Source organism: Gilliamella sp. CG13, assembly GCF_046635805.1.
Classification (GTDB): domain Bacteria; phylum Pseudomonadota; class Gammaproteobacteria; order Enterobacterales; family Orbaceae; genus Gilliamella; species Gilliamella apicola_I.
This window is the reverse complement of the sequence record NZ_JBIDFM010000001.1, coordinates 173014-230684: the sequence shown is the minus strand read 5'-3', so window position 1 is coordinate 230684 and position 57671 is coordinate 173014. Positions and strand designations below refer to the sequence as shown.

At 35.4% G+C, this 57671-nt stretch carries 48 protein-coding genes, 2 tRNA genes and 1 other annotated feature (2 of these 51 only partly in view); of the genes, 27 read left to right on the top strand and 23 right to left on the bottom strand.

Annotated features, from left to right (window positions below; translation table 11 throughout):
- The 11 genes from ACGH6R_RS01050 to ACGH6R_RS01000 form a co-directional block, all read left to right on the top strand.
- Positions 1 to 2304 carry the 3' portion of a valine--tRNA ligase gene (locus tag ACGH6R_RS01050; RefSeq protein WP_411598659.1) on the top strand. It extends 555 nt beyond the left edge of the window, so the window shows 2304 of its 2859 coding nt (coding positions 556–2859); its start codon lies off the left edge, out of view; the stop codon is at positions 2302 to 2304.
- 280 nt (positions 2305 to 2584) lie between these two features.
- Positions 2585 to 2660, top strand: a tRNA-Lys gene (locus ACGH6R_RS01045).
- A 196-nt stretch (positions 2661 to 2856) separates the two neighbouring features.
- Entirely contained in the window at positions 2857 to 3189 is a 333-nt protein-coding gene (locus ACGH6R_RS01040) for a DMT family transporter (RefSeq protein ID WP_220215206.1), read from the top strand.
- Positions 3190 to 3470: 281 nt separating this feature from the next.
- Complete coding sequence (locus ACGH6R_RS01035; RefSeq protein ID WP_411589735.1) at positions 3471 to 4190, top strand: epoxyqueuosine reductase QueH; 720 nt, start codon at positions 3471 to 3473, stop codon at positions 4188 to 4190.
- Positions 4191 to 4446: 256 nt separating this feature from the next.
- Positions 4447 to 8721, top strand: a complete 4275-nt coding sequence (locus tag ACGH6R_RS01030; protein ID WP_411598658.1) for an acyl-CoA dehydratase activase-related protein — start codon at positions 4447 to 4449, stop codon at positions 8719 to 8721.
- A gap of 65 nt (positions 8722 to 8786) precedes the next feature.
- Entirely contained in the window at positions 8787 to 9395 is a 609-nt protein-coding gene (locus ACGH6R_RS01025; protein ID WP_411598657.1) for a CDP-alcohol phosphatidyltransferase family protein, read from the top strand.
- Between the two features lie 13 nt (positions 9396 to 9408).
- Positions 9409 to 11160, top strand: coding sequence for a bifunctional alpha/beta hydrolase/class I SAM-dependent methyltransferase (locus ACGH6R_RS01020; protein ID WP_411598656.1), 1752 nt, complete (start codon positions 9409 to 9411; stop codon positions 11158 to 11160).
- A 12-nt stretch (positions 11161 to 11172) separates the two neighbouring features.
- Positions 11173 to 12489 carry a phosphatase PAP2/dual specificity phosphatase family protein gene (locus ACGH6R_RS01015; RefSeq protein ID WP_411598655.1) on the top strand — a complete coding sequence of 439 codons (1317 nt, stop codon included), beginning with the start codon at positions 11173 to 11175 and terminating at the stop codon, positions 12487 to 12489.
- Positions 12476 to 12961 carry a hypothetical protein gene (locus ACGH6R_RS01010; protein ID WP_411598654.1) on the top strand — a complete coding sequence of 162 codons (486 nt, stop codon included), beginning with the start codon at positions 12476 to 12478 and terminating at the stop codon, positions 12959 to 12961. Before ACGH6R_RS01015 ends, ACGH6R_RS01010 begins: the two co-directional genes overlap by 14 nt.
- Before the next feature lie 57 nt (positions 12962 to 13018).
- Positions 13019 to 13957 carry a phosphatidate cytidylyltransferase gene (locus ACGH6R_RS01005; protein ID WP_411598653.1) on the top strand — a complete coding sequence of 313 codons (939 nt, stop codon included), beginning with the start codon at positions 13019 to 13021 and terminating at the stop codon, positions 13955 to 13957.
- A 136-nt stretch (positions 13958 to 14093) separates the two neighbouring features.
- A complete protein-coding gene (locus ACGH6R_RS01000; protein WP_065558280.1) occupies positions 14094 to 14357 on the top strand; it encodes an HPr family phosphocarrier protein in 264 nt (87 codons plus the stop codon).
- Positions 14358 to 14481: 124 nt separating this feature from the next.
- On the opposite strand, the gene ACGH6R_RS00995 is transcribed toward ACGH6R_RS01000, so the two are convergent.
- Positions 14482 to 15843, bottom strand: coding sequence for an APC family permease (locus ACGH6R_RS00995; protein ID WP_411598652.1), 1362 nt, complete (start codon positions 15841 to 15843; stop codon positions 14482 to 14484).
- Positions 15844 to 16571: 728 nt separating this feature from the next.
- The gene (locus ACGH6R_RS00990; RefSeq protein ID WP_411598651.1) at positions 16572 to 18257 is read right to left on the bottom strand and encodes an amidohydrolase; all 1686 of its coding nucleotides are present in this window, start codon (positions 18255 to 18257) and stop codon (positions 16572 to 16574) included.
- 148 nt (positions 18258 to 18405) lie between these two features.
- Between ACGH6R_RS00990 and matP the strand changes: the two genes are divergently transcribed.
- The 3 genes from matP to cysB all read left to right on the top strand — a co-directional run bounded on the left by matP (position 18406) and on the right by cysB (position 22641).
- Positions 18406 to 18870, top strand: a complete 465-nt coding sequence (matP, locus tag ACGH6R_RS00985; protein WP_220215114.1) for a macrodomain Ter protein MatP — start codon at positions 18406 to 18408, stop codon at positions 18868 to 18870.
- Positions 18871 to 18899: 29 nt separating this feature from the next.
- On the top strand, positions 18900 to 21500 hold the full coding sequence (gene topA / locus ACGH6R_RS00980; RefSeq protein ID WP_267359913.1) for a type I DNA topoisomerase: 2601 nt from the start codon (positions 18900 to 18902) through the stop codon (positions 21498 to 21500).
- A gap of 169 nt (positions 21501 to 21669) precedes the next feature.
- Complete coding sequence (gene cysB, locus ACGH6R_RS00975) at positions 21670 to 22641, top strand: HTH-type transcriptional regulator CysB (protein ID WP_065558285.1); 972 nt, start codon at positions 21670 to 21672, stop codon at positions 22639 to 22641.
- A gap of 82 nt (positions 22642 to 22723) precedes the next feature.
- Here cysB and hisIE read toward each other — a convergent pair whose 3' ends face one another.
- The 9 genes from hisIE to ACGH6R_RS00930 form a co-directional block, all read right to left on the bottom strand.
- Entirely contained in the window at positions 22724 to 23350 is a 627-nt protein-coding gene (gene hisIE / locus ACGH6R_RS00970) for a bifunctional phosphoribosyl-AMP cyclohydrolase/phosphoribosyl-ATP diphosphatase HisIE (protein ID WP_267350795.1), read from the bottom strand.
- A complete protein-coding gene (hisF, locus tag ACGH6R_RS00965) occupies positions 23344 to 24120 on the bottom strand; it encodes an imidazole glycerol phosphate synthase subunit HisF (RefSeq protein ID WP_267350796.1) in 777 nt (258 codons plus the stop codon). The genes hisIE and hisF overlap by 7 nt, the downstream gene beginning before the upstream one ends.
- Positions 24102 to 24854 carry a 1-(5-phosphoribosyl)-5-[(5-phosphoribosylamino)methylideneamino]imidazole-4-carboxamide isomerase gene (gene hisA / locus ACGH6R_RS00960; protein WP_411598650.1) on the bottom strand — a complete coding sequence of 251 codons (753 nt, stop codon included), beginning with the start codon at positions 24852 to 24854 and terminating at the stop codon, positions 24102 to 24104. The genes hisF and hisA overlap by 19 nt, the downstream gene beginning before the upstream one ends.
- A gap of 2 nt (positions 24855 to 24856) precedes the next feature.
- Positions 24857 to 25444 carry an imidazole glycerol phosphate synthase subunit HisH gene (gene hisH / locus ACGH6R_RS00955; RefSeq protein ID WP_294829155.1) on the bottom strand — a complete coding sequence of 196 codons (588 nt, stop codon included), beginning with the start codon at positions 25442 to 25444 and terminating at the stop codon, positions 24857 to 24859.
- A complete protein-coding gene (hisB, locus tag ACGH6R_RS00950) occupies positions 25444 to 26511 on the bottom strand; it encodes a bifunctional histidinol-phosphatase/imidazoleglycerol-phosphate dehydratase HisB (RefSeq protein WP_411598649.1) in 1068 nt (355 codons plus the stop codon). The genes hisH and hisB overlap by 1 nt, the downstream gene beginning before the upstream one ends.
- An 8-nt stretch (positions 26512 to 26519) precedes the next feature.
- Complete coding sequence (gene hisC, locus ACGH6R_RS00945; RefSeq protein ID WP_411598648.1) at positions 26520 to 27578, bottom strand: histidinol-phosphate transaminase; 1059 nt, start codon at positions 27576 to 27578, stop codon at positions 26520 to 26522.
- A 9-nt stretch (positions 27579 to 27587) separates the two neighbouring features.
- Positions 27588 to 28889 carry a histidinol dehydrogenase gene (gene hisD / locus ACGH6R_RS00940; RefSeq protein ID WP_411598647.1) on the bottom strand — a complete coding sequence of 434 codons (1302 nt, stop codon included), beginning with the start codon at positions 28887 to 28889 and terminating at the stop codon, positions 27588 to 27590.
- Between the two features lie 3 nt (positions 28890 to 28892).
- Complete coding sequence (gene hisG / locus ACGH6R_RS00935; RefSeq protein WP_220215105.1) at positions 28893 to 29792, bottom strand: ATP phosphoribosyltransferase; 900 nt, start codon at positions 29790 to 29792, stop codon at positions 28893 to 28895.
- Between the two features lie 38 nt (positions 29793 to 29830).
- Positions 29831 to 29956 (bottom strand) — a sequence feature (His leader region).
- A gap of 209 nt (positions 29957 to 30165) precedes the next feature.
- On the bottom strand, positions 30166 to 30588 hold the full coding sequence (locus ACGH6R_RS00930; RefSeq protein WP_411598646.1) for an Lrp/AsnC family transcriptional regulator: 423 nt from the start codon (positions 30586 to 30588) through the stop codon (positions 30166 to 30168).
- 105 nt (positions 30589 to 30693) lie between these two features.
- Here ACGH6R_RS00930 and ACGH6R_RS00925 point away from each other — a divergent pair, with 105 nt between their 5' ends.
- A complete protein-coding gene (locus ACGH6R_RS00925; protein WP_411598645.1) occupies positions 30694 to 31251 on the top strand; it encodes a cysteine hydrolase family protein in 558 nt (185 codons plus the stop codon).
- Positions 31252 to 31430: 179 nt separating this feature from the next.
- Here the strand turns inward: ACGH6R_RS00925 and ACGH6R_RS00920 are convergent, their stop codons facing one another.
- Positions 31431 to 31841 (bottom strand): DoxX family protein, encoded by a 411-nt coding sequence (locus ACGH6R_RS00920; RefSeq protein ID WP_220215103.1) that lies wholly within the window; start codon positions 31839 to 31841, stop codon positions 31431 to 31433.
- A 661-nt stretch (positions 31842 to 32502) separates the two neighbouring features.
- Here ACGH6R_RS00920 and ACGH6R_RS00915 point away from each other — a divergent pair.
- Positions 32503 to 33150 carry a DUF421 domain-containing protein gene (locus tag ACGH6R_RS00915; protein WP_220215102.1) on the top strand — a complete coding sequence of 216 codons (648 nt, stop codon included), beginning with the start codon at positions 32503 to 32505 and terminating at the stop codon, positions 33148 to 33150.
- 74 nt (positions 33151 to 33224) lie between these two features.
- Here ACGH6R_RS00915 and ispE read toward each other — a convergent pair whose 3' ends face one another.
- Entirely contained in the window at positions 33225 to 34058 is an 834-nt protein-coding gene (gene ispE / locus ACGH6R_RS00910) for a 4-(cytidine 5'-diphospho)-2-C-methyl-D-erythritol kinase (RefSeq protein WP_411596606.1), read from the bottom strand.
- A gap of 12 nt (positions 34059 to 34070) precedes the next feature.
- Entirely contained in the window at positions 34071 to 34688 is a 618-nt protein-coding gene (gene lolB / locus ACGH6R_RS00905; RefSeq protein ID WP_411598644.1) for a lipoprotein insertase outer membrane protein LolB, read from the bottom strand.
- Positions 34689 to 34857: 169 nt separating this feature from the next.
- On the opposite strand from lolB, the gene hemA reads away from it, so the two are divergent.
- The 4 genes from hemA (at position 34858) to ACGH6R_RS00885 (ending at position 36968) form a co-directional block, all read left to right on the top strand.
- Entirely contained in the window at positions 34858 to 36129 is a 1272-nt protein-coding gene (gene hemA / locus ACGH6R_RS00900; RefSeq protein ID WP_411598643.1) for a glutamyl-tRNA reductase, read from the top strand.
- 36 nt (positions 36130 to 36165) lie between these two features.
- Positions 36166 to 36423, top strand: a complete 258-nt coding sequence (locus ACGH6R_RS00895) for a DUF1289 domain-containing protein (RefSeq protein ID WP_411598642.1) — start codon at positions 36166 to 36168, stop codon at positions 36421 to 36423.
- 116 nt (positions 36424 to 36539) lie between these two features.
- Positions 36540 to 36782 (top strand): zinc ribbon domain-containing protein, encoded by a 243-nt coding sequence (locus tag ACGH6R_RS00890; protein WP_267350809.1) that lies wholly within the window; start codon positions 36540 to 36542, stop codon positions 36780 to 36782.
- A gap of 99 nt (positions 36783 to 36881) precedes the next feature.
- A tRNA-Leu gene (locus tag ACGH6R_RS00885) sits at positions 36882 to 36968 on the top strand.
- A gap of 474 nt (positions 36969 to 37442) precedes the next feature.
- Here the strand turns inward: ACGH6R_RS00885 and dsdA are convergent.
- The 3 genes from dsdA to ACGH6R_RS00870 form a co-directional block, all read right to left on the bottom strand.
- Positions 37443 to 38774, bottom strand: a complete 1332-nt coding sequence (gene dsdA / locus ACGH6R_RS00880) for a D-serine ammonia-lyase (protein ID WP_411598641.1) — start codon at positions 38772 to 38774, stop codon at positions 37443 to 37445.
- A gap of 22 nt (positions 38775 to 38796) precedes the next feature.
- Positions 38797 to 40134, bottom strand: a complete 1338-nt coding sequence (dsdX, locus tag ACGH6R_RS00875; protein ID WP_411598640.1) for a D-serine transporter DsdX — start codon at positions 40132 to 40134, stop codon at positions 38797 to 38799.
- Positions 40135 to 40533: 399 nt separating this feature from the next.
- Positions 40534 to 41418 carry a LysR family transcriptional regulator gene (locus ACGH6R_RS00870; protein ID WP_411598639.1) on the bottom strand — a complete coding sequence of 295 codons (885 nt, stop codon included), beginning with the start codon at positions 41416 to 41418 and terminating at the stop codon, positions 40534 to 40536.
- Positions 41419 to 41556: 138 nt separating this feature from the next.
- Here ACGH6R_RS00870 and ACGH6R_RS00865 point away from each other — a divergent pair, with 138 nt between their 5' ends.
- Positions 41557 to 42519 (top strand): aldo/keto reductase, encoded by a 963-nt coding sequence (locus ACGH6R_RS00865; RefSeq protein ID WP_411598955.1) that lies wholly within the window; start codon positions 41557 to 41559, stop codon positions 42517 to 42519.
- An 81-nt stretch (positions 42520 to 42600) separates the two neighbouring features.
- On the opposite strand, the gene ACGH6R_RS00860 is transcribed toward ACGH6R_RS00865, so the two are convergent.
- Both ACGH6R_RS00860 and ACGH6R_RS00855 read right to left on the bottom strand, forming a co-directional pair.
- A complete protein-coding gene (locus ACGH6R_RS00860) occupies positions 42601 to 43323 on the bottom strand; it encodes a hypothetical protein (RefSeq protein ID WP_411598638.1) in 723 nt (240 codons plus the stop codon).
- 14 nt (positions 43324 to 43337) lie between these two features.
- A complete protein-coding gene (locus ACGH6R_RS00855; protein ID WP_267359684.1) occupies positions 43338 to 44111 on the bottom strand; it encodes an RHS repeat domain-containing protein in 774 nt (257 codons plus the stop codon).
- Between the two features lie 242 nt (positions 44112 to 44353).
- Between ACGH6R_RS00855 and ACGH6R_RS00850 the strand changes: the two genes are divergently transcribed.
- The 4 genes from ACGH6R_RS00850 to ACGH6R_RS00835 all read left to right on the top strand — a co-directional run bounded on the left by ACGH6R_RS00850 (position 44354) and on the right by ACGH6R_RS00835 (position 48809).
- The gene (locus tag ACGH6R_RS00850) at positions 44354 to 45178 is read left to right on the top strand and encodes a MetQ/NlpA family ABC transporter substrate-binding protein (RefSeq protein ID WP_267350859.1); all 825 of its coding nucleotides are present in this window, start codon (positions 44354 to 44356) and stop codon (positions 45176 to 45178) included.
- Positions 45179 to 45594: 416 nt separating this feature from the next.
- Positions 45595 to 46524 (top strand): hypothetical protein, encoded by a 930-nt coding sequence (locus ACGH6R_RS00845; RefSeq protein ID WP_411598637.1) that lies wholly within the window; start codon positions 45595 to 45597, stop codon positions 46522 to 46524.
- A gap of 282 nt (positions 46525 to 46806) precedes the next feature.
- Entirely contained in the window at positions 46807 to 47718 is a 912-nt protein-coding gene (locus tag ACGH6R_RS00840; RefSeq protein WP_411598636.1) for an endonuclease/exonuclease/phosphatase family protein, read from the top strand.
- Between the two features lie 185 nt (positions 47719 to 47903).
- The gene (locus ACGH6R_RS00835) at positions 47904 to 48809 is read left to right on the top strand and encodes an endonuclease/exonuclease/phosphatase family protein (protein WP_411598635.1); all 906 of its coding nucleotides are present in this window, start codon (positions 47904 to 47906) and stop codon (positions 48807 to 48809) included.
- A 39-nt stretch (positions 48810 to 48848) separates the two neighbouring features.
- On the opposite strand, the gene ACGH6R_RS00830 is transcribed toward ACGH6R_RS00835, so the two are convergent.
- Positions 48849 to 49799: an arsenic resistance protein gene (locus ACGH6R_RS00830; protein WP_411598634.1), complete on the bottom strand. Its 951-nt coding sequence runs from the start codon at positions 49797 to 49799 to the stop codon at positions 48849 to 48851.
- A gap of 603 nt (positions 49800 to 50402) precedes the next feature.
- On the opposite strand from ACGH6R_RS00830, the gene ACGH6R_RS00825 reads away from it, so the two are divergent.
- Both ACGH6R_RS00825 and ACGH6R_RS00820 read left to right on the top strand, forming a co-directional pair.
- Positions 50403 to 52316 carry an enterotoxin gene (locus ACGH6R_RS00825; protein ID WP_411598633.1) on the top strand — a complete coding sequence of 638 codons (1914 nt, stop codon included), beginning with the start codon at positions 50403 to 50405 and terminating at the stop codon, positions 52314 to 52316.
- Positions 52317 to 52795: 479 nt separating this feature from the next.
- Entirely contained in the window at positions 52796 to 55135 is a 2340-nt protein-coding gene (locus ACGH6R_RS00820) for a TonB-dependent hemoglobin/transferrin/lactoferrin family receptor (protein WP_411598632.1), read from the top strand.
- Between the two features lie 67 nt (positions 55136 to 55202).
- On the opposite strand, the gene ACGH6R_RS00815 is transcribed toward ACGH6R_RS00820, so the two are convergent.
- The 3 genes from ACGH6R_RS00815 to ACGH6R_RS00805 form a co-directional block, all read right to left on the bottom strand.
- Positions 55203 to 55946, bottom strand: coding sequence for an SDR family NAD(P)-dependent oxidoreductase (locus ACGH6R_RS00815; RefSeq protein ID WP_267380295.1), 744 nt, complete (start codon positions 55944 to 55946; stop codon positions 55203 to 55205).
- Positions 55947 to 56097: 151 nt separating this feature from the next.
- Entirely contained in the window at positions 56098 to 57423 is a 1326-nt protein-coding gene (locus ACGH6R_RS00810) for an MATE family efflux transporter (protein ID WP_267380293.1), read from the bottom strand.
- Positions 57424 to 57426: 3 nt separating this feature from the next.
- Positions 57427 to 57671, bottom strand: the end of a protein-coding gene (locus tag ACGH6R_RS00805; RefSeq protein ID WP_411598631.1) for an ABC transporter ATP-binding protein. The gene runs 535 nt beyond the window's last position; the window shows 245 of its 780 coding nt (coding positions 536–780); the start codon falls outside the window, past its right edge; its stop codon occupies positions 57427 to 57429.

Sequence of the window (57671 nt, the reverse complement as noted above, 5' to 3'; positions counted from 1 at the left end):
GATTTAGAAGTTGAAAATCGTGAAGTAAAAGGGTCTATGTGGCATTTGCGTTATCCCTTAGCTAACGGCGCAAAAACTGCTGATGGCAAAGACTATTTAGTAGTTGCAACTACTCGTCCCGAAACGCTATTTGGGGATACTGGTGTGGCTGTTAATCCTGAAGATCCGCGTTACAAAGATTTAATTGGTCACTATGTGATATTGCCTTTTGTTAACCGTCGTATTCCGATTGTTGGCGATGAACATGCTGATATGACCAAAGGTACCGGTTGTGTAAAAATTACACCTGCGCATGATTTCAATGACTACGAAGTCGGTCGTCGACATCAATTACCGATGATCAACATTTTTACATTTGACGGTGATATTCGTTCACAAGCTGAAGTTTTTGATACCAATGGTGAAGCAAGCGATATCTATTCAACTGATATTCCGTCTGAGTTCAAAAATTTAGAGCGTTTTGCAGCACGCAAAGCGGTCATTGCTGCATGTGAAGCTCAAGCTATTTTAGAAAAAATCGAACCGCATGATTTAACCATTCCTTATGGTGATCGTGGTGGAGTTGTGATCGAACCAATGTTAACTGACCAATGGTATGTTCGAGCTAAAGTGTTAGCTGAGCCAGCTATTGATGCGGTGAAAAATGGCGATATTCAATTTGTACCAAAACAGTACGAAAACATGTACTTTTCTTGGATGAATGATATTCAAGATTGGTGTATTTCACGTCAATTATGGTGGGGACATCGCATTCCTGCTTGGTATGATGAGCAAGGTCGTGTGTATGTTGGACGAGATGAAGCTGAAGTTCGACGTGAAAATAATTTATCTGACGATATTATTTTATCTCAAGATGAAGATGTACTTGATACGTGGTTTTCATCTGCGCTTTGGACATTCTCAACGTTAGGTTGGCCAGAAAATACGGATGATTTAGCAACTTTTCATCCAACGAATGTTTTAGTTACAGGCTTTGATATCATCTTCTTCTGGGTAGCTAGAATGATCATGATGACCATGCACTTTATTAAAGATAAAGATGGCAAACCTCAAGTTCCGTTTAAAACGGTCTATGTGACTGGCTTAATTCGTGATGAAGAAGGGCAAAAAATGTCTAAATCTAAAGGAAATGTTATCGATCCTTTAGATATGATTGATGGGATATCACTTGCTGATTTACTCGAAAAACGTACTGGTAATATGATGCAACCTCAATTGGCTGAAAAAATAGCCAAACGTACGGAAAAACAGTTTCCAAACGGGATAGAAGCACATGGTACTGATGCATTACGCTTTACTTTAGCGGCGCTTGCATCAACTGGGCGTGATATCAATTGGGATTTAAAACGTTTAGAAGGTTATCGTAACTTCTGTAATAAACTTTGGAATGCTAGCCGTTATGTGCTAATGAACACCGAAGCACATGATTGTGGTTTCAAAGGTGGCGATCTGGCTTATTCATTAGCGGATAAATGGATACTAGCTGAATTTAACCAAACCGTAAAATCTTATCGTGAAGCTTTTGATACTTATCGATTTGATTTAGCTGCTAATATTTTATATGAATTTACGTGGAATCAGTTCTGTGACTGGTATTTAGAATTGACTAAATCAGTATTAGCCAATGGTGGACAAGCCGAACAACGTGCTGCCCGTCATACCTTAGTCACCGTTCTTGAGGCATTATTACGACTTGCACACCCAATTATTCCTTTTATTACAGAAGAGATTTGGCAAAGTGTCAAACCGTTAATGGCGATTAAAGCCGATACCATTATGTTACAGCCGATGCCTGTATTTGACAGCAAGCATACTGATGACCAAGCCGTTGCGGATATTAACTGGATTAAAGATGTGGTTATTGCTGTTCGAAATATTCGTGCTGAGATGAATATTGCACCAAGTAAACCATTGCAACTATTGATTCGTAAAGCTTCGCCTACAGTTCATCGAATCATCAGTGATAATATCAATTTCATTGAATCGTTAGCCAGGTTATCCGAAATTGTCTTATTAGATGAGGGTGAAACGGGGCCATTGTCAGTAACTAAATTGGTGGATGGCGCTGAGCTATTAATGCCAATGGCTGGCTTAATTAATAAAGACGATGAATTAGCGCGTCTTGAAAAAGAGATAGCCCGTATTGACGGTGAAATAGCCCGTATTGCCGGTAAATTATCGAATGCCAGTTTTGTAGATAAAGCACCGGCAGCAGTCGTTGCCAAAGAGAAAGAAAAACAGCAAGGCTATATTGATGATAAAACCAAGTTGCAAGAACAATATCTTGCGATTAAAAATTTATAGTCTTGCCAATAAAATCTCTCGCTAAATTAGCGAGAGATTTTTTTACCTTGCTACATAACTGCTTATCGATGATATCTGAAATTGTATGTTAACTGATAGCTATCAAGGTTAATAAAGTACTACCACTATAAAATGATACATCTTGTATGTGCAATTAGACCATGAGCCGTTAAGGTAAGAAATGATATATTAAGATTAATATCAATGTTTTACAAAAAAAATTTGTATAGCTAATTTGCTTTTGAATTAAGTTTACTATATACTTCGAAAATACTTTTATGGGTTGTTAGCTCAGTCGGTAGAGCAGTTGACTCTTAATCAATTGGTCGCGGGTTCGATCCCCTCACAACCCACCATTTAATATTCCTTTTTAATAATTTTCTAGCTTTGATAGCTTTCAAGTTTACCTGTTTGTTCAAATTAGCATGATGAAATGAAACCATAATTAAGCTTTAATATTATTGATTAAGGTATGATAGGTTAAAAAACATCAAAACGTTAAGGTTAAACTTAACCAATAAATTTGTTTTTCAAATGACTATAGGTATTATTATGAATGCATATCTTTATCTTTTTTTCGCTATTATTTGTGAAGTTATCGCTACATCTTCATTAAAATTATCGAATGGGTTTACCCATCTTATTTATTCTATTATTACAATTGTTGGTTATAGCGCATCATTTTATATTCTTTCCTTAGCATTAAAAACCATTCCCGTAGGTATTGCTTATGCGATTTGGTCAGGAATTGGTATTGTGCTTATTAGTTTGATTGCTTGGATCTTTCTGAAACAAACTTTGGACTTAGCGGCTGTAATCGGTATGGGATTTATCATGTTTGGGGTAATTATTATAAACTTATTTTCTAAAGTGTCAGGGCACTAATATTATTGATATCGATTTTGAGATGAATAATTAATCAGTATAACAGTTTGTTTTAATAAGTTAATCAATGAACAAGGTTAGATGATTGAATAAACTTCAGGTTTAATGACTATTGAGTAAAAGCACGCTATTGACGTCATAATTAGATTATCAAAAAGTTTTAGTTATTACCTTTATTTCAGTATAAAAAATTACATGCTAAGCTTGAATGGTTGCGTTTATCGCTATATCATAGCGCAGCTTAAAAAGACTTTAATCATCAAAATTATAAACGAGTCATCATGTTAATTAATGCTAAAAATATACTGGAAAAATTAAATCCTCATAACAAAATCAATTACGATTCTGTTTTACAAGAAGTCATTGCGGATTGGCAGCACGAAGCAGTTCGCCCTAAATTATTGATTCATAGTTGCTGTGCACCATGTAGTACCTATGTTTTAGAGTATTTAGCGCAGTATGCTGATATTACTATCTATTTTGCCAATTCGAATATTCATCCAAGAGTTGAATATGAACACCGTAGTCTGGTTCAACAAAAATTCATCAACGATTTTAACCTGAAAACAGGGCATAATGTCCAGTTTTTAGAAGCACCTTACCAACCGGCAGAGTTTGTTAAACAAGTTGGGCATTTGCGTGATGAACCCGAAGGAGGAGAGCGTTGTCATCTCTGCTATAAAATGCGGTTAGATTTGGCAGCGATTAAAGCGCAAGAATTGGGATTTGATTATTTTGCGAGTGCATTGACGTTAAGTCCTAAAAAAAACAGCCAGAAAATCAATCAACTGGGTTTTGAAATTCAGGAAATTTTTTCGGTGAATTATCTCCCTTCCGATTTTAAAAAAAATAATGGTTATAAACGTTCTATCGAGCTTTGCAAAGAATATGATGTCTATCGACAATGTTATTGTGGTTGTATTTTTGCTGCTAAAGCGCAAGGTGTAGATTTAAAAAATGTTATCGCGATCGCCAAGCAGGGATTAGAAAAAATGAGTTAATACATATTATTATCCTCATAAAAGATACAAAAAAATAGTTAGTTCACCCTATTAAAAATGGTTTTAGCTAACTATTTTCTCTGATAGAAATTGATTTAATAGGATTTTAAAAACGCAACTTTATAACAAGATATTTTTTAACCAAATTGATTAAAAAAAAGTAAGATTCGGCTATAATTATTACACATAAAAAATAAAGCGATATTGATTATATCGATTAAAAAGTAATGGATGCTTTGGGGATTATGTGCTGCTTATGTCAAAATTATTTAAATTTGGTTTAGATGTGGGTTCCACAACAGCGAAATGTGTTGTACTTGATGAGTTTGACAATTTTGTTTATACCAATTACGTTCGTCATAATACACATATTGTGGCGACAGTCTTCAATTTACTTAATGAAATTAAACAAAAGTTTGGTAATGATATTTGTTTATCCGTCAAGGTAACGGGTTCGGCTGGTATGGGAATATCTGAAAAAGCCGATATTCCTTTTATCCAAGAAGTGGTGGCGGCATCGGAGGTTGTGCAGCGCAACTATCCCGAAGTCAGAACCTTAATTGATATTGGCGGTGAAGATAGTAAGATGATTTTCTTCTTTCCCGATCGCCCGCCCGATATTCGAATGAACGGAAGCTGTGCAGGTGGGACAGGGGCATTTATCGATCAAATGGCAACCTTATTAAACACGCCTGTTCAACAATTTGATCAACTCGCTCAACATCATGACAAAATCTTTCCTATTGCTTCTCGTTGTGGCGTTTTTGCCAAAACCGACGTCCAAAATCTTATTAGTCGTAACGTCTCAAAAGAAAATATCGCCTATTCTGTTTTACATGCCGTTTGTATTCAACTTGTTAATACCTTAGCTCGTGGTTATGATATCGTTCCTAAAGTGATGTTAATTGGTGGACCATTTTCCTTTATTCCAACCTTAGGTAAAGCAGCGCTTAATACGTTGAAATTAGGTGAAGATCAGCTAGTTGAAACGCCTTATCCAACATTGTTGTCTGCTTGGGGAGCGGCAATTCATCCGATTGAACGTGCTGAACTTTCAATTAATAGTTTTATCGAGAAATTAAATGCTTCAACAAAAATTGCAGTGAATCAATCTTTTCGATTATCTCCTCTTTTTAATGAAGCCTTATCATTTGATGACTGGAAAAAAAGACGGAAATATATCGATATTCCTCGATTAAATATCGCAGATTATAAAAAGCAAAATGCTTTTTTGGGCATAGATAGTGGTTCAACGACAACCAAAATTACGTTAATTAGTGAAGATGATGAACTACTGTTTACTTATTATGCCCCCAATAACGGTCATTCAATTAGTGCACTGATTAATGGATTATCTCAATTAAAAAAAGAAATTGAGACATCCAATAAAGATATTGTGATTTTGCGTACGGGTGTCACCGGTTATGGCGAAGAGTTATTAAAAGCCGCATTTGGTATTGATGATGGTTTAGTTGAAACGATGGCGCATTTTGCCGCAGCAAAGCATATTGATCCAGATGTCAGTTTTATCATGGATATCGGTGGTCAAGATATGAAATCCATTTTTATTGCCAATGGTGTGGTTAATCATATCGAACTTAATGAAGCTTGTTCATCAGGGTGTGGTTCCTTCATTGAAACTTTTGCTAAATCATTAAACTCAGATACCATTGATTTTGCCGATGCGGCCTGTCAATCAACTCATCCTTGTGATTTAGGTACACGCTGTACTGTGTTTATGAACTCTAAAGTTAAACAAGCCTTACGCGAAAATGCCACCATGGGGGATATTTCGGCTGGACTTGCGTTTTCAGTGATTAAAAATGCAATTCATAAAGTGCTTAAACTGCACGATATGCGTAAATTAGGTAATAATATCGTCGTGCAAGGTGGAACTTTTAAGAATCCTGCTGTTTTTCGAGCCTTAGAACAATTAACCGGTGCGCAAATCACCAGCTCAAATATCCCTGAATTAATGGGCGCCTATGGCTCTGCTTTAGTGGCAAAAAATCATTTTATTGAAAATAATACACCTTCACAATTTATTGGGCTGGATAACTTAGCAAAAGCTGAAGATAACAAAGCGAAACCTTCTCGCTGTAAGGGGTGCGAAAATAATTGTGATATTATGATCTACCGTTTTGCCAATGGGCAAAAATATTATTCCGGTAATAAATGTGAACGTTTCTTAAGTAATAATCAATATAAAGATAATCATGCTTTTAACATGTTTGATTATAAAAACGCGCTCTTGTTTGATCGAATAACTGTCGAAAATCCTCAAGCAAAAATTAATATAGGCATACCTCGTGTTCTTGGACAATATGAAAATTTTCCTTTTTGGCATACGTTATTGACTCAAAGCGGTATCAACGTAATACTTTCACCTTATTCGACCCATAAAATTTATGAACAAGGAGCAGGTACAGTGATGTCTGATAGTATCTGTTTTCCTGCTAAATTAGTACATGGGCATATTATGGAATTAGTAAGTCAAAAAGTGGATCGTATTTTTATGCCTATGGTCGTATTTGAATCATCCCAGTTTGATAATGCAGTAAATAGTTATAATTGTCCTATTGTGAGTAGTTATGCAGAAGTCATACATAGTGCTATCAATCCAGAATTAAAATATGGTATTCCGATTGATTATCCTGTGATGAATTTCACGGATATGAAGTTACTCAAAAAAAGTTGTGTTCAATATTTACGGTCATTAGGTATAGCGAAAAAAGTCATTGATAACGCCTTTTCGGCAGCATTAATGGCACAGTCCCAGTTTAAACAGAATCTTTACAACAAAGCGATTGAAGTATTAGATAATGCCAAACAAACAGGGCGATATGTATTTATTTTAGCAGGACGGCCTTATCATAGTGATAGTTTAATAAACCATAAAACACCTGAAATCTTAAATGCGCTTGGTTGTGATGTGATTACTGAAGATTCTGTATTAGGTGGCATTAGCCAGTTATCGCCAGAACTTCAAATTTGTTCACAATGGAGCTATCCGAATCGTTTATATGCAGCCGCTTCATTCGTTGCAGAGCAACCCAATAATATCCAATTTGTTCAACTTAATTCATTTGGTTGCGGGCCTGATGCTATTGTTACCGATGAGTGTAAAGCAATTTTAGAATCAAAAGGTAAAACCGGTACGATAATTCGTGTTGACGAAATTACCGCAACGGGTTCTGTCAGATTACGTTTACGTTCCATTATTGAATCGATACGAATGAATCATCAGCAACCGCTAAAAATAGTTGAACGTAAAAAAACGGCTATTTTTAGCAAGCAAGATAAGCAACGTCGAACCATTTTAGCACCGTTTATCTCCGATTTTTATTCTCCGCTTTTAACGCCAATTTTTGCGTTATCGGGTTATAAACTGGAAACATTACCTAAACCAGATAAGCGTTCAGTCGAATGGGGATTAAAATACTGCAATAACGAAATCTGTTATCCGGCAACAATTATTGTTGGGGATATTATTAAAGCACTGCGTTCAGGTAAATATGACCGTAATGATGTGGCAATAGGGATAACTCAAACGGGTGGACAATGTCGAGCGAGTAGTTATTTATCGTTGATCAAAAAAGCGATGATCAGTAATGGTTTTGAAGATATTCCCATAATTTCACTTAGTACTGGAAATATTAATGAAATAGAACAACCTGGCTTTAAGCTAAATTGGTTTAAAACATTACCGATAACTTTTTTTGCGATGCTTTTTGCTGATTCACTATCAAAAATGTATTACGCTATTGCGCCAAGAGCGAAAGTTAAACAACAAGCTGATCAGCTTAAAGCGCTTTATATGCATAAATTGCAACAACTTATTCAACAAAAGCAAGGTAAAAAGGCCATCTTCGAACTATTAACGCAAGCCGTTCTACACTTTAATCAAATTGAAACATACCATAAAGATTGTCCACAAATCGGTATAGTGGGAGAGATTTACGTTAAATATAATAGTTTTGGTAATCAACACAGTGTTGAATGGCTAGTCGAGCAGGGTATTGAACCGGTTATTCCACCAATGATTGAGTTTTTTGCGCAATGTTTTGTTAATTATGATAGTAATGTCAATAATTATCTCTCATCAAAGAGTTATATCTCTTATCTAATATCCTTTTTTGAAAAGATTGCATATCGGTATATTGATAAAACAAATAAAATTTTGTCCCAATTTAAGTATTATCAACCTTTCCATAATATTCGCGATATGTCTAAAAAGGCTGAAGAAATCTTAAATCTGGCGAATCAATATGGTGAAGGTTGGTTGATTCCTGCTGGCATCATGACATTTGCTGAACAGGGAATTAACAATGTTATTAGCCTGCAACCGTTTGGATGTATTGCGAACCATGTTGTATCTAAAGGTGTTGAAAAAAAAATGCGAGATCTTAATCCAAAACTTAACTTACTCTATTTAGACTTTGATGATGGTGCAGGCGAAGTAAATGTGCTTAATCGTTTGCATTTTATGGTAAGTTCATTAAAGTATACCCAGTTACAACGGATTGTTTAAATGTTAAAGTACATGACGATTCACTGTAAGTAATAGTAAAAAGATAATTTATAAAAGGATTGTTTGTGTTATCAATTTATCAATTAAAATCCCGATTTCAATCGTTACTTCGTCCCTGCGTTGAGAAATTCTATAGTGCGAACATTACCGCTAATCAGGTCACCTTATTCGCTTGTATGGGCTCTATTTTTATCGCCTTGATTTTGAGTTATTTTATTGAATATCTTTGGCTATTTTTCTTAATTCCAATATGGATGTTTATTCGAATGGCGCTCAATGCCATTGATGGCATGTTAGCACGAGAGTATCATCAAAAATCTAATTTAGGCGCATATTTAAATGAAATAACGGATGTTATTTCCGATTGTGCGCTATTATTAGTATTTATTCAGGTGCCAAGTGTCAATACTGGTTTAGTGATATTGATTGTGTTACTGTCTTTTTTTACTGAATATAGTGGTGTTTTAGGGTTATTAATTGGTGCATCCAGACGGTATGACGGTCCAATGGGAAAAAGTGATAGAGCTTTTATTTTTAGCTTAATCAGTTTAGGCATTGCTACCGGTTTGTTACCTTTGAATTGGATAAATGCGTTATTAGGGATAATTATTTTTTTACTCATATGGACGACTGTGAATCGAATTCGAAAAGGTTTGCAAGAAGCTAAAATTTAACAAGGAGTTGTCGATGCGTCAACAGCAACAAAAAACATTCACAAGCCATGATGGTTGCCAAATATTTTATCGCTACTGGCCTGCAATAGATGCCGATATCCAACCTAATCAAGCGATTGTGCTTTTTCATCGTGGACATGAACATTCTGGTCGAATAGCGCATCTTGCCGACGAACTTGAATTACCTAATTTTCACATTTTTGCATGGGATGCCCGAGGTAATGGACAATCAGAAGGTGAACGAGGCGATGCCCCCAATTTTGCTACGCTGATCAAGGATGCGAATGCTTTTATTGAACACATTACCCATGAATATAGTTTAAGGCAACAAGATATTGCAATTATTGCACAAAGTGTGGGTGCCGTCATTGCGAGTGCATGGGTGCATGATTATAGCCCCAATATTCGGGCATTAGTATTAGGTGCGCCTGCTTTTCGTGTAAAACTTTATGTTCCTTTGGCCGTACCTGGTTTAAAATTATTATATAATCTGAAAGGTAATTTTTTTGTTAATAGTTACGTTAAATCTGGATTATTGACTCATGACAAACAACGAGCAGAATCATTTAATCAAGATCCATTAATCACTCGACCAATTTCAGTCAGATTGCTACTTGATTTATATTCTGTAGCTGATCGTATTGTTAAAGATGCTAATGCAATAACAGTGCCGACTCAAATACTTGTTTCTGGTTCTGATTTTGTTGTCAGACGCAAACCTCAAAAGCAGTTTTATGAAAATTTAGGTACTATTCAAAAAGAATTTCATATCTTGCCTAATTTTTATCATGACACGTTTGGTGAACAAGAACGCCATATCGCTATTGAAAGAGCAAGGCGTTTTATTATAGGGTGCTTTGCAAATCAACCGAATATTCCTTCTTTGGTTAACGCAGACCTTGTTGGTTATACTAAGCAAGAAGCCGATAATTTATCATTGCCTGCTAAGGGAATAGTTAAACCTCTTTACTGGAAATTCATCAAAGCTAATTTGAAATATGCCAGTAAAATTTCTGATGGTATCAAACTTGGAGTTGAAACTGGGTTCGACTCAGGTAGTACTTTGGATTATGTTTATCGTAATCAACCTTCAGGAAGTTCAAAATTAGGTCAGTTTTTTGACTATATTTATTTGCAATCAATGGGTTGGCGAGGAATTCGGCAACGTAAAATGCATCTTGAAGAATTATTAAAATTAGCCATATCGCAATTACAAAAACACGATAATATCGTCAATATTGTTGATATAGCAGCAGGTCATGGACGTTATATTCTTGAGACTATTAATCAATTAGCCAAGAAACCTGATTCAGTACTCCTTAGAGATTATAGCGATATTAATATTCGTGATGGTCAAAATTTGATTACTGAATTAGGCTTGAGTCACCTTGTACAGTTTGAAAAGGGCGATGCTTTTAACAGACAGCAGTTAGCTGACCTATCGCCTAAACCAACATTAGCTGTCGTTTCTGGTTTGTATGAATTGTTTAGTGATAATTCATTATTACGTGAATCTTTATCGGGTTTAGCGGATGCTATCCCCAAAGGTGGATATTTAATTTATACCAATCAACCTTGGCATCCTCAACTTGAGTTTATTGCCCGAGCATTAACTTCACATCGTGACGGGCAACCATGGATAATGCGCAGACGGACACAGCTTGAAATGGATCAACTTGTCATGGCAGCAGGCTTTCGAAAAGTCACAATGCGTATTGATCAGTGGGGGATTTTTACGGTGTCATTAGCTCAGCGCATTGATTAATTGATTAATGTTATGATGAAGCAGTGTTCTATTCAATTAAACATTAAAAAATGTTTATGGCTTATCGGGTTAACAGTATTCTTCTTTGCTAGTTACAATTTTAGCAATGCATTCACAGCTGAACGTAATGATGTCAGTAGCATTGTTTTTAATTGGGAAACGCTCATACCACTTTGGTCATGGACGATTGTGCCCTATTGGTCGATAGATTTAATGTATGGACTTGCTATATTACTAGCAAAATCGAATCAGTCATTAAAAATACTTTGCTTTAGATTATTAACCGCACAAATTATTTGTGTCTGTTGTTTTCTTCTTTTCCCACTTAAATTCAGTTTTGATCGTCCAGCTATGGACGGATTTTTTGGTTTACTTTTTGATTTTCTTATGGGATTTGATAAACCTTTTAATCAAGCCCCATCATTACATATCACATTACTTATTATTTTATGGCAGTTCTATGCTAATTATTTTCAGACTTTTTTCCGTAATATTTTGCATATTTGGTGTTTGTTAATTGCGCTATCGGTATTAACAACCTGGCAACATCATTTTTTTGATATCCCAACTGGTGTATGGGTGGGGTGTTTATGCATATGGTTATGGCCTAATGATGGTATATTTACCCTAAAATTAGCGTTTTTATCAAAACAGTACCGTTGGGCTTTTATTTATTGTTGTTTAACTCTGTTAACCATGAGTTTGGCCATTTATATGAAGGGGTGGGGACTTTGGCTATTTTGGCTTTCTGGGGCATTTTTGTTGGTCGCGCTTAATTATTTATTGATAGGTGCAAAAGGATATCAAAAACAATCTAATGGGCATTTTTCACTCGTCGTTATTTTATTATATTTCCCTTATTTTATCATTATGTGGATCAATTCACGTTTATGGACGATTAGGCACCATCCAAACAATTTCATTGAGGATAACGTTTATTTAGGTAGAATTCCTTCAACGTACTATCTGAAACACAATCAATTTACATCTATTGTTGATTTATGTGCAGAACTGCCGATAGGTCAATTTAAAGGTAATTATATGCTAATGCCCATTTTGGATATGACACCGCTCACGCAAGCGCAATGTCAAATGACGGCTGAAATCATTGAACAATATCGACTGCAAGGTCGATTGTTAGTCTGTTGTGCATTAGGTTATTCAAGAAGTGCGACAGCAGTTATCGCGTGGTTGTTGTGGACTCATCGAGCCAAGGATGTTGATGATGCGATAGCTAAGGTAAGAACATGTCGGCGTAATATTGTTATTTCAACTAGACAACGGTTAATATTAATAGAATGGAGCAGAAATCTACATGCTGAAATCTGATCATAATAGAAAACAGTTTCACATCAATCAAACTGAAATTGTGACATTGTGTAGTTTGCTTTCTTTAAGTAAGCAAATTAATATTTTTTCTGGGTTATTAACAATTTCTGCGTTGGTCATTGGTTTTATTTATCTGGCAATTAATGATTCAAATCTGATAAGTTTAATCTGTTTTTTTGTTTTTATTTTTGGTTTAATAAGTCAATATTATGCACTTAGGACTAATTTCGATATCAAACTTTTTGAATATTTGACGCCATATATTCATGAACCCTCAATAGTGTTGAAAGAGTTAGATCATGCGCTTGTAAAATTAGGTTTAATTAAATCTGATCTTTCTAAATCTCAAACAATGTATGAGCGCGAAAAAGGGACATTACGACTTTTTAAAATTCAATTAGTGACAGTGATGATCCAACTTTTACTATTTATAGGCGGATTTGCCAGTCGTATTATTTATAATTTATTGTAAAATGATTTCAACATTCATTTTTAAAGTATTAAAAGAATCAGCAGTTTGAGGAAATAGATGTCTAACTATCAATACCATACTTTATTGTTATTTTTGGGCGTTACTCTATTTTTAATCGTTGCTTCGTTAATTGGACTCATGTTAAAACATCGAATTCGATCACCTAATCGGGTTATTGATAATTTAAATACTCGCATTAATGCGTGGTGGGTCATGGTGGCGATTTTAGGTACTGCTTTTTTGATCGGAAAATTAGCCGTCATTTTTTTATTTTTCGTGGTATCGGGTTTAGCATTACGCGAGTTTCTTAATCTGACCAGTATTAGCCGAGATGATTATTACGTTTTAATATTTGCTTTCGGAATAGCGTTGCCGGCGCAATATATTTTAGTCGCTGTTTCATGGTATGGTCTATTTAGCATATTCATTCCAGTATACGGTTTTTTAATTTTATCGATTTTAGCCACAGTTACTGGATCCTCATTTAAATTCTTAGACAGAACGGCCGAAGTACAATGGGGATTAGTCATCACCGTATATAATATCTCTTGTGTACCTGCCTTATTGTCACTCCAAATTGATAGCTATCACGACCGAAATTTATTACTTATTGCTTTTTTGGTGTTAGTTGTTCAAATGTCAGATGTTTTGCAGTATGTCTTTGGTAAATTATTTGGTAAACATAAAATTAGCCCAAATCTATCACCATCAAAAACAGTGGAAGGATTTATTGGTGGCATAATTACAGCCAGTTTTATTGGTAGTTGTCTGTTTTGGATTACGCCATTTAGTTTTATTCAAGCTGGTTTAATTTCTCTCATGATCACCTTGCTTGGATTTTTTGGCGGATTAGTTATGTCTGCCATAAAGCGTGATAGGGGGGTAAAAGATTGGGGTAACCTAATTGGCGGACATGGTGGTGTACTTGATCGTTTTGATTCAATCTGTTTTGCAGCGCCTGTTTTCTTTCATGTAGTCAGATATTATTGGGCATAAAATAGTATTAAGTTTAAATTAATAAAAAGCTTTGTATAAATTATAAAAATTTATATCTAAAAATGAGCAAAACAGATTATTTTATGATATAAATACTAGGTATTGTATTAACTTAAGATAGAAAGAAGGACTTAGTATGTTAAAAGAGCAAATGGTAGTAAAAAATTCAACCGGTCTTCATGCGCGCCCAGTAACGGCATTAGTTAAATTAGCCGGTCGCTATAAATCATCAATTGAGCTTGTTTATAACGACAAAGCAATTAAACTAAAAAGTATGATGGGATTGCTTGGAGCAGGTGTAAAAGGTGGTTCAACTGTTGAAATCATCTGTGATGGAGAAGACGAGCAAGCTGCAATGGATGAAATCCGCGAATTATTTGCTACTGGTTTTGGTGAATAATTGATAAATCTTTATCAAAACAGAATGTTATAAACATATCTATTCCGTCGACTTAGGTCGACGGAATGGTTTTAAAAGGGCGAGAACTGAATACTTTTAAGTAGAACTATTTGAAAAAATTAAGCTAATCTTTGATGATTGAATTTAATTCGTGTGGATCAATAGATGGCAATAATTTTGTAAAACCCTTAGTTAAATATATCAGATAGAAAAATCCAATAGCGAGCCAAATTAAACCAACTACCATGGCTGTCGCATCTAAACTAGTCCACAACCATAAAGAAAGTAAAACACCAATTGCCGGTAAAAGACCATATTTGATGATTAACGCGAATGTTTTGGTTTGACCTTCACCTAAATAGCTTTTAATTACACATAAATTGACAAAAGTAAATGCGACTAACGCCCCAAAGCTAATCATTGAAACAACCAATGTTAAACTTAACACCAACGATAATAATGAAAAACATGCCACAAATATTATAGATAAATAAGGTGTTCTAAAACGAGGGTGAATACGATAAAAGATCTGCTTTGGTAATACACCTTCACGACCCATTGCATAGAAAATTCGTGAAACACTGGTTTGTGCAGTCATTGCAGAGGCAAATACACCAGTTAAATAAGCCGCTTGGAAGAAGTTATACATAAACTCTCCACCTAACCGGCTAATATCGCCCACACGACGAACAACATCTAAACTTGCGGTATCTTTATTCTCTGCAAAATCAGTCCAATTTGGATAGGCTAAATGAGCACAATAAGAAACGATTAAGAAGATACATCCAGCAATAAGGACAGTCCAGATAATTGCTCTTGGTAACGATTTTTGGGCATCATTCGATTCTTCTGCTAATGTCGCAATAGCATCAAACCCTAAAAAAGCCAGACATAATATTGCTGCACCAGAAAGTAATCCGCTAAAATCGCCAGCATTAACTAGTAATGGTTTCATCATAGCATCAGGCGTTAAATTAACGTTTGTAAATGTCAAAAAGATAAATAAACCGATAAAAATCATTTGAATGATGATCAAAGTGAAATTAACCGAGTTAATTAATTTGATTCCCAAATAATTGAGTAAACTTACGCCAATTAAAGATCCTAAAACAAATACGGGTGCAGGAATCGCTGGAAACGCTTCGTTTAAATAAATACCTAAAACCAAATAATTTAAAATTGGTAAAAAAAGGTAATCTAAAATTTGAGCCCAACCAACCAAAAAACCGACTTTTCCACCAAAAGTACGTTGAACATACGAATAGGCTGAACCAGCAATTGGTAGCTTATTGGCCATGCGGCAATAGCTCAATGCTGTGAAAAAGATCATTGCTAGAGTGATAATATAGGCTATAGGTAAGTGTCCATTACTTGTAACAGTGACTTCCCCATAAGTGGTAAAGATCCCCAAAGGAACCATATAAGCTAAACCAAATGCAATCAATGCAGGTGTGGTTAAAACTCGTTTCATTTTTATTGCGGACATGACTAACTTTGCTCCTCTGTCCCAAAAAACAATAAAAAACTACTAAGTATAGTTTTGCCTTTTTACCCGCTAAAAGCGGCAGGGAATTCTCCCATATTATTATAATTATGCAAGTTAATTTTTATTATATTGACATTAAATTATGCAAATTTTGAATTAGATCATTCAATATGAATTATTTCTAAACAAATCTTAATAAAAATTGATTATTTAAACTCGTAGACGTGACCTATATTTATGTTCAGCGTTGTATTATGGATAAGCATAGAAGGATAAAAAATTGAAAAAGCCAAGGTAATTTGTTCATAAAATCTATTGTATTTTAAATTGGAGAAAAAAGAGATTATTGTGAATTTGATATGAAGTAGTGAAAAAAATATTTATAGGAAAATTATTGTTCAAAGCTTTTCTAATAACAGTGATATTTTGGATGAATGTTTTAAAATGTAAGAAAATTTAAATCAAAAGTAATTTTGATTTTCCTTGTTACAGATGTGCAACCAAAGCATTTACCATTATTCTTACTTTCAGTACTGATTGCTAATGTATATAGTAATTAAATTATTAAAACTAACAAGAAACTAATTATCCGTTCTAGGTGGGGAACAGCTTGCTTATTTGCTAACGTACCTATTATTCATATAAACGATAAAGACGTAATGACTAAACAAAAATAAAGCCAACGGTTAGGTTGGCTCTATTTTTCAAACTATCTAAAGCTATAGTTTTTACGAGTCTTGTTGATAAACTGTTTTACCACCGACAATAGTCGTTAACACTTTCACATTTTGCATATCGGTTGCTGGAATGGTAAATGGATTGCGATCTAGAATGATCAAATCAGCAAATTTACCTTTTTCAATTGAGCCAATATACTCATCTTGTTTTAGCACATAAGCAGCGCCAATGGTTGCGCAGCGTAAAACTTCGGTCGCGGTTAAATTACGGTCACTGTTTAAACGTGGGTGCTGTGCATCAATTTGTCGGGTCATGGCTATTTGAAAATCATACCATTCATTTAATGGATCAATTGGCCAATCGCTACCAAAGGCGCAGTTGACGCCTGCATCGATATATTGCCCGTGGGCTTCTAAACCGTAATAGCGCTTTTCGCCAAATAGTGTTTGATATTGTTCAACCATAGCCGCACTACAGCCTGCCCATTGGAATGAAAACACTACACAAGCATTTAATTGCTTATACCTTGCATATTGATGCGCAGCACTAAGTTCATTGTGCGCTGTGCTTGGGCGGATATCGGCATCTGGTAATGCTTGGCGCATTTTTTCGATTGCATCAAGCACTACTTCAATGGCACCTTCACCAACAGTATGCATATGAGGATGAAAACCGGCACGAGAGGACTCTAAAATTAAAGCATTTAGCATCTCAGTTGAATAGTACAAATCACCATAACGATCTTTTTCATCTTCAAGCTGATAAGGTTGCAATAGTCTTGCTGTCATTAATGGTGCTTGCATTACCCCGTCAACAAACAGTTTAGTATGTGAAATTTTAATACCGGGCTTAGGTTGCCAATTTTTATCATCATAACGGTTTGCAAACTGTTTAACTTTTTCGAGTAATGCCGGAATAGCTTCAATGGATGTCACATCATCTGGCGGTAACTCTCGTGCACCAAATAACCGAATGGTAAGTTGATCTTGCTGTTGCAACTTTAAAAAGGCATCGGCTTGCCTTTCGGTTATCCGAGCGTCCATCACGGCTGTTACGCCTTGTTTGTTTAATTCTGCTTGGGCTAATTTAGCAATATGTGCGGCTTGTTCTTCCGTCAATTTTGATATGCTGTCAAAAGCTCGCATAGCCGGTGCATCTTCTAAAATGCCATTAAGTTCACCGTCTTGTGTTCTGCCAATTTTTCCATCTGTCGGTTCGGGTGTGTTTCTATCCAAACCAAATTTTTGCAACGCAATACTATTAGCAACTAACGTATGACAATCGTTAGAAAAAAGGATTACGGGTCGCTGAGTATTGAGTTTATCCAGATCGAAGCGGGTAATATCGGTACCAATTGGTAACACTTCTTGCCTTAACCAACCTCGAACTTGTAGCCATTGTGTGCTATTATTCTGACTGTCTTTATCCAAGTGTTTTTGAATAATTGCTAAAGTATCCTCAACGGTTAAACTTTGATAATTCAAATTACATGAGGTCAATTGCATGCCACCCCAAAAAGTATGAAGGTGTGAGTCGATTATCCCCGGCATCATCGTTTTACCATGAAGATCGTAAATTGCTGTATCATTATCAACATAGTGATGGCTATTTATTTCATCTGTGGAGCCTGTTGCTATTATGTAACCATTTTTGATTGCTATCGCTTCACAAACTGTATCTTTTTTATCTGCTGTATAAATATAGCCATTAATATAAATAACATCAGCTTTAACCATTATTTTTGATTCCTTAAATAAAGAACGATATAAAAGGTGAACGATACCAGATTTATAAAAAATTTGTCAAATGCAATAATTTTCTTTATTGTGTAAAACGATTATGCTACATATAATCTCTATAGTTACAGCGTCACAAGGTGAACAAATGAAATATCAACAACTCGAAAACCTTGAATGTGGTTGGAAGTGGCACTATTTAGTAAAAAAACATCTAGAGGGCGAGCCAATAACTCGCTATATTGAAAAAAGTGCTGCTCAACATGCCGTAAATGAGTTATTACTGTTAGAACATAATCCAACAAGCGTTGTTGATTGGATAAAATCGCATTTGAATCCCGATCTAGATAATCGCATGAAGCAGACTATACGGGCAAAACGAAAACGACATTTTAACGCAGAACAACAATATACACGGAAGAAGTCCATCGATTTGGAGTTTTTAGTTTGGCAACGCTTAGCGAATTTAGCTAAACGCCGTGGTTGTACGTTGTCACAAACCATTACGCAACTTATTGAAGATGCTGAGCAAAAAGAACAATATGCGACAAAAGTATCAACAATAAAAGATGATTTACTGTCACTTCTTGATGTGAAGCGTAACAGTAAATAACACAAACTACAGGATAAATAGGTTTAATTATGGGAAAATCCCTTGTTATTGTGGAATCACCAGCTAAAGCAAAAACAATTAATAAATATCTTGGCAAAGAGTATGTTGTAAAATCAAGTGTGGGGCATATTCGAGATTTACCCGTTAGTGGTAGTAGCCAACGCGCTGAGAAAACGACTAAAGATAAAGCCGAGAAGAAAGTAAAACGCTCAGAAAAAGAAGCGTTAGTCAGTCGCATGAGCGTGGATCCTTACCATGGTTGGAAAGCACATTATGAGATTCTACCCGGTAAGGAACGTGTTGTATCAGAACTTAAAAAATTAGCTAAAGATGCCGATATGATTTACCTCGCAACCGACTTGGATAGAGAAGGGGAAGCTATCGCCTGGCATTTAAAAGATGTGATTGGTGGCGATGACAATAAGTACCGTCGTGTAGTATTTAACGAAATTACGAAAACAGCCATTAAAAATGCATTTAATAAACCATCTATGTTAGATATGGATCGGGTAAATGCTCAGCAGGCTCGTCGCTTTATGGATCGGGTTGTGGGCTTTATGCTTTCGCCATTACTTTGGAAAAAAGTGGCTCGAGGTTTATCCGCGGGGCGTGTCCAATCGGTTGCTGTTAGACTTGTCGTTGAACGTGAGCGTGAAATTCATGCCTTTATTCCCGAAGAGTATTGGGATCTGTATGCTGATTTAATGACGCAGAATAAAGCGCAATTAACGTTACAAGTGACACATTATAAAAATGAAGCATTTGAGCCAAAAGATAAAGTAGCGATCGATATTGCATTGGCTGAACTTAATAAAAGCCAGTACCATGTTACCAATATTGAAGAAAAACCAACCAAAAGTAATCCGACAGCACCCTTTATTACCTCCACTTTGCAACAAGCAGCAAGTACCCGTTTAGGGTTTGGTGTTAAAAAAACGATGATGTTAGCTCAGCGTCTTTATGAAGCAGGTTACATCACCTATATGCGTACGGATTCAACCAATTTAAGTCAAGATGCATTGACTATGGTGCGTGATTATATTGGTCAGAATTTTGGGGATAAATACCTGCCAAAATCTGCCAATGTTTACAGCAGTAAAAAGAATTCGCAAGAGGCGCATGAAGCCATTCGTCCATCAGATGTAACAATACTGGCGGATAAGCTTAGCGATGTTGACGCTGATGCGTGCAAACTCTATCAGCTTATTTGGCGACAGTTTGTTGCTTGTCAAATGACCGCTGCCGAATACAATTCCACCACAATCACCGTAAAAGCGGGAGATTTTATTTTAAAAGCGAAGGGACGTACATTACGCTTTGATGGTTGGACAAAAGTGCAACCTCAATTATCAAAAAATAGTGACGATAAAATTTTACCGGCGGTTAATGTTAATGACAAATTGGATTTAATTAGCTTAAATCCGAATCAACACTTTACTAAACCACCTGCACGTTATAATGAAGCGTCATTAGTAAAAGAGCTTGAAAAGCGTGAAATTGGACGACCATCAACTTATGCAACGATCATTTCAACTATTCAAGATCGGGGCTATGTACGTTTAGATAATCGTCGTTTTTATGCTGAAAAGATTGGTGAAATTGTTACAGATCGCTTAAATGAGAATTTTAATGATCTTATGAGCTATGATTTCACGGCACGCATGGAAGATGCACTGGATGAAATTGCCAATAAAAAACAAGAATGGCGAGAAGTACTCGATCAGTTTTTTAGTGATTTTAGTAAACATCTGGAAATTGCTGAACAAACGCCAGACAAAGGGGGAATGCAATTAAATCCTTTAGTCTTAACGCCAGAAATAACCTGTCCAAATTGTGGACGTGAAATGGGCATTAAAACGGCTGGAACGGGTGTGTTCCTTGCTTGTTCAGGTTATGCATTACCGCCTAAAGAGCGTTGTAAGCAAACAATTAACTTAATCCCTGAACATGAAACACTAAATATTTTAGAAGAGTCAGAAACAGCCGAAACTGATGCGTTAAGAGCTCGTAAGCGTTGTCCTAAATGTCATACGGCAATGGATAGTTATCTGCTTGATAATGAGCGAAAACTGCATATTTGTGGTAATAATCCAATTTGTGATGGATCGCTTGTTGAAAAAGGTAACTTCAAAGTCAAAAGCTATGAAGGCCCTATTATTGAATGTGAAAAATGTGGATCTGAAATGCATCTCAAATCAGGACGTTTTGGTCTATACATGGGATGTACCAATCCAGATTGTAAAAATACGCGTAAGATCTTAAAAAATGGTGATGTTGCACCACCAAAAGAGGATCCGGTCGATTTGCCTGAACTTAAATGTACTAAGTCAGATGCACACTTTGTACTACGTGATGGTGCATCGGGAATCTTTCTGGCTGCACACAATTTTCCAAAATCAAGGGAAACACGTGCACCATTGATTGAAGAGTTACAGCGTTTTAAAGATCGTTTACCCGAAAAATTTATGTATTTAACTGAAGCACCAAGTAAAGATCCTGATGGTAACCCATCAATTGTGCGTTTTAGTCGTAAAAGCAAACAGCAATATGTCACATCAGAAGTAAATGGCAAATCAACTGGTTGGGTAATGCAATACGTCGACGGCAAATGGATCAATAGTAAAAAATAGGTAAGAACGCCTGAATGATTGTTAATATCATTCAGGTTAAGTATACGTTTTAGTATAAAGTCGTGGGGTCGTTTGTGCTAAAGTGTGAAAGGAATTACCTTATAATTTCCCTCTTTTTTAATACGTATTAATCAAGAGGGAAGTGTATAGAGTTAAAGGAGCCTTTGTCATGAAATTGCAACAATTACGTTATATTGTCGAAGTGGTGAACAACGATCTCAATGTTTCGCTAACGTCCGAAAAACTTTATACATCGCAGCCTGGTATAAGCAAACAGATTAAATTATTAGAGGATGAATTAGGCGTCCAAATTTTTACCCGTGTAGGAAAACATCTTTCAGAAGTGACACCGGTAGGCGAAAAAATCATTGCATTAGCTAAAGAAATCCTCAATAAATCAAAAGATATCAAAATCATTGCTAAAGAGTTCAGTCAGCCAAATCAAGGTTCTTTAACCATCACAACAACCTATACGCAAGCCCGTTACACCTTGCCAGTTGTCATCCAAAAGTTCATGCAACAATATCCGCATATTATTTTGCATATGGAGCAAGGGTCGTCTCAACAATGTCTATTGCAAGCGCAAACCGGTCAAGCTGATTTTGCGATAATTACCGATCTTTCGCAGTTAAGTGATGATATGATCGCTTTACCTTGCTACCATTGGAATCAAGCTGTGATTGTCATGAAGGATCATCCTTTGGCTAAAAGTAATATGATTTCAATTGAAGAGTTATCAAAATATCCTTTAGTCAGCTATGATTTTTCTAATGATGGATCAGATTTAAATCAGGCATTTATTAATGCCAAACAATTACCCAATATTGTATTTAGCACAACCGATGCGGATTTAATTAAAACTTATGTTAAATTGGGTGTAGGGGTTGGCATTGTGGCGAAAATGGCAGTCAATGAAAACATCGATAGCGATTTTGTCGTGCTTAATGCTGGCCATATATTTCCTTATAGTACGACTTATATTGCCTTTGCTCGATCACTCTTTTTACGTAGCTATATGTACGATTTCATCAGTCAATTTTCACCCCATTTAAATAGACAAACGGTTGATAGACTAATTCTTTGTGATAACAATGTTGAAGTACAAGCTATGTTTAATGGTGTGAAATTGCCAATTTGTTAGGTCATTGATGACTGACATTCGGTAAATTATTCCGAATAAATATTGAGTAAAGTGCGAGGTTTTCGCACTTTATTGTATCGTTTTATTTGTGTCTAGCTTTTAGTATACCGATAACATCTTGAAGGGACAGATTTTGATCTTGTAATAAAACTAACAAATGATAGATCAGATCCGCTGACTCATTTTTAAGTTCTTCTCGGTCATGTACGGTGGCAGCCAGCGCGGTTTCAACGCCTTCTTCGCCCACTTTTTGCGCTATACGCTTGGTGCCATCATGATAAAGTTTTGCGGTATACGATGACTGAGGATCGGCATTTTTACGTGCAGCAAGCAACTGTTCTAATTGATATAAAAACCCCCATTCCGTTTTAGCCTTAGCAAAGCAACTGTTGCTACCGGTATGACACGTAGCGCCAATTGGATCAACTAAAATCAGTAGGGTATCGTTATCACAATCGGTTGAAATGCTTTTTACATTTAAAAAATGTCCTGAGGTTTCGCCTTTCGTCCATAGTCGATTTTTAGTTCGTGAATAGAAAGTTACTTTACCAGTAGTTTGGGTTTGTTTAAGGGCTTCTGGCGTCATGTAGCCAAGCATTAACACATCACCTGAAACATAGTGTTGAATAATAACAGGCATTAAGTTATTCACTTTTTGCCAATCAAGCTGACTTGCGTCTAATTGGTTGTCTGAATTGGAAACTAACATAATCGAATCTCTACTCCGTGGTTAGCTAAATACTGTTTAAGTTCTGCAATATTAATAATTTGTTTATGAAATACTGACGCTGCCAAAGCACCATCCACACCAGCATCTTGAAAAGCATCTAAAAAGTGCGCCATTGTGCCTGCACCACCTGAAGCAATTAATGGAACTTGGCAAACTTTGCGTATCGCTTTAAGTTGTTTAAGATCATACCCATGACGAACGCCATCTTGATTCATCATATTGAGTACGATTTCACCGGCGCCTCGTTTCTGCACTTCCTTAACCCAATCTAGGGTATTCCATTTGGTTGCAACGGTACGTTTTTCATCGCCCGTAAATTGATAGACATGGTAGTTGTCAGTTTCTTGGTCGTACCAAGTATCAATCCCAACTACAATACACTGCACACCATAACAATTGGCTAACTCTGTAATTAAATCGGGGTTAGCTAAAGCAGGGGAGTTAATCGATATTTTATCCGCACCAAAGGTTAATATTTGCCCAGCATCTTCGACGGTTTTAATACCGCCAGCCACACAAAAAGGAATATCAATCACTTCTGCAACTTTGGCAACCCAACTTTTATCGACCACACGCCCGTCAGAAGATGCTGTTATGTCATAAAAAACCAGCTCGTCAGCACCTTCTTCAGCATATCTTTTGGCTAGAGGTACAATATCGCCGATGATCTCATGATTGCGAAACTGTACCCCTTTGACCACTTGACCGTCACGAACATCTAAACAAGGGATTATCCTTTTTGCCAGCATGAAATTGCCTCCTGAACTGTAAATTTACCTTCAAGCAATGCTCGACCGACAATCACACCGGCAACACCACTTTCTTGTAGTGCTTGTACGTCTGTTAATTGTCCGATTCCCCCCGATGCTTGAAACGCGATTTTTGGAAATTGTTGACTTATTTCTTGATAAAGTTTGACATTGGAACCACTAAGTGTCCCATCTTTAGATATATCGGTACAAAGCACATGTTTCAAACCATAAGGTAGATAATCGTCAATTACCTGCTCAAGTGTTTGGTTCGAATTCTCTTGCCAACCATGAATAGCGACATATTTGTTACCTTGCTCATCAATTCGTACATCGAGCGCTAACACTAATGCATCTGCACCATAAGTGTTAAACCATTGCTTAACGAGTTGAGGTTGTTTAATGGCTGTTGAACCGATGACTACTCGAGTGGCGCCTGCGGCAAGTAGGGCTTTGATATCCTCTTCTGTACGGATACCACCACCAACTTGAACAGGAACTTGTACACCCGCAATTAAGGTTTGAATCAAGGATATTTGGCGTGCATTGGGATCTTTTGCGCCGGTTAAATCAACAAGATGTAATAGCTTGGCTCCTTGGTTTTGATAGTCTTGTAATCTCAGTAGTGGGTTATTGCCATAATCACGTTTGAGATCATAATCGCCTTGATGTAATCGAACAACGGCGCCATCAATTAGATCCAGTGCAGGTATGATAGTAGGATAGGCACTCATGACTACATCTCCAGAAAGTTTTTGAGTAATTTTGCACCGGCTAAGCCAGAACGCTCGGGATGAAATTGAACACCGTAAAAGTTGTCTTTTTGCACGGCAGCGGTAAAGTTTTCGCCGTAATTGGTTTCTGCAATAGTTGCTGAGCATAATGGCATCGCGTATCCATGAACAAAGTAAAAATAAGCACCATCTGGAATATCTCGAAATAGATGATGTCCGGCTTTTGGGTAGACTTTATTCCACCCCATATGAGGTAGTGGTAGTCCACAATCGGGGATTTTAATCACTTTTTCGTTTATTATTCCCAATGTGTCAACATGACCTTCATTACTGTACTGAGCCAATAATTGCATGCCAAGGCAAATGCCTAAAACAGGTTGGGTACACACTTTAATAAGCTCGACTAAGTTGCGTTCTTTTAATTTCTGCATTGCAGCTGAAGCTGAACCAACACCCGGTAAGAAAAGCTTATCAGAGTTAAGCACGATATCAGGTTCCAGACTGATAATAGGTTGGTATCCTAATCTTTCGATCGCATATTTAACCGAAGAAAGATTAGCGCAACCCGTATCTAAAATCACAATGTTCATTACAACACTCCTTTTGAACTGGGTAATCTGTCACTTTCGATTTTGATTGCTTGTTTTAACGTTCGGGCAAAAGCTTTAAATAGACTTTCCACTTTATGATGATCGTTATCGCCTTCGGTTTCGATATGTAGGGTAATACCCATGGCATAACTTATGGAGTAAAAAAAGTGTTCAACCATTTGCGTACTCATATCGCCCACCTTTTGATGAGAAAATTGCGCATTGAATTTCAAATAAGGACGACCAGATATATCCATTGAACATTTCGCTAAACATTCATCCATAGGAATTACCGACGCATAGCGAGCAATACCTCGTTTATCGCCAAGGGCGATTTTCAATGCTTCGCCTAGAGCAAGTCCTGTATCTTCAATAGTATGATGATCATCAACGTGCAAATCACCTTTAACTTGGATATTAAGCTTAATTCCTCCATGGGTCGCAATTTGGTCTAGCATGTGATCAAAAAAACCAATGCCAGTATTGATTTGGTTTCCACCTTGTCGGTCTAACCAAACTTCAACCAGTATATTGGTTTCTTTGGTGTGTCGTGCAACTTTTGCATAACGATCGGCTGTGGTTAATCGTTGCGCAATCTCGCTCCAATTTAAATGTGTTGGGTGATAATGGAGTCCATTAATTCCCATATTTTCAGCGAGTTGCATGTCTGTGACCCTGTCACCTATAACATGACTATTGGTTTTGTCTAATTTACCGCTAGACAAATAAGGTAGCACTAATTGAATTTTGGGTTTTCGGCATTGGCAATTATCTTCAGGAAAATGCGGACAGATAAGTACTTCTTCAAAGTTCACGCCTTGTGATTGAAAGATTTGCATCATTAGATTATGTGGACCGTCAAAATCAGCTTGTGGGTAGCGACTGGTTCCTAGTCCATCTTGATTGGTCACCATGACCAATTTAAAGCCTGCGGCTTGTAGTTTGAGTAACGCCGGTATGACATTAGGCTCAAAAGCAAGTTTTTCAAAACGATCAACTTGGAAATCAATAGGCGGTTCAGTAATCAAGGTACCATCCCGATCGATAAATAAATATTTTTGTAACATGATGACTCCTATTCTATCGTTTTTAGTGCTGTTATAACCGCATCACATTCAATTTGAGTACCAATGGAAATGCGTATAATGTTTTTTTGACCCATTGATTTACTTTGATCGCGTAAAATAATTCCTTGATTCCAAAGGATAGTAAAGACATCTTTATCATCTTGAAATTTAACACACAAATAGTTAGACCAGCTCGGGTAAACTTTTTCAACTATGGATAATTGGGAGAGTTGATCGGCAAATTTCTGTTTTTGATTGTTAATGTATTGAACATTTAACTTCATCGTATTGATACCGTCTTTACTCAGTGCTTGTGCTGCAATATCCGCTACAGGTGTGGCTAATGGATAAGGCGCAATCACTTTTTGTAGAGTATCAATGACGGGTTTGTTCGCAATCGTAAATCCACAGCGTAACCCTGCTAATGCAAATGCTTTAGATAAAGTCCGTAAAATCACTAAGTGTGGATAATTAGTTAGCCAGCTGACTACCGATGATTGTGGTGAAAATTCAATATAAGCTTCATCAATAACAACTAAAGCACGGTCTTGGGCCATATTAAGCAGGGACTTAATATCTTCAGCGTTGATTAAATTACCAGTGGGATTATTCGGTGAACAGACATATATTAACTTAACATTCTCAAGATTTTGTTCAATACCGTTAAGATCGAGTTGCCAATCTTTTGTTGTCGGAACGATCTTAGTTTTTATACCCAATGTTTCAGCACTAACTTGGTACATACCATATGTCGGCGGACAATATAAAATACTATCTTGTTCAGGCTCGCAAAATGCTCGCATCAAAAGTTCAATCGCTTCATCTGCTCCTCGACTGACAAGTAATTGATCAGGTTGTACACTGGCATATTGTGCATAGCCCCTAATCACTTGCTGTGGTTGCGGTTCCGGATAACGATTTAATGTTTGCTGTGTTAACTCAAAATGTGGCGCAACAGGGTATTCATTCGCATTAAGCCAAACATCACCTTGACCGCCAATACGTCTGGCGGATTGGTAGGGTGTCAATTTTTGTACATTTTTTCTCACTAATTGATTAATATCCATTTGCTATACCTACCTTTGATTCGTTTGATTTAATACAGCTAAACGCAATGTAACTGCTTGTTTGTGTGCTGTGAGTTGTTCTGCTTGCGCCATTAGTTCTACTGCGTTACCAATGGCTTTTAACCCTTCAGGTGTTAACTTTTGAACTGTCATCCGTTTTTGAAAGTCAGCTAATCCTAAACTGGAGTAGGTAGCAGTGTAACCATAAGTCGGTAATACATGGTTAGTACCCGACGCATAATCGCCAGCTGATTCAGGCGACCAATCACCAAGAAAAATAGAGCCAGCACTGGTTATCTGCTCGACAAGTTCATCGGCATTTTGGGTTTGAATGATTAAATGTTCTGGCCCATAACGGTTACTGATTGCAACGCATTGTTCTAAATCTTGAGTGACAATAAGTCGACTTTCTTGTAACGCTTTCTCGGCAATAGCTTGCCGTGATAATTGTGCAAGCTGCTTATCGACTTCTAATGATACTGCTTGAGCCATTTTTTCATCGGGAGTAAGGAGTACAACTTGTGAATCGGGGCCGTGTTCAGCTTGTGATAACAAATCAGCAGCAATAAATGCAGGATTAGCTGAACTATCTGCAATAACGAGCACTTCGGATGGCCCCGCAGGCATATCAATTGCAGCACCATCAAGGCGTTGGCTAACCTGACGTTTTGCTTCTGTTACATAAGCATTACCAGGGCCAAAAATTTTGTCTACTTTAGGCACAGACACTGTACCAAATGCCATGGCAGCAATAGCTTGGGCACCACCTAGTTGATAAATTTCGGTAACGCCACACAGCTCAGCGGCATATAAGATCTCATCCGCTATTGGTGGGGGTGAACACAGTATCACTTTGCGACAACCTGCAATATTAGCGGGTATGGCAAGCATCAATACGGTAGATAACAACGGCGCAGATCCCCCTGGAATATAGAGTCCAACTGAATTGATTGGTCGGGTTACAAGTTGACATGTAATGCCGGGCATTGTTTCAACAGTTACTGTCTGTTTAACCTGCGCTTGATGAAATTTTTTAATATTGCCAACAGCTAATTGCATAGCTTGTTTTAAATCAGGATTAACCCGATCGATTGCCATTTTAATTTCACTGTTGCTTAATTTAATCTGATTAATTTGAACTTTATCAAACTTGTTACTTAAGGCTTTTAACGCTTCGTCACCATATTGCTTAACTTGATCTAAAATATCTGCAACAGATTGACTAATTGAGTCTGATGCAGTCATAGCTGGACGCGTCAATAAAGCGGTTTGTTCTTGTTCTGAACATTGTTGCCAATAAGAGAGTTTCATACTTTACTCCATCATCTTTTCTATTGGTAATACAAGAATTGAGCTTGCACCTAATGCTTTAAGCTTTTCCATGGTTTCCCAAAATAGCGATTCACTACTAACCATATGTAACGCGACTCGATTTTGTTCGCCTGTAAGCGGTAATATTGTTGGATTTTCAGCACCCGGTAACAAGGCAACCACTTGATCTAATACCTGAGTTGGGGCATGTAACATAATATATTTGGATTCGCGAGCTTGGATTACCCCTTGAATACGTGTCATGACTTTATCAATCAGCGCTTGCTTAATTGGTGGCATTTCGCCTTGTCGTTGAATTAAACATGCTTTGGATTGATAGATAATTTCGATTTCTTGTAAACCATTCGCCTCAAGGGTGGCGCCACTTGAAACTAAATCACAAATAACATCAGCTAATCCTGCTCGAGGGGCAACTTCTACCGATCCGTTTAATAAACAAGTTTTAAATGTCACATTGTATTCAGCAAGGTAACGACGAAGTAGGTGAGGATAAGTGGTGGCAATACGCAGATTATTTAAACATTCAGGGCCGGTATAATCGAAATCGCGCGGGGCAGCAATGGATAACCGACAACCACCAAAATCTAAACGACGTAATTTTTTGTACTGAGGATTTTGCCCTTCCGCTTGTCTATCAAGTACTTCTTCTTCTAAAACATTTTCACCCACGATACCAATATCGACCACACCGTCGATAACCAGACCGGGAATATCGTCGTCACGAACACGTAAAATATCGATTGGCATATTCTCAGCAAATGCGATTAAGCGTTGTTCTTGAAGATTAATTTTAATGCCACACTGTGCCAGCAATTTTTTTGATTCATCACTTAAACGACCAGATTTTTGCATCGCAATGCGTAAACGCGAATTATCCAACATATTATTCTCCAACTTGTCCAAAAAATTTATAAACCACAAACAAAAAACCCTCGGAAGTTTGATCTTCCGAGGGTTTTCTATTTGCTTTCGCGATATCACCGGAAGACCAAATGTCTTCCAGCACCAATCGCCCGAAGACTATTCAGGAATGATGGTGATGATGATGTTTAGTAATAAAAGCGCAAAAACAATTCATAAAATAAAAACCATTAAGTTGATTTATTAATCTAATTTCTGAACAAAATATAACATAAAAAGTCTGCTCGCAACTGTTTTTTTGTTTTTTTATTAAATTTTTGTAAATTTAAATTCTGTTTCAACAACGTATAAATTGTTTCTATCACAATGGGATATCATCCTAATTTTTCGAAATTTATAGAGTATATTTTTCAGCGTGATTATGGGGTGATAATTTTTTCAATTGATGACTAACTTTATAACGACAATAATGTTCTATCTTTTCCAAAAAAAGAGTTAGTTCAAATTTATCAAAGCAACTTTTTATAAAGTAGCACCCATCGCCGGTGATTTTGTAAAATTCGATAATTTGTTTGTAAGATTTAACGGTATTTTCAAATGAATTGAATTGGTTAGAATTCATATAAATGGTAATAAACTGTAAGTAATCGGTTTTTTTATCAATAGTAAATCTTTCAATAATGCCACAAGTTTGCATTGCTAAAACTCGTTGACCTACGGCCTGACCAGTCAAAAAAACTTTTTCACCAATTTCTTTCCATGATTGACGGCTATCTTTAGTCAATTCATCTAGTATTGCACGATCTTTTTTGTCCATTTTTTCACTTTGAAAGTTGCCAGTAATGAATGCTTTCATCTTGCTATGTTAATGATAAGAGGATTATCGCATAATTCGTCATCTATATGTACTAAGGAGTAAAAAATGAAACAAGCGTTGATCATCATCGATGTACAAAATGATTATTTTCCTGAAGGAAAATTTCCTTTAATCAATACGGAAAGTGCATTAACCAACACGTTGCACCTACAACATGATTTTAGAATAAAAAAATTACCTATCTTTTATATTCAGCATTTTAAACAAGGTAGTAATGCTGATTTTTTTGTTAAAGATAGTGTTGGTGCTGAACTTCACCCTAAATTATTACCAATTAGTGAAGAGAATGAATTGATTATACAAAAATCTTATCCCAATAGTTTTTATCAGACTGATTTACACCAAAAATTACAACAACACTCAGTCAAACAACTGGTCATTTGTGGCATGATGAGCCATATGTGTGTGGATTCAACTACACGATGTGCCAATGAACTTGGTTATCAACCGATATTAATTCATGATGCATGTACAACCCGTGATCTTGAATTTAATGATGAAATCATCCCTGCTAAAAAAGTCCATTATAGCTTTATGTCAGCATTGGCAGGATTTGCAAAAGTTATCAATTGTCATGAGTTCATACAAAAAAAGATAGATTAAATTTTGAAAAAACGGAATGATTTGATTGAATGTCAAAGGCGCTGGAAAAACTCTCTATTATTTAATACTGCCAACGAAATAAGTTTATTTTATTGAGTATATTTCAGGAAGATATCGTTTATGTTTATGATATCTTCCTTATCAATTATTGCATCAATAAAAACGATTTATTCAAACTACTATTCAATAAGTTCAGAATATTTTTGACCTAAAACGCTATAACGACCATTGCCCAATAGTGCAAGACTAAAAGCGGTAATGACCATAAAAGCAGGGTATTCCCAACCACCACCGGTATTGCTGAATGTCCATCCATTATTAAAATGGATAACGGTGATAATGAGTAATTCAATAATGGCTAAAATAGCAATGACACGAGTTAATATACCAACTAACAGTAATGCACCGCCACCAATTTCAAAGACAATGGCGATATAACCAACAAAATCGGGAAATCCAAGTGATTCAAAATATTGTGCTGTACCAGATGGTGTAAAGACGAGTAACTTAGTGAAACCATGAACCAAAAACATCACACCTAAAGCAATACGTAAAAATAGAGCAGCCAGATCAGTTTGATTTTGTCTCATTTTTATTTTTCCTATATTAAGTTAGAAAATAACTTCAATTGATAATCGTAAAAAATTATAAATAATGCTATTACTTGGTTAAAAATAGGATAATACAACACAGATTGTCTCATAAACGGTAATAGTTAGTAAAGTTATACCTGCTCGATTTATAAAACATTATCTGAATGAAAAGATGAATTTGCTTTTTTCTGGCAAGCTTTACATAGACCAAATCGTTTTTATTAAATCATCAATCAAATAGATAAAAAAAATGTGATTATTTAAATTGCTAGTCAAAATAAGATTGTTTAAATCATGCGTTAATATTATTGATTACTAAAGTTATATTCGTGATAATGTATTTCATCCTTAATTGTTATAAAACAATGAGCGGAATATTGTCATCGATTTAAACCTATATGGTGAAAACTTTATTCCCTGCGTTGCGTTATCATCGCAATAAAACATTAAACTGTTAAATTGATAATGTAATGGTAAAAAGCGCAGTTTTATCTGAAAAGTTTGTGTTACAATGCCTTAACTATACTTTATGATTCATTTCTAACGTTAAATAATTAATACTCTCTTTTCTAACTTTAAATATTTAATACGATTCCAGTCCTTTTAAAGATTACTATTTTATGCATATCGTTCAATAAATTATTGGAGTAATACTAAAATGAATTACTATGATTTTTTAGTCATTGCCTTAAAATTATTGGTTGTCTTTATTTGCATTATTTTGTTTTTAAAAATTACCGGAAAAACATCGTTGTCTCAAATGTCGAGTATCGATTTTATTGGTAACATGATTTTGGGGGGTATTGCAGGCGGTATTATTTATAACCCTAAATTAACCGTTTATGATTTTTTAATTGTATTACTCATGTGGACGGCAATAATGTACACCTCGAATTATCTGAAAAAAAATAGCCAAAATGCCAAAGCCTTTATTGTTGGTAATCCGATCGTATTAATGGATAAAGGCAAAATAAAGTTGGATGCTTTCACATCAGTAAATCTGGATATATCAAGCTTTGCCGTACTATTACGGATGAAAAATGTCTTTAATATCAATTCTGTTGAAAAAGCGATTTTGGAGCCTAATGGACAATTAACGGTCGTTAAAAAAGGAGATAAAGATATTTCAGCTATCGTCTTAGAAAATGAAAAACCAAGAAATGATGTTTTAGAGGATTTGGGTAAAAGTGAAGCATGGTTAAAATCGAGATTATCTCGACAGGGGTATAAAACTTATCAAGGTTTGTACTGTGTTGAATATTATAATCGACGCTTGTATGTGATTCCTAGTGATTCTGTGGATTAAATGATTCAGAACAATAATATTAAATCCCTTAACCATTTCGTTAAGGGTTAATAACCGTGAATGAAAATTTTGATTTAATTGCTATAAAGCGGAGAATTGTTTAACGATTTAGTCACAAAACTTTTTACATCAAAGTCTATCAACGTATCTTGTAGCTTTTCGGCTTCTGCCTTTGATTGACATTGCGTAAAAACACAAGCGCCCGTGCCAGTTAATCGTGTTGGAGCAAATTGCGAAAGATGAGTAATGATTGCGTTTACTTTTGGATAACGCTTGCGCACCACCACTTCACAATCGTTACTAAATTGATCTAAGGATAGCAATTCATTAACGCTTCGAACAGGTGTATCTCGCTTAAGATCTGGATCGTTAAACACCTTGACTGTTGAGATTGCAATATTAGGGTAGGTGACCAAATACCAATATTCCGGAAATTCAACCGATTGCAACTGATCGCCAATTCCTTGTGCTAATGCTGTATGACCATAGATAAAAATTGGTACATCGGCACCGATATTACGACCAATCTCGATCAATGTTTGGCGTGATAAATTAAGATTCCATAATTGATTAAGTGCAACTAACGTCGTTGCGGCATTCGATGATGCGCCACCCAGCCCACCACCCATAGGAATTATTTTATCAATCGCAATATCAATCCCTAACTCATGTCGACCAGTATAAGATTTTAGTCGTTGGGCTGCGAGAGTAATTAAATTTTTATCTGAAGGGATATCACTAAATTGAGTGACTAAATTAATCTTATCATCTTCACGAAGATTGAAAGATAATCTGTCACTCATATCGATAAATTGAAATAGTGTTTGTAAATTATGATAATTATCAGGACGACGCCCAGTAATATATAAAAATAAATTTAATTTAGCGGGTGAAAGCCATTGATACATGAAAAATCCTTATTACCGTAAAATCCAATTATCAATTTTTAAACGTACTCGTTCATTATCATGATTAAGTTCGATCATTGCGGGTAAATCTACCGATTTATTATTAAAAGTTTTCGTCATGTAATTCGATATTTTTAATAGCCACTTTTTGTCTTGTTGCAAAAATTCGGTTGATGCTAAACGCCCCGAATTATCGATTTTATCGTTGATACTGTCGTTAGAAAATCCCTTAAGCCAATTATGTAATGAATTTAAAGGCACATCGATCCTGGCGATTTTATTCATCAAACTTTCAACATTATAATCAGTATAATGCTTGCCATTTTTGTCGATCACTTCTGCATAATCCGGTTCTGCAATTAGTGTTAAAATGTTGGTTCCAACAGGTGTAGTAAGTTTGATTTCATAACGATCTATCGATTTTTGAACAATAAAAAAACGTCCATAACTTCGAGAGTTTTCACTAAAATGAGCAATACTTCCATTAACTTGAAAAGCATTTATTTGCTTAAGATCTTGTTGGTGAAGTTGCCATTGTTCTTCAATGGTTGCTGTGTCTTTATGTTTGGTAACTTGACAGGCTGTAAGTAACAAAGGCAGTAAGATCAAAGCGTATTTAAATTTAAACATAATTGCCTCTTCAATGTTAATCAATAATAGGTAAAACATTATAACTGATTATTAAAAGAATAAAAAAGGTAATGAGAAATTAACGTTTTCAAATTTTCATGTATAATAACCTGTTATAAAGGTGCTATAAATCGTCATATCTTACAAACAATTATATAAGAAAATTGCAATGTCAATCACTATATTAGGTGTCAATCATAAAACGGCACCCGTGTCGCTGAGAGAAAAACTCGCTTTTCCCAATGAAATTATTGATAAAGCATTATACAGCTTATATCAACACCCTTTAGTTGAAGGATGTGTGATCTTATCAACCTGTAATCGCACAGAAATTTATCTTAGCTTTGAGCACCAAATTGACTATTTAAACTTAAAACAATCTGTAGAAAGCTGGCTAGGGCAGTTTCATCATATTGACATTCAACATTATCACGACATGCTTTATTGGAAACAAGGACAGCAGGCAGTTGAACACTTAATGTCTGTTGCATGTGGTATTGATTCAATGGTGCTTGGAGAACCCCAAATATTAGGTCAAGTTAAACAAGCTTATTGTTATGCCCAGCAAAATAATAGCTTGTCACTTAAATTAGAAAAGCTATTTCAAACGGTATTTCGTGTAGCGAAAATAGTACGAACAGAAACGAAAATAGGCTCAAATACGGCTTCCGTTGCTTATGCCGCCTGTCTTATAGCCCGAAATCTATTTAAAACAACGCAAAATTTAAATGTGATGTTAGTTGGGGCGGGTGACACAATTGAACTTATTGCTCGTTATTTAAAACCACATCGATTCAATCATGTCATTGTAGCTAATCGAACTCGAGAAAAAGCCCTTAAACTAACCGCACTTATCGATGCCGAAATTATCTCTTTACCTGATATTGCAAATCGTCTTAAAGATGTAGATATTGTCATAAGTTCAACAGCGAGTCCGCTACCTATTATTGGTAAAGGAATGGTAGAGCGAAGTTTATTGGCAAGAAATAACCGTCAAATGCTGTTTATTGATTTAGCGGTTCCTCGAGATGTAGAAGAAGAGATCAGTAAACTTGACCATGTACATCTTTATTCGGTCGATGATTTGCAAAAAACAGTTGAGAACAATCTACAACAACGTATGGTAGCTGCTCAAGAAGCACAACACATTATTCGAGAGCAAGCCGAACATTTTTTAGATTGGTTAAAAACGCGTTCTGTGATTGATTATGTAAAACAGTATCGTCAAAATGCTGAAAGTATACAACGTGAACAAAAAGAAAAAGCTTTAAATGCATTTCGGCAAGGTGAGAATATTGAAGATGTGCTTGCTGAATTTTCACGTCGGCTAACCAACAAACTGATTCATGCACCAACCCAAACATTACTCAATGCATCAACACATGATTGTGATGACTGCTTTAAAATTCTGTGTGAAAGCTTTGGTTTAAAAGGGCATTAACTAGCATTATTATTTGTTTACAGGAAATATAACGTATTGGATCAGATTGAATTTTTTGATATACCCAGTCCATGTAAGCGTGTTTGCGAAACCGATAAACAAGGGTATTGTAAAGGCTGTTATCGGTCAAGAGAAGAACGTTTCAGCTGGTTAAGCTATACTGATAAACAAAAAAAGGAAGTATTACGTTTGTGTCTACAACGTGCTTATAAGCGTCGTTATTTAGCCATGCTTCAGCAAAAATCTCCGTCTAAACAACGCTCATCACAAGTTGAGCTTGATTTAATAGAATAATTTTATGCGCTTTATCATACAATATCTTGTAATCTTGACTTAGTCAGAGTAGGATTTTTAGGCATTAGGTTAGGTAAGATTTAATCACAATAGTTAATTTAATCGAGATTTTAAAAATGAAAATGTGTATTGCATGTGGCATGCCAATGACTTCAATTGCTGATTATCCTTTGCATGATCTATCTAAAAATTATTGTAAATATTGTGCCAATCAGGATGGTACCATGAAAACCTTTGACCAAAAATGGCATGAAGTGACTTTACGGTATGCCAATAACCATAATATTGACTATTCGATAGCAAAACAAACTGCTTATACTATTTTGAAAAAATTGCCGGCGTGGAAGCGTCGTTGGTAGTAGATTTTTTAGGCATTCAAAGCACATTATCATAATATCAGTTGCAGTTATTGCAAAGCTTAGTATAATTGCCAACGTTTACTTATTTACACTTCTAATGCCAGTGTGGCGAAATTGGTAGACGCAGCGGATTCAAAATCCGCCGCCCTTAAAAGCGTGTCGGTTCGAGTCCGACCACTGGCACCAATTCAATCCATAAACTCGTTCTTGCTACAACAGTTTTGACGATAACAGCTCCTGTGATAAATATTTGTAGCTGACTTTGACAGCGTTTTAAAAAATAAGCAAATATTACAAAAATAATTCATTTAATTTGAAAGCAATACGTTCCTAAAAAGTTAATCATACTTTTTAAATATCGTCGACTTATCCTTATATTCTCTTTTTATATCTTTATTCGCTCACATGATAAGGAATATCTAAGTGATTTGGATTTTATTTTATCATCCCGATCTATCACCAAATCCAGAATATCGTGCCACAATGTCAGCTTATATGCGTTTATTAAACGCTGTTATCTGTTATCATCGCTTAGATTAAGTCGCTAGGCTCTCGTTTTATTTTACTGTGAATAAAATAATGTTGATGTGTTAAAGAATAATAAGCATGCGTTTCATGGCAGATAAATATCATCATTTGATATTTATCTGCCATGGTTAGTTAGTTGGCGCCGGCATTAAGATATTTTTGCATCTCCTCTGCTGGTACCATTCCGCCACCTGTTGCCCAAACCAGATGAGTAGCATGTTGTAGTTGTTGCGGTGTTAATTGTAGACGTTGCTGATACTGTAAATCGTGATTTACTATGATAGCGCCTTTCATACCAGCAAGAGCCGAAGGTTCTAATTGAATATTTTCGGTTTGATTGAGTAAAGATAATAAATCATACATCTCTTGGTCTGACAACGTATAATAACCGTCTAACAAACGTTCCATTGCACGACCGACAAAGCCTGATGCGCGTCCAACCGCCAGACCATCTGCCGCGGTTAGATTATCAATACCGATATCTTGCACTGAAATCTTATCGTGTAAGCCGGTATAAACACCTAAAAACATGCAAGGCGAGTGGGTGGGTTCAGCAAAGATACAATGGACATGATCACCAAACGCCATTTTTAAACCAAAAGCTACACCGCCAGGTCCGCCGCCTACACCACAAGGTAAATAAACAAATAAGGGATTTTCACGGTTAACGACAATGCCCATATGGTCAAATTGTTGTTTTAGACGTTCGCCAGCAACGGAATAACCCAAAAAAAGGGTTTTAGAATTTTCATCATCGATAAAAAAACAGCTAGGATCTGACTCAGCGGCTTTGCGACCTTGCTCGACAGCGACGCTGTAGTCATCTTCATATTCGATCACATTCACACCATGAGAACGTAACTTCTGTTTTTTCCATTCTCTTGCATCAGCTGACATATGAACACTAACATTAAAGCCCAATTTGGCGCTCATGATACCAATCGATAAGCCAAGATTACCCGTTGATCCTACCGCAATACTATATTGGTTGAAAAACTGTTTAAATTCATCAGAAAACAGTTTGCTGTAGTTATCTTCATAAGATAATAAACCTTGCTCAATGGCTAATTTTTCTGCATGCGTTAAAACCTCGTAGATACCTCCGCGTGCTTTTATTGAGCCGGAAATAGGTAAGTGGCTATCTTTTTTCAACAGTAACTTACCAGCAATATTTTGATTGTAACGTACTTCTAAGGCTGTTTTCATATGATCTATTTCAACTACATCAGATTCAATAATGCCTTTTGTTGCTAAAGTTTCTGGAAAAGCAATGGCTAAATAAGGGGCAAATCGTTTTAAGCGATTGCTTGCCTCGGCAATATCTTGTTGATCAAGTCCCACATAATTTAATCCTATTTCTAATGTTGTAATATTAGGATTAAACCAGTAACAGGGTTCAAGTTTAATCAGTTTATCAACTAAAGGATTATCTTTAATAAGACATTCAATTTCGATTTGATTCATTTTGACTCCTTATGTTGAATGATTAAATCATACCTGATAATAAAAATGTGCAAAGTAATGCAACGACAGAAGCGATAAAAGTAGCACTGGTATAATATTTGAAGATTTCGGTCATTGTTGCGCCACAATATTGTTTAACCAGCCAAAATAGTGAATCGGTCACAATTGTACAACCAATTGCACCTGAGCCAATTGCTAATGTGATAATTTCGGGACTGACATTAGGATACATGCTAAGCATAGGTGATACGATCGCTGTGGCTCCCATCATAGCAACCGTTGCAGAACCGACCGCAGCATGCAAAATAATGGCGACGAGCCAAGCTAATAAGATCGGATGCATATCTAATTGCGATAATATATTGGCTAAACTATCACTTAATCCACTGGTTTTTAAAATACTGTTAAATGCGCCTCCAGCTCCGATGATTAGCAGAATATTAGCAATAGATGAAAAGCAATTTTCGGTATGATTTAATAATTTACTCATCCCTATATTGCGTCTAAGACCTAAAACATAATAAGCGACAAATGCACCAATAAACATTGCAGTAATAGGGTTTCCAATAAATTCCAGCGTTGCATACAAGGACGTAGTCTTATCAATATTTAACTCTGCTGTGGTTTTGATCAGCATTAATATTATGGGTAATAATACTGTAAACAGCGTAGAAGCTAAGGAAGGTAATTCGTCTTCGGTACGCACTTTTAAATCAGAAAACTCTTCAGGAACTTTTTTAAATGGCATCTTATTTTTAATGATTCTTAAAAAAATGGGCCCCCCCACTAATGAGGCAATAAGTCCAATTAATAAGCCATATAAAATCACACTACCAATATCTGCCCCTAAAGCATTAGTAACATATAATGCGGCGGGATGAGGAGGAACAATACAATGCACAGCCATTAAAGCGGTACATAATGGAATAGCTAACATTAATAGCGAAGTCTGCGTTTTTTTGGCTATTGAAAAAGCTAAAGGAATAAGAAGCACTACGCCTACTTCAACAAATAGGGTGATACCACAAATTAAACCCACTAATACCATGATGACTTCGGGAGATAACCAACGACATTTTTGCAACGTTATTCCAATGCGTTCTGCTGCACCGGATACTTCCATCATTTTGCCTAGAATCGTACCTAAACCAATTACGGCAGCCAAAAAACCAAGTGTTCCACCGATACCATCTTCAATTGCACTTATCATTGTTAATGGTTTCATGCCCATTAATATGCCCACATAAAAACTCGATAATAGCAGGGCTAAAAAAGGATGAAGCTTCAATTTTACAATACTGATAACTATTAACAAAATACTACTAATCAACACACCTAAAACCCATATTTGTGAATCCATCAAGAGCTCCTGTTCAATTAAAAAGTAGGGGGGATATTAGATTTTATGCACTCACGGCTGACAAATGATAAATAATCATGTTTGCATGAGTTGAATTCAGTTGAAAAAGTAGTCTGTATAGTGAAATTAATGATTAACTAATTAAATTTAATTGATTAAATTTAATTAAGCAAATGACATAAATAAGTAAAGAAAGTGCATAAAATGTGCAATAATGATCATTACATTACTAAAAAATGAGTTGTTTTTGATCATATATTGATCTGATCAATAAGGTTGAGTATTTTAAACTCACGCTTATTTTATCATTAGTCTATTAACATAATATGTTTATGACTTAAATAGGACAACAAATGGGTACAAGATGCATTATGGGATTGGATACCACAACTCATTGAATCATTCGTATTTCAATGCATCTAACACTAATTTAAATACATTTGAATGTCCTTTTCGGCTAGGGTAATAAATGTAAAAGGGTTCGTAAGTAATAGCAAATTCTGTTAATAATTCGATCAAACTGCCTTCAGCTAGTTGTTTTTCAACATTGGGTCTACCCATCCAGGTAATGCCTAAACCATCTAATGCAGCCTGTTTGCGTAAATGATTGTTAATCGCAAATTGGGATGAAGGTTGGTACTTAATGATGTGTCCTTGATCCGTAAATTCCCATGTTAATTCTGTTGCGTGCTGGGCTGAAATGCGAAAACCAATTAGTTGATGCTGATCCAAATCTTTAATACATTTAGGAATCATTCTATTTTTAAGATAATTGGGGCTTGCCACTAAAGCCATTGTTAAAGGTTCTGAAATTTTTACCGCAATCATTTCTTTAGGAAGATCATCACCAATACGACAACCCATATCAAATCCTTGCTTAACAATATCAACCCAATTATTATCGCAAACAATTTCTATTTTTACTTGAGGATAATTTTTTAATAAAGGTATTAATTTAGGATAAATAATACTTTCAACCGCAAGGCTCGCGGCATTGATTCGAATTGTTCCGGAAGGTGTATTAAGAAACTGTCCTAATGCGCTGACTTCGTCATTAATTGATTGATATAATGGAGCTAATTGTTTGTAAAGCTGCTCACCAGCTTCCGTAAGAGACATACTGTGCGTGGTACGATTAAAAAGTCTTAAATTAAGGCGTGTTTCTAAATTTCGCATACTATGACTGAGTGCTGAGGATGAAACACCTAACGATTTAGCCGCTTTAACAAAACTCTTTGCTTCAGCGATAATAATAAAATAATTTAGCTCATTAAAGTTATGCATATTGACCGTATTGATGAATTTAATTCATGATACTATAAAAGAATCGCTGGTTTATCTCAATGACATTCCGTTTTAGAATAAATTTAACAATGTTCAATGCTCACTATTACAATTAGGTTGGGAAAAAGAGGGGATATGATGGAATATGTAAAACTAGGCAATACCGATATTGAAGTGTCACGATTTTGTTTGGGCTGTATGAGTTTTGGCGATCCTGCCAGTAAAATGCATGCATGGACACTTAATCCAAGTGAGAGTGAAGCGATCATTCAGCATGCGTTAAATTTGGGTATCAATTTTATTGATACAGCCAATATTTATTCAGCAGGAACCAGTGAAACGTATTTAGGTCAAGCAATCAAAAAAAATATTGCTCGTGATAAAGTTATTTTAGCCACCAAAGTCTATTTTAATGACGGTCACTTATCAAAAGGGGCAATTGAAAAAGAGATAGACGGATCACTTAAACGATTAGGTACGGATTATATCGATTTATATATTATACATCGTTTTGACTATACCACACCAATTACAGAAACAATGGAAGCATTACATAAGTTGGTTCAAGTTGGAAAAGTTCGAGCACTAGGTGCTTCTGCGATGTATGGCTACCAATTTTATAACATGCAACTTGCTGCTGAGCAAAACGGTTGGACGAAATTTGTCTCGATGCAAAATCACTATAATTTATTGTATCGTGAAGATGAAAGAGAATTAATTCCAATTTGTAAACAATTTAATGTTTCATTAACACCCTATAGTCCTTTAGCTGCTGGTCGTCTTGCTCGATTAGAGTGGACGACTGATACGTTACGTAGTAAAACAGATAAAACCGCTATCGAAAAATATGATAGTACCCAACAAACCGATACTAATATAGTAAAAAGAGTACATGAACTTGCTGAAAAATATGGCGTAACAATGACTCAAATAGCATTAGCATGGCAGTTTGCGAAAGGCGTTACCTCACCGATTATTGGTGCGACAAAAACAAAATACTTAGATGATGCAGTTGGGTCGTTAAACGTCTCGTTAACCCCAGAGGATATCACTTATCTTGAAGAGTTATATATTCCGCATCGAATTGTAGGCGCATTATAAGTGAGCAAGTAGGTCGTTTCTCCTTAATAGCATTATTCAGTATTAGGGAGAATCATATTAAATTAGCTTATTTGCACACTTTTAATAGTCAATTTTTCGTGAATTAAAATAAGTAAAATTCTCATTCATTTTTAAACAATATGACTTCGTCCAATCACCTTGTTCATTATATCCATAAAAGGAACATCTTTTTGTCTCTGTTGGTTTGGACTCTTTGTCATCAAAAAATTTAATGATAACTTTATCTAATTGATTTTTATCGTTATATAAAAATATCTTTTCTTCGCTTGACGTGTAAACATTGGCTAAATCCATCTTTAAGATATAAGTATTAACAATTCGAGAAATATTTCCATTTTCATACTGAATATCACTGATCGTCGATGGATTGGAAATACGCTCGATTTTTATTATTCTATTTTGATCATCATAAGTTGAAGACCATTCGATCTTTTTGGCTAAATCTTCTAAATGCAAAAGATTCTGCTTATCATCGAAATCCATATTTAAATCCAAATCATATTGATTATCTATCGAAAAATGGCTTTTTTTCGTCGCATAGTCGTTTGTGATCTTCACATGATCAATATCAACTGAGACAATGAAACCTCTATCATCTGATAGATATTGTTGGCGATCGCTGCCAATAATCTTTTGTTGCTTAATCAGTTTTGAATACGGAATATTCTCAACACTACTAAACAATAAATAGTTGTTAGTGAGCTCAACATTACTCAGTTTTTCATTTTTATTGCAACCAAATAGAATGATTGATAAACCACATACGAAAATGATCCTTTTCATTGCTGTTTCCTTCATTAGTCATAGTATTCGAAAGAGCGTAAAATAAATCGCTTTGTTTCTTCTTGTTCGTTTAAACAATATAATTTTGTCCAATCACCATACTGGTTAGGATCATCGTAAACGCAGTTTAATTGCTCTGTGGGGATTAATTGATTGTGTTCATTGCTTTCATATTGACCATTTTGAGCAATAAAAGCATGTTCGACGCTATTAATGAGCTGCTTTTCTGTATTATAAAAGTATTGCTTTTTATTGAGGTAAAGTGGAACGATATTTGCTTCATCAGTTTTATCAAAAATTTCGTAGTCTCTTTCAACAACTAATTCATTTTTATAAGTAATTTGATTAATAAATAGATAATTTGAACCCCCAATAATGCTGTTTTCAAGTTTCACAACTCGTCCTTGTTCGTCATAGGTTGAGCGGATAACTTCGTTGCCGGATGAGTCAGTTATCGAAACAATATTTTGTTTATCATCAACATTAATTTTGTATTTTGAAAGCTCCTGATTTTTGATCATATATTGTGACTGCTGATAATCAAAATAGACTTTTTTATCGTTCAAATTGTAAAAGGTGATCAAACCATCTGCGTTTGTTTCAATCGTACCAAAATAACTTCCTTCAAACCGCTGCTTTTTAATCAGTTTTGAGTGAGGAGCAACATCATATTGACCATTATTAATATAATTATTGATGATAATTTTAGAATCGCTTTGCTTATTATCACATCCTAACAAAGTCAATAGTAAGCAACTATAGATGAGGGGGATTATATTTATTTTCATGCTTTTTAATCCTTTATATTTATTTGAACGTCCTGAATGACGAATATATTTAACCACAAATAGATCAGCGATTAAACAGAAAATTTATATATCTTAATCGAATAATGATATAAACTTAAAGTATTATCAAAATGAAAGCTTGATAATTATAATCCTAAATATCCTATCGTTATAAAAATAACACACATTAACAAAGAGTTATATTTTGTAAATATTGCAAACATAATCCAGAAGGAATGATAATGAAAAAATATTTATATTTACCTACTTTAATATTATTGGGGCTCGTGTTGATAGGTTGTGACACAGACAAAAGCAAGGACATAAAACAATCAGACAAAAAAGAGATCATAGTTGGATTACCCCCTAGTATGCACAACATTTTAATGGAGCGAGTGGTTAAGCCCGAATTAGAAAAAAAAGGCTACAGCGTCAAATTGGTCAATTTTAGTTCTTTGCGGGATGCCAATACCGCGCTGGTTGAAGGGAGTATTGATATGAATGCTGCACAGCATCAAGATTATCTTGACGTCTATAACAAAGAGACCCATAACGACCTTGTCTCATTAGTACACATTCCTTCCATATCTGCCGCTCTATTTTCACAGAAACATCATTCAATCAATGATATTGCATCCAATCAAATCATTGCTATCCCGAATGATCCCTCCAACACTTCTCGATCATTATTGTTGTTACAAAAAATAGGTTGGATCAAGCTTAAACCAGACACACAATCAGGCATAATCACCTTAAATGATATAATAGAAAACAGTTATAATTTGAAATTTAAAACGCTTTTATCCGAAATTATTCCGCGAGTACTTGGCGAAGTTGATTACGCAATTATGCCAGGTGGTGTGGCATGGTTGAGTAAAGTGCCAGCTGATAATATATTAATTCAAGAAGAATTATCGCCCAATTTAGAGCTAATGGTTGTCGTTAAAAAAGAAGATCTCAACACGGCATGGGCAAATGACGTTAAGCAACTTTACCAATCCGATAAACTTAAAAAATTTATTGAAGAAGATCCGGACGCTAAAGGTCGATTTATTTGGCCAAAATAGGATAGTTAAAAAACAACCAATATCTTTAGGTGGATAAAAGATATTGGTTTTATTATAAAATCTAATCATTTAATCTTATCAGCATTTGAAATTTACCTTCGCTCCATTTTGCTTTAAAGTTATTTTCAACCCATTAAATAACAGCTAATCATGCTATGTTAAGTTTTTTAGGGTTATAAAGTGACATTAGGTTCTATTAAACAAATCGTTATTTTTTTCACTTAACATTATTTAAATCTAAAAAATTTTTTTTCATTTTTTATTAAGAATATTCATTCCAATATTTACAATTTTTTCTTTTTTTAATTTATTTATATTATTGATTATAAATGAAATATTTGTAATTTTTGCGTGGTGTTTATATATGATTGTGGTAAAATCGCAATCCCCAAAAAAGATAAAATGAAATAAAAGTAATGACTAAAATTAAATATTTTTTAATTGTTGTTTGCAGTTTGGCTTTAGTCGGCTGTTTTGTACCAAGTAAAATTCAAACTATGATCGATAATCCAACTTCGAACGAAATAAAAGTAACCATTGATGGAACTGAACACGTTATTCCTCCAGTTTCAAAGATCGCTTACTCTTTTGAATTTGGTAAACATACTCTAGTTTATAACCAAGAAACTTTAAATATTCTGGTAAAACCCAATCGAAAGAATGAACTTAATATCATTAATCCAACATTAAATAATTACGTAATAATGAACTTCTATTTCATCGTCGAAAAAATGAAACCTGCTGATTATGGTATGCTACTAATGTCTAAAAAATCAAGTATGACCACTGTATCAATAATGTATGATGGAAAGGTAAAGGAAATAGAGTTACCTCTTAGTGTGACAAATGACTTATTTATTGATCAAAGCGAATATTGGTGGAAATATGATCTTGACAAACCTATACCAGAGAAAATCACGATCAGGGACTCTACCAAATTCTCGACGATAAAAAAAATATACCGAGAAGCGGAGTTTTGGAAAATTGCGCCAGAATATGTAGAAGAATTAGATGATTATGATATACCTTTAGATAGAGTACGTTTTGTTGAACGTACACCTGAATTAAACAAATTAGCGACGTTTTCAATTCCTGATATTGCTTTAAATTCTATCGCTTGTGAACAAGGACGTAATGATATTCAAGCAAAACTCAATAATTGGCAGCAAATTTTAACCTTAACAGGAAGTGATTTTAGTGAAGGTTATAAAGATTTTAAATCAACAATAATCGATGCCAACACCGAAGCTTTCAAAAATTGTGATGGTTATAGTGAAGCATTAAATGATATTGCTGATGCACTCGAATCAATTAGCGATTTGAATTTTGTTATCTTGCAAGAATAAAAGGAATTGAAGTGTTGATATAAGCATTAAACTTCGTCTTTTTTGTGTTAAGGCATAAAATAATTTTTACTCATTTTATGTCTTAATTTTCAAACAATAATCAATAAAAAATCTATTTTTATAAGGAATACTTCGTTGATTGCTGACTGATTCGTCATAAAAAACACTAACCTAGATAAAAATATATTGATATATATCACAAAAATCAGAAAAAAATATTTTTTTAAACCTCAATCAACCTCATACTAATAACCAATCTTAATTAAAGAAAGGTATATCATTATGATTAAAAGGAAATTAAAATTAGCAGCCATTATCAGTAGTTTTATCCTAAGTACTTCAACTGTTTTTGCTTCAATTGACGATGTGAAAGACCTTAAAATCATTAGTTACAATGTCTATAATGGTATGAAATTAGACGAAACAGACGGAAAACAGAAATTTATCGAATGGGCAAAAGCACAAGATGCCGATATTATTGCCTGGCAAGAAATGAATTTTTTTACTCGTGAAAAGCTTGAAAAATTTGCCGCAAGTTATGGACATAAATATGCGGTATTATTGAAAGAAAAACCTGATGATGCCGCTTTTTTCCCTGTCGCCATAACGTCAAAATATCCTATAGTCAATGTTGATAAAGTCGTGGATAATCTATGGCATGGTGCGCTGTATGCTGATATTGGCAATTATCATTTTGTTATTACCCATATGAATCCATTTTGGACAGAAAAAAGAATTGATGAAATGAACTTAATTATCGATTCTATCAAATATAGCCGTGATCCAAATGGTAAATGGATTATTGCTGGTGATTTAAACTCTTTTTCACCTGCGGATAAAGAAACCTACGATAAAAGTAATCTGTTAAACGATATCAAAGAAAAACAGAAACAAAGACCGATATTAGAAAATCTTGTTAATGGACAATTAAGTTATACCGTTCAACAAAATTTATTGGATGCAGGGTTTATTGATGCGTTGAAAATTACAAATAAAGAATTTATTGCGACAGCGCCAACTAAAGTATTTTACGATCAAGCTTCAACACCGCTGCGTTATGATTATATTTATGTGTCCCCCCCATTAAAAAACGACGTTATTGAGGTTAAAGTCTTAAAAGACGATTTTACGGATAATTACTCTGATCATTATCCTGTACAAATGATCATTAAAAATAAATCATCACAACCATAATAGTGAAAGCCATGTATCATTGCATGGCTTTTATCAGTCATTTTTATATGACAGTATTTTCCAATGATAATCATTAAGTTGTGATTGTGATCGCAACATATCCATTTTAATTCAATTAATATCAAAAAGAGCATCGAATAATCTAACTCGAATTGATGAAATCAAAAAAGTTGTAGGATAAAGATATGAAGAAAAATTGTTTAGTAATGACTATAGTGGGTTTGTTTTCGTTATTTTCATATGCATTGGCAACAGAAGATTTAGTGATATCACAATATCAACATTCGCCGAATAAAGTGTATGCCGATAAAGATCAACCAGAAATTACCATTGCAAATTTCAACATTGCAGGCGGGCTTAGAAAGCATAAGGTTAATTTAGATTTAGTTGCTAACGCGATTAAAGCAATGGATGCGGATATCATAACTCTTGAAGAAGTCGATCAAAACACCACACGTAGTGATGGCTTAGATCAAGCAAAAGTGATAGCAGAAAAAACGGGAATGTACTATCTGTTTGGCAAAGCAACGGACATGAAAGGCGGTAATTACGGTAATGCCATATTGTCTAAATATCCAATAGTAAAAAGTAAAACTTTTTTGTTACCCTCTGGTTCTTTTGAACAACGATCCCTGATGTTAAGTCAAATTAATGTGCCGGGTTTTGATTCGCCAATTTATGTGTTTAATACTCATTTTGATTGGCATGAAGAAGATGAGGTAAGAATGTCACAAGCACGTTTTATTAATAGTATTGTTTTTGACGATCTGGACTTAGATGATGAATTTCCTAATTTAGTATCTGGAATTATGTTATTGTTAGGCGATTTTAATTCTGTTAAAAATGATAGAGTCATTAAAGAGCTTGAAAAATACTGGACTTTGGTAAAACAAGAAAATGTCGATACTCGCACTTGGCCAGCAGGAAATCCTGGATTAGATTTAGATCATATTTTTACAAGTCGAAATCAAATATGGCAAGTTGAGCAATTCATTATTCCCAATGATGGCAATGAGTGGAATGGTATCAAATGGCCGCTTGTAAGCGACCATATTCCTGTGATCGCTAAATTAAAATTGATTGAGCAATAAAAAATGGAAATGGGCATTTAGCCCATTGTCTTTTAAGCATCATTTTAGTTTAGCAATAACATAAACATAAACTAGCTCGCTGATTAATTCGATAAGTGTTTGCGTAACGATAATTGCAGGTAGGATAGGTATTGCATTAGGTATGGCTAACGCTAAAGGTAAAATGACTAGCGCATTTCGAGTACCGGCACTAAAAGCTATCGCTCGACTTCCTGCGACGGAAACATGAAAACAACGACCAATAAACCATCCAACTAAAGGGGCGACAATAGCAAAAATTATATAAAATGGAATAACGGATACAACGACTGATAAATTACCTTTCAGCTGAGGTAGAACTGCCAAAATAACGATAAAAAGCGTTAATGCCGTGGCTGGAACGGGTAACATATTTAACCCATGTATCATTTTTTTGCCTGTGTGATTTCGTACAGCCCAGACTTGCATTAAGGTAGCTAAACAGAAAGGAATGACCATTAACCATATAAAAGCATGGATAAAGGGTTGGAGGTGAATGAGCTGGTTGACCTGTTCGCCAATCATAAAAGTTAAGTAAACAGGCAGTAAAAACATTTGTAACAACAATAATAAAGGTGTTGCCATCAATAATAAACAGGCATCTGCGCGTCCAAGATGAGAAAAAGTGACAACATAATCAATACAAGGGGCAAGTAACACAAGTAATACGCCCAGTTTAATAAAAGGTTCGGAAGGTAGAAATAGCGCTAATAATCCAACCCCAACAGGTATAATAACAAAATTTGTTATAAGTAATGCCACCATAAATCGCTTGTAAGACCAAAACTGTTTAATCTTAGTCACAGGAACTTGTAAGAAAGTGACAAACAACATGAATGCTAATACTGGATTGATAAACATGTCGAATATTGAGGTGTTGTCTAAACAAAATACCAGACCAATAGCTATCATCACCACAGAAAAATAAATAGCTATCTGATTTTTTTCTAAGTTATCTTTGATTTGTTGCATAGTGTCATTATTCATTAAGCAATAACGAACAGATAGCATATCAGAAATCAACAAATTCAAAGAATGTAATATTCATGCCAATAGATACAAACAGTTATCATTGTATTTCGATTCAATTCAAATTATTCGATTAATTATTTAGTTCAAATAGCTAATTTATTGACAGCATCTAAATGGAAAATACCTTGGATTTATTATCCATATCACTATTTTGCTTAAATTTATCACTTAAAATCAACATAGCATTGACAACAACTGAATTTTTGTTGAACTACGCATTCAAATTGGCAAGCATTTATCAAAAATGCGATCTTTGTCACATCAGATAATAAAAGCAAATTTGCTGTCTAATTATCAACGATCTTTCATTGTTGAACTCGGTACAAACAATCATATCTCTATTTTAGGGAAAAAATAGCATTGTATTTCAACATGAAGCCAAATTAGCTTTTCATTTTGAGACAAATAAAAGCTTTTTTTAACAATTTCAATCCACCTGTAATCTGCAATCAAGATCACAATTTATCATCACTCAAATACCTATACTGACATTTATATTTCGGTCAATTCTTTTGTCGAATTTTTATCAATCAGGAGGTCGTAATGAAAACGTATGTCAAAAATTGGATCACAATTGGGTTACTCAGCGCATTGGGTTTGTCTGTTGATGCGGTGTGGGCTAAAGAATATCAATTAACAGGGCAGCATACCCAAATCACGCTATCTGATAGTGGTAATCAACAAAACGTCACATCGTTTAATATTACTAATCCCGTAACTAATGATTCAATCACTGTTAATACGCTATTTGAGATTACGCTAAATTCGGGGCAAAAATTGACCGATAAAGATTTCCACTTAGATAATTTACAACAAAAAGACAATCAAATTTATTTAAATTTCAGTGGTCATGATATTGCGATTCAAACCCTATTGATTCTCAATGACGATAAACATTTTGCCAGTTATGAACTGCAAATCACCCCTAAAAAACAGGCACTTTCAATGTCAGACGTTTCTATAATGCCGTTTCATTCTCAAGCGCCATTTGTTTACGGCTCCGTTGTCAGTTCGCCGATTATTAGTGATACCTTTTTTATCATTCCCGAAAATCCATTAACCAATACCGTTGCCTATGAAGGTGGTGTGTTGCAAAAAATTCCGCAAGCGATCCCGTTACAAGTCAATCACACCTTGAGTTACAAAACCTATATTGGCACTTATGAAAAAGGGCAATTAAGACGCCATGTAAATGAATTTCTTAATCAAGTTCGCCAGCGACCATATAGCCCGTACTTACATTATAATTCTTGGCTAGATATCGGATTTTTTAATCCTTATACTGAAAAGGAAGCCCTGTTACGAATCGAACAATATGGTCAAGAATTAGTTGAAAAACGTCATGTTACCCTAGATGGTTATCTGTTTGATGATGGTTGGGATAATTTAACGGGTAACTGGGGATTTGGTGATAATTTTCCGAGTGAATTTAAAAAATTAAAAACCGCATCAGAAAAATATCACGCCGCGCTGGGTATTTGGTTGTCACCTTGGGGTGGATACAATAAACCACGTGATACTCGTGTTACCAATGCATTAAAACTGGGTTATGAAACCATGGATGGCAAACTCGCCTTATCAGGCCCTAAATACTATGCTAATTTTCATAAACGAATTTTAGAATTAATCCAAAATCAGAACATTACCATGTTCAAACTCGATGGAACAGGTAATGCAGATAAAGTGATCGCCGGCAGCCAATTTACCAGTGATTTTGATGCTGCGATTCATTTAATCCAAGATATGCGTAAAGCTAATGATCATTTATATATTAATCTAACAACCGGTACACAAGCGACGCCGTCTTGGTTATTTTATGCCGACTCTATCTGGCGAGGTGGCGATGATGTCAATTATTATGGACCCGGTAGTAAAGTTCAACAGTGGTTAACTTATCGTGATGCGGAAACCTATCGTTCTATTGTTTTAAAAGGTCCCTTATTTCCATTAAATTCACTTATGCTGCATGGTATTGTATACGCTAAACAAGCAAAACATTTGCAACAAGAAACCGAAAATGACTTTGCTGATCAAGTTTGGAGTTACTTTGCAACAGGAACGCAATTACAAGAAATGTACATTACTCCTGAACTGATGACAACAAACAATTGGGATACGTTAGCATCGGCTGCTAATTGGGCAAGAGATAACCAAAACGTATTATTCGATACCCATTGGATTGGTAAAGACCCCACAAAATTAGGGGTATATGGTTGGGCTGGATGGACGCAAGATAAATCCATTATTACTTTACGCAATCCGTCAGATAAACCGCAAATTTATTATCTGGATTTACAAAATGATTTAGAGTTGCCGGCAAAGGCAAGTTCACATTTTAAAATCAACATTGATTATCACAGTGAATTTTATGCGCAAAAACCAACGAGTGTGGATAAAACGGCATTAATCACTCTTGAGCCTTTCGAAACAGTTGTCATGTCGCTAATTCCGCAATAATTACAATATGCCTTGTCTGCAAATACAAGGCATAAAATTAGGCTCAAAATAGTCGTTTGAAATGTCAAAGTTTAAAACGGGCTTAAAACGAATGGAACAAAAAATAATCTAATGAAACAATTTACAATAGTAAAAAAGCTCATGTTGAACTGATATAATTTTTTCATTCAGGTTTCCTGTTTATCTGATAGGGAACCTGAAAATTAACATCAAATCGATACGACGTTTTTAACATCACTCTCCATTTCGTTGCTTTATTCTGATAATAAACATGAAAACACTAGGTTGTTTTAACCGTTAAATAAAAATAATTTTGTTAACGTTTTCAACCAAAATTTATACATATTTTTCTGTCTATTTTTTGACAAACCCAATATACTTACCAAACTTGTATTTGATAATGATTATCATTATTATTTGTAAGGTTAAATTTAGAGATGTGTTAAATGATTTAATTGTTTTTTATGAAGGAATGAAACATGAGTTATAAAAAGGTAAGTATCTTATTACTCTTTATGAGTTTTTCTTCACAAGCTGAGTCTGTGCTTGAAGATAAAGATACAAAGCAAAATATTGATGAACCGAATAAACCATTAACGAAGAACAATATGGTTAATCGTGACGATATAGACGATGTGATTACTGTCATTGCCGGCTCATCAACGCAAGATGAATTAAAAAAAATAAATAGTGTTATTGCGGGACGATCAACACTTTCATCAGGGCTAATAGAACAAAAACAATCCGATAATGTTGCCGAATTGCTCAATACTTTACCCGGTGTGAGTGCTGCTGGTTCAGTTAGGCCAGGGGGGCAGACCTTAAATATATGGGGTTTTGGTAAAGTTGAAGATGTCAAAATTATTGTAGATGGTGCACAAAAAGGATTCCAAAAATATCAACAAGGATCGATTTTTGTTGAACCAGAACTTCTTAAACAAGTTGAAGTTAACAAAGGTCCACACGATGTGAAGTTTGGAAATGGCGGCTTTGGTGGCGTGATAAAAATGGAGACTAAAGATGCGATTGATCTGCTTGACCCCAATCAATACCTTGGCGCATTAATCAAATACAGTTTTCATTCAAACAATCATCAGAATATGGTGACTGGTGCAGTTTATGGTAGAACACAAGATGACATGTTTGATGGTCTTATTTATTACACGAACCGAGACAGCGGTAATTTTAAACGCCCCGATGGCTCAAGATTTGAGTTTTCGGAAGATGACATGGATTCCTACATGGCGAAACTCAATTTTAGACCCAATGAAGAACACACTTTCACTCTATCAGGTATACGTTCAAAACGGGATTCATGGCAACCTTGGGCTGCCAAATATGTCGAAAAAATGACACCTCCAACCGCTGCACAAATTAAAAAATATGGATATAAAGCAGCATGGTTAAGAAAATTGGTAAAACGTGATCAACAAGATGAATCCGCCCAATTTAAATGGAATTATCAGCCAACTTATAATCCGTTAATTAATTTGACGTTACACACCACTTATTCCAAAACCAAACAACATGATACTCGTCCTAATAAATACAATCCGGTGGCTTCATTAGGGACAATGGGTAACGAAAGTTGGGTTAGCTATACCGATAAAACTATCGCGCTTGAAAATGTCAGTATTTTTAACACCGGCGCTGTCGATAATGCATTAAAAATTGGATTACAAGCACATCTACATGATCGTGATACGTTAATGTATTACAAAAATTATTCTAAAAAGCCAAATTATAACAATGGTTATTTCCAACCGGCTTACATGCCTTCTGGTAAACAGCAAACTTATAGTTTTTATATTCAAGATGAACTTTCGATTAGTGATTTTGTCTTATCACCCAGCCTTCGATACGATTATGTCCGAAATCACGGTAAAAAGAATTATGCTTCAGCGTATAACGACCCCGATCCTCGTTATGGTCATGATTATTCACCCGTGACCTATTCAGGTTGGACACCACGCTTTGGATCCTATTGGCAAACCACCCAAAATGTCGGATTTTTTGGGGATATCAGTTATGCATGGCAAGCACCAACAATTGATGAAAGCTATGAAGTCCAGTTCACTCCTAAAAATGGAGGAAGCGGTAAAATTTCGGCAACCAGCCGTCATTTGAAAAAAGAGCGGAATTTATCAATTCGAATTGGGAATATTCTCGATTTTAATAATTTAATACTTGAAAATGATAAGTTACAAGTTCGTAGCACGTTATTTAGACAGCGTGTCACCGATGAGATTTTTGTTACTCGAGGATTCAATGGATCAATATGCGGTCCAGGCAAAGCGTGTCCGCTTGGGCAGGCAAATTATCGTAATATTCCGGGTAAAATGATTGTCAAAGGTTTTGAACTTGAAACGTTTTATGACAGTAAATATTGGTTTGCAAGTGCGACCTACTCAATCCAAAAAGGAGAACGAGATACAGCACCACAAGCACCATGGATGCATCATAAGACCTATGTCGCAACGATTGCACCACGCACCGCAACATTAACAACGGGGTTTAAAATTCCGGACTGGAATGTGAGAGCAGGGTGGAATGCCCAATTTGTACGAAAACAAGATCGCACAGGATTAGAAGATAGAAATCATGACGGATTAAATGATCTGGGCGCTTATGGATTAGGGCGATCGTCGGGGTATTCAATACACAATCTTTTTGCAAGTTGGCAACCGACTTTTCTGCCTAAAGCCGAAATTAAGCTAACCGTTGATAATCTATTTAATAAAGATTATCGACTTTATTTAGGCGAAAACACCTATGGACTCGCCCGAAACTTTAAAGCAAGTGTTTCATACCGATTCTAAACTTCATTGAAATGTGAATACTGCCAGTTTACTGGCAGTTTCAATAAGTCATCAGTGCTGAATCTATCTACCATTTGCCTGCCGTTGAGCCACCGTCAACGACCATAATTGTACCGGTAACAAAATTAGAATCCGTTAAATACATGACGGCATTGATAATATCTTGAACCTGCCCAATCCGATTGACAGGAGCCATAGATTTTAACACTGCTTGAACTTGGGGATCGGTAGGATGCATTGGGGTCTCAATAATGCCAGGTGCAATACCGTTAACCATAACATGGCTTGATGCTAATTCTAATGCTAAACCTTTAATGGCACTATTAATACCGCCTTTGATCATAATCGGTAATAAAGCAGGTACAGTCAAATTAGGTTGCATAGCAATGGCAGCAGTAATATTAATGATATGCCCTGACTGATTGGTTATCATATGTTTAGCCGCTGTCTGAGCAGGGTAGAAAAACCCTTTAAGGTTGGTATCAATTAGGGTGTTTAAATCATCTTGCGTATACTCAACGGCGGGTTTAGATATAAATATGCCTGCATTATTCACTAAAATATCGACTTTACCAAATCTTGCAATAGCGTGTGAAAAAAGCAATTCTGCCGTTTGCGGCTTTGCAATGTCCCCAGCTACAAGTAATAAATTATCAGGTTCGCCTAATTTAATCGCTGCTTGTTCTAAACGAGCTTTATCTCGACCATTGGCAACGACATTGAAACCTCGCTCAAGATAGGCTTTCGCTATCGCAAAACCAATTCCACTTGAAGCACCAGTCACAATAACGGTTTTATTTCCTTTATTCATCGAATTTAATTCCTGTTTTGACTCACATTACAGATGATTATATAAGAGTTGAATTGAAATAGAAATTCGATTGCAAAAAGTAAAATAATTTACAAAATTCTAGAGCGAACAGTAAACAGAATGAAATCTATTTACTGCTGGTTTGGTTAAATCAACGCATAAGATATCGTTTCGAACGATTAATCCAAATCACTAAAAAGAGTGTGCGTCCTAAACTAAATAAAATATAGGAAAACCACAAACCGTTATTGCCCCATATTGGTACAAAAATAGATTGAGCGATTAACCAAAGTAAAAGGGCAAGGATCATGGAATCACGAATAGAAGATGTATAACTGATGCCTGAAAACACCCCGTAATAGATCAATCCACCAGCAACCACAACCGGAAAGATAACTAACCAATAATGGTATTGTAGACAAAGATTAATGATGTCATTTTGATTGGTTAATAATCGGATTATTGCGGTATCAAAGGCAAACCAGATTGCAATTAATATCACCGGACAAATCACACACGCTTGCAGTGACCAACGCAAGGTTTGTTGGTATAACGCCATATTTTGCGTGCCTTTAGCTTTACCACTAAAGACACTTGACGCATTAGCAAAGCCATCAAATAAATACGCCATTAAGTAATGGATTTGAAACAGTACCGCATTGGCCGCCAATACTTCAGTACTAAAACTTGAACCAATCGAAATAAAATGATTCGTTACAACTAGCAGGCAAATAGTTCGAATCATTAAATTAGTATTAACTAAAATTACCCCTTTCAATGACTGCCAAGAAAGGATCGATTTCAAATCCGTTTTTTGTTGTGATTGGGGTAAATAGCGACCAATAAACCCGATCCCTAACAATGTACAAATCACTTGCGCACTAAGTGTTGCAAATGCCACGCCTTGAATATCCCAATGAAAACCCCAAACAAAAATGACCGCCATAATAATATTGAGTAAATTAATCAACACTTGCAAAAACAGCACGGCTTTTATTTTGGACATCCCCATTAACCAACCAACCAGCACATAGTTAATCAGTACAAACGGGGCGCCCCAAATTAATATCGAAAAATAGATATCTGCATAATGCCTAACTTCTTCATTAGGTTTGATGATTTGCATTGAAGCACCAAAAATAAATTGCTGAAAAACAATAAATAAAATGCCTAAAACAATCGCAATAAACAGGGGGCGAATTAACGAAGAACGCAGTAATAGAGGATCATCTAATGCTTGTGCCGCAAATCCGGTGGTACTGACACGTAAAAAACCAAATAACCAATAGATGGTATTAAAGATCACCGCACCAACGGCAATGCCTGCAATAAAAGCAGGATTGGGTAGATGACCGACCAATGCAGTATCAACCACGCCCAATAATGGGGTTGTGATAGTTGAAATAATAAAAGGGATAACCAATGCTAAATAATCGTTAAAACGATAACGTTTATTAACGGTGGATTGTGTTGTCATAGATTAAAAACCTAATATAGAGTCAAGAAGCTGTTTGGAATAATCATGACGGACATTACTCAATTGGGCAATATCGTCAACCTGTTCTACAATTCTTCCTTGATAAAAAAACATCACTCGATTACACAAATACGTAATCGTGGTTAAATCATGAGTAATAAAAATACTGGTTAAATTTAACTGTTTTTGTAAATCAGCCAATAACGATAAAATCTGCGTTTGAACAGAAATATCTAACGAACTGACTG

Coding starts and splice junctions, on each gene's coding strand:
- ACGH6R_RS01040 (WP_220215206.1), top strand. CDS start 2,857: ATGAATGCATATCTTTATCTTTTTTTCGCTATTATTTGTGAAGTTATC.
- ACGH6R_RS01035 (WP_411589735.1), top strand. CDS start 3,471: ATGTTAATTAATGCTAAAAATATACTGGAAAAATTAAATCCTCATAAC.
- ACGH6R_RS01030 (WP_411598658.1), top strand. CDS start 4,447: ATGTCAAAATTATTTAAATTTGGTTTAGATGTGGGTTCCACAACAGCG.
- ACGH6R_RS01020 (WP_411598656.1), top strand. CDS start 9,409: ATGCGTCAACAGCAACAAAAAACATTCACAAGCCATGATGGTTGCCAA.
- ACGH6R_RS01015 (WP_411598655.1), top strand. CDS start 11,173: ATGATGAAGCAGTGTTCTATTCAATTAAACATTAAAAAATGTTTATGG.
- ACGH6R_RS01010 (WP_411598654.1), top strand. CDS start 12,476: ATGCTGAAATCTGATCATAATAGAAAACAGTTTCACATCAATCAAACT.
- ACGH6R_RS01005 (WP_411598653.1), top strand. CDS start 13,019: ATGTCTAACTATCAATACCATACTTTATTGTTATTTTTGGGCGTTACT.
- ACGH6R_RS01000 (WP_065558280.1), top strand. CDS start 14,094: ATGTTAAAAGAGCAAATGGTAGTAAAAAATTCAACCGGTCTTCATGCG.
- ACGH6R_RS00995 (WP_411598652.1), bottom strand. CDS start 15,843: ATGTCCGCAATAAAAATGAAACGAGTTTTAACCACACCTGCATTGATT.
- ACGH6R_RS00990 (WP_411598651.1), bottom strand. CDS start 18,257: ATGGTTAAAGCTGATGTTATTTATATTAATGGCTATATTTATACAGCA.
- matP (WP_220215114.1), top strand. CDS start 18,406: ATGAAATATCAACAACTCGAAAACCTTGAATGTGGTTGGAAGTGGCAC.
- topA (WP_267359913.1), top strand. CDS start 18,900: ATGGGAAAATCCCTTGTTATTGTGGAATCACCAGCTAAAGCAAAAACA.
- cysB (WP_065558285.1), top strand. CDS start 21,670: ATGAAATTGCAACAATTACGTTATATTGTCGAAGTGGTGAACAACGAT.
- hisIE (WP_267350795.1), bottom strand. CDS start 23,350: ATGTTAGTTTCCAATTCAGACAACCAATTAGACGCAAGTCAGCTTGAT.
- hisF (WP_267350796.1), bottom strand. CDS start 24,120: ATGCTGGCAAAAAGGATAATCCCTTGTTTAGATGTTCGTGACGGTCAA.
- hisA (WP_411598650.1), bottom strand. CDS start 24,854: ATGAGTGCCTATCCTACTATCATACCTGCACTGGATCTAATTGATGGC.
- hisH (WP_294829155.1), bottom strand. CDS start 25,444: ATGAACATTGTGATTTTAGATACGGGTTGCGCTAATCTTTCTTCGGTT.
- hisB (WP_411598649.1), bottom strand. CDS start 26,511: ATGTTACAAAAATATTTATTTATCGATCGGGATGGTACCTTGATTACT.
- hisC (WP_411598648.1), bottom strand. CDS start 27,578: ATGGATATTAATCAATTAGTGAGAAAAAATGTACAAAAATTGACACCC.
- hisD (WP_411598647.1), bottom strand. CDS start 28,889: ATGAAACTCTCTTATTGGCAACAATGTTCAGAACAAGAACAAACCGCT.
- hisG (WP_220215105.1), bottom strand. CDS start 29,792: ATGTTGGATAATTCGCGTTTACGCATTGCGATGCAAAAATCTGGTCGT.
- ACGH6R_RS00930 (WP_411598646.1), bottom strand. CDS start 30,588: ATGGACAAAAAAGATCGTGCAATACTAGATGAATTGACTAAAGATAGC.
- ACGH6R_RS00925 (WP_411598645.1), top strand. CDS start 30,694: ATGAAACAAGCGTTGATCATCATCGATGTACAAAATGATTATTTTCCT.
- ACGH6R_RS00920 (WP_220215103.1), bottom strand. CDS start 31,841: ATGAGACAAAATCAAACTGATCTGGCTGCTCTATTTTTACGTATTGCT.
- ACGH6R_RS00915 (WP_220215102.1), top strand. CDS start 32,503: ATGAATTACTATGATTTTTTAGTCATTGCCTTAAAATTATTGGTTGTC.
- ispE (WP_411596606.1), bottom strand. CDS start 34,058: ATGTATCAATGGCTTTCACCCGCTAAATTAAATTTATTTTTATATATT.
- lolB (WP_411598644.1), bottom strand. CDS start 34,688: ATGTTTAAATTTAAATACGCTTTGATCTTACTGCCTTTGTTACTTACA.
- hemA (WP_411598643.1), top strand. CDS start 34,858: ATGTCAATCACTATATTAGGTGTCAATCATAAAACGGCACCCGTGTCG.
- ACGH6R_RS00890 (WP_267350809.1), top strand. CDS start 36,540: ATGAAAATGTGTATTGCATGTGGCATGCCAATGACTTCAATTGCTGAT.
- dsdA (WP_411598641.1), bottom strand. CDS start 38,774: ATGAATCAAATCGAAATTGAATGTCTTATTAAAGATAATCCTTTAGTT.
- dsdX (WP_411598640.1), bottom strand. CDS start 40,134: ATGGATTCACAAATATGGGTTTTAGGTGTGTTGATTAGTAGTATTTTG.
- ACGH6R_RS00870 (WP_411598639.1), bottom strand. CDS start 41,418: ATGCATAACTTTAATGAGCTAAATTATTTTATTATTATCGCTGAAGCA.
- ACGH6R_RS00865 (WP_411598955.1), top strand. CDS start 41,557: ATGGAATATGTAAAACTAGGCAATACCGATATTGAAGTGTCACGATTT.
- ACGH6R_RS00860 (WP_411598638.1), bottom strand. CDS start 43,323: ATGAAAAGGATCATTTTCGTATGTGGTTTATCAATCATTCTATTTGGT.
- ACGH6R_RS00855 (WP_267359684.1), bottom strand. CDS start 44,111: ATGAAAATAAATATAATCCCCCTCATCTATAGTTGCTTACTATTGACT.
- ACGH6R_RS00850 (WP_267350859.1), top strand. CDS start 44,354: ATGAAAAAATATTTATATTTACCTACTTTAATATTATTGGGGCTCGTG.
- ACGH6R_RS00845 (WP_411598637.1), top strand. CDS start 45,595: ATGACTAAAATTAAATATTTTTTAATTGTTGTTTGCAGTTTGGCTTTA.
- ACGH6R_RS00840 (WP_411598636.1), top strand. CDS start 46,807: ATGATTAAAAGGAAATTAAAATTAGCAGCCATTATCAGTAGTTTTATC.
- ACGH6R_RS00835 (WP_411598635.1), top strand. CDS start 47,904: ATGAAGAAAAATTGTTTAGTAATGACTATAGTGGGTTTGTTTTCGTTA.
- ACGH6R_RS00830 (WP_411598634.1), bottom strand. CDS start 49,799: ATGCAACAAATCAAAGATAACTTAGAAAAAAATCAGATAGCTATTTAT.
- ACGH6R_RS00825 (WP_411598633.1), top strand. CDS start 50,403: ATGAAAACGTATGTCAAAAATTGGATCACAATTGGGTTACTCAGCGCA.
- ACGH6R_RS00820 (WP_411598632.1), top strand. CDS start 52,796: ATGAGTTATAAAAAGGTAAGTATCTTATTACTCTTTATGAGTTTTTCT.
- ACGH6R_RS00815 (WP_267380295.1), bottom strand. CDS start 55,946: ATGAATAAAGGAAATAAAACCGTTATTGTGACTGGTGCTTCAAGTGGA.
- ACGH6R_RS00810 (WP_267380293.1), bottom strand. CDS start 57,423: ATGACAACACAATCCACCGTTAATAAACGTTATCGTTTTAACGATTAT.